This window comes from Bacillus cereus group sp. RP37 (assembly GCF_040459695.1).
GTDB lineage: Bacteria > Bacillota > Bacilli > Bacillales > Bacillaceae_G > Bacillus_A.
Genome location: NZ_JARVHP010000001.1, coordinates 115,343 through 173,013, shown reverse-complemented (window position 1 = coordinate 173,013; position 57,671 = coordinate 115,343). Strand labels below are relative to the sequence as shown.

The window sequence follows — 57,671 nt, the reverse complement described above, 5'->3', positions numbered from 1 at the left end:
TTTAACAGAACGTTCAATGTCTGTTACTTCCTCTGGACGCTCATCAATTAAAAGTACAATTAATTCAGCTTCCGGGTGATTTGTTGTAACACTGTGTGCGATTTCTTTTAATAGACTTGTTTTACCAGCCTTTGGAGGCGCGACAATTAAACCACGTTGTCCAAATCCAACTGGTGCGATTAAATCCATGATGCGTGTCGGTAACTTTTTCGGTTCCGTTTCCAATTTCATTTGGCGATCTGGGTATAATGGTGTTAATGCAGGGAAATGTACACGCTCTTTTGCTGACTCTGGATCATCTCCGTTTACAGCTTCAACTTGTAATAATCCAAAATAGCGTTCATTTTCTTTCGGAGGTCGTACTTTACCAGAAACCTTATCTCCATTACGTAAATCGAAACGACGAATTTGCGAAGCTGAGATATAAATATCTTCTGAGCTTGGAGAATAGTTGATAGGACGTAGGAATCCAAATCCTTCTGATTGAATAATTTCTAATACGCCTTCCATGAAGAAGAAACCTTCTTTTTCTGCTCGAGCTTTTAAGATAGCGAAGATTAACTCTTTTTTCGTTAATTTGCTATAATACGAAATCTTAAATTCTTTCGCAAGCTCGTATAACTCTTTTAATTTCATGTTTTCTAATGCTGCAATTGACAAATTCATTCAGACACCACACTTTAACGTTATTCTCTTTTCACATGGGTAAAGGGAAAAAATACGGAAGGCAAATAATTAATAATGAAAGGCAATAAGTTCAAGTAGGGTAATATTCACTATTGTAACCCTTTTATCTAGTTTTAATCAATACGTTGAAACACAAATACAAGAAGCGAAGACAAGAAAATTTGTCTTCGCTTTTTATATTTCTCTCTTTTTTCTACTTACCCTATTTTAAATGGCAATAAATAAGGTATTTATGCTTCTAAAAGAGCCACTTCCACTTTTTATCTAATCCAGTTCCAGCGGCTAGAATCTCTGGTCATTTCACTCTCTCACTCGAAGCAAAGAGCGCTTCAAGGTCGAGAGTTCCAATGCCCTGCGATTCTAAACGAACCGCTTCCACTTTTTATTCAATCCAGCTTCAGCAGCTAGAATGGTCGGTGGCTTCACTTCTTCCCCCTCCCATTCTGAACGAGCCGCTTCCACTTTTTACTTAATAACCAAGTTCGGTTTTTTATTCAAGCTATGACGTCCGTCTACGAAGCGTACTGTGCCTGATTTCGCGCGCATAACAAGGGATTGTGTTGTTCCAACGCTACCTTTAAATTGAACGCCGCGTAATAGTTCTCCGTCTGTTACGCCTGTTGCTGCAAAGATTGCATCGTCACCTTTTACTAAGTCTTCCATACGCAGAATACGATTTATATCTTCAATACCCATTTTTTTACAACGAGCTAATTCAGCTTCATTTTGAGGCAGAAGCTTTCCGTGGATTTCTCCACCTAAACATTTTAATGCAACTGCCGCTAATACACCCTCAGGTGCTCCACCAGAGCCGAATAAAATATCTACACCTGTGCGATCAAATGCAGTATTGATTGCGCCAGCTACGTCTCCATCATTAATCAATTTAATGCGAGCACCAGCTTTACGAATTTCTTCGATAATCGCTTGATGACGTGGACGGTTTAAAACTGTCGCTACAACATCTTCAATATCTTTATTTTTCGCTTTCGCAACCGCACGTAAGTTATCGATAATAGGCGCATCAATATCGACCGCCCCAACCGCTTCTGGGCCAACCGCGATTTTATCCATGTACATGTCAGGAGCATGTAACAAATTACCATGATCTGCAATTGCAATAACAGCAAGAGCATTCCATCCACCAGCTGCTACAATATTTGTCCCTTCTAAAGGATCAACTGCAACGTCTACACGTGGTCCATATCCTGTACCTAATTTCTCTCCGATATACAGCATTGGTGCTTCGTCCATCTCACCTTCACCAATTACAACTGTACCTTTCATCGGAATTGTATCAAATACATCACGCATAGCTGATGTTGCTGCACCGTCTGCCTCATCCTTTTTCCCGCGCCCCATCCAACGCGCTGATGATAATGCTGCAGCCTCTGTTACACGTACTAACTCCATAGATAAACTTCTTTCCACGATAATCCCTCTCCTTTAAGTCTTTATATTTCTGCCGTATTTTGTGAACCGTGTTTTTCTATAAAGTGTACTTCCGCAAGTAGTGATGCTTCGCTTCCCCCTTGCGGAAGTATCACTTATGCGTTCTTCATCTCTTCAATTTCTTGACTTGTCATTTGTTCTCGCCAAATGTTTGCGCCAAGCCCTTTAAGCTTGTCTACTATATTTTCATAACCTCGATCAATATGCTCAAGTCCGGTTACTTCTGTAATTCCATCCGCCATTAACCCTGCAATAACAAGGGCCGCTCCAGCTCGTAAATCACTCGCTTTCACTTTTGCACCTTGCAATAAAACGGGACCAGTTACAATTGCCGAACGACCTTCTACTTTAATTTGTGCATTCATACGACGTAACTCATCAATGTGTTTAAAGCGCGCGCCGTAAATCGTATCCGTTACAACACCCGTCCCATGCGCCTTTGTTAAAAGCGTCGTAAATGGTTGTTGTAAATCTGTTGGGAATCCTGGATATACAAGCGTTTTTATATCAACTACTTTTAACCTTCTATTACCGTTCACTGTAATTTGGTCATCATTCGTTTCAACTTGGACACCAGCTTCTCTTAACTTCGCCGTAACTGACTCTAAATGCTGAGGAATAACATTATCAACCGTTACTTCTCCTCCTGATGCAGCTCCTAAAATCATATACGTACCCGCTTCAATACGATCCGGAATGATAGTATGGTGACAACCATGCAGTGAATCCACACCATCAATTCGAATTACATCTGTGCCAGCACCTTTAATGCGTGCACCCATGCTTGTTAACAATGTAGCTACATCAATAATCTCTGGCTCTTTCGCTGCGTTTTCAATAACAGTTCTACCTTTCGCTCGCACAGCTGCTAGCATAATATTAATCGTAGCTCCTACACTAACAACATCTAAATAAATACGTGCCCCGCGCAATTCATCTGCTCTTAAATAAATCGCACCCTGTTCATTCGTAACATGTGCACCTAACGCTTCAAACCCTTTAATATGCTGATCAATCGGCCTCGGTCCTAAATGACATCCACCCGGAAGCCCAATAACAGCTTTTTTAAAACGGCCAAGCATCGCACCCATTAAATAATAAGAAGCACGCAATTTTTTCACTTTTCCATTCGGTAAAGGCATCGCAACCATGTTAGAAGGATCGACTACCATCTCTTCCTCCTGTCCATAAGTTACTCTTCCTCCAATTTCTTCTAGCAAGTCTCCTAACATTTTCACGTCCGAAATATTAGGGACACCACCAATAGTTACTGGAGTATCTGCTAAAATTGTCGCTGGAATTAGTGCAACGGCGCTGTTCTTTGCACCACTCACTCGAATTGTTCCATTTAAAGCTCTTCCGCCTTCAATTAGCAATTTTTCCATATTGAGCTCCCTTCTTGTGAATGTATTTACTTTCTATATCTTTATAGAAAGCTCCCCTTAAGAATCTCACTCACTCACTCTTCCACCCTAAAACTCAATAAATAGGAAACCATTATCTTCATTTCTCCCGTAATACGAATAGATAAAGATTAACTATTCATCGAATTTACTTTATAAACTTAGATACATTATCACATTTATTAATAGGACTATGCACATTATTTTCTATTTCAAAAACAAAATGATAAAAATCTTTAGACTTGTTCACGCTTTCATTATACAACGAAAGGAAACCGTCTAAAAGACTAGACGGTTTCCAAAACGGAATTTTATTCTTACGCTTTACCGTTAGAACCGAATTCACGCATTTTACCAGCAACAGTTGCTTTAATAGCGTCGCGGCCAGGTCCAATAAATTTACGTGGATCGTAAACTTCTTGGTCTTTGTTTAATACTTCACGAACAGCTTTTGTAAACTCGATTTGGTTCTCAGTGTTTACGTTAATTTTTGAAGTACCTAAAGAGATAGCTTTTACGATATCAGCAGTTGGGATACCAGTACCACCGTGTAATACTAAAGGTACACCAGTGAAGTCACGAACTTGTTCCATTTCAGCGAATCCTAAGTTAGGCTCACCTTTGTAAGGACCGTGTACAGAACCTAAAGCTGGAGCTAGGCAATCGATACCTGTTGCTTCAACAAGGTGCTTACACTCTGCTGGATCAGCGTAAATTACGCCTTCAGCGATGATGTCGTCTTCTTGTCCGCCAACTGTTCCAAGCTCAGCTTCAACAGATACGTTACGAGCGTGTGCGTATTCTACTACTTTTTTAGTAGTTTCAACGTTTTCTTCGAATGGGTGGTGAGAAGCGTCGATCATTACAGATGTGAAACCTGCATCGATTGCTTCTTTACATTTTTCGAAGCTTGAACCATGGTCAAGGTGAATCGCTACAGGAACAGTGATGTTCATTTCTTCGATTAAAGCTTTAACCATAGCTACAACTGTTTTGAAACCAGTCATATGACGAGCTGCACCCTCAGATACACCTAGGATTACAGGAGATTTTTCTTCTTCCGCAGCAGCTAAGATAGCTTGAGTCCACTCTAAGTTGTTCATGTTGAATTGACCAACTGCGTATTTTCCTTCTAGTGCTGTGTTTAGCATTTCTTTCATAGAAACTAAAGGCATGGTGAATCCTCCTAAAAAACGTTTTTTGTATCCGATAAGTTCTTATCGCTGGTAGTATGACCAGAATAAGGTAAAATATGTATATTTACATACCGGACTTTTTTCTACACTCAATAGGATAACAACTTGTACTCAAAAACTCAACCGTATTCACCTGCTCAATAGTCCATGTAAACGCTTTTTTCCATATTTTTTATAAAAAATTCATTTTTTACGCCTCTACAGCAAGCTGATCTCTCACTGCTTGACGAATCTCATCAATATCAAACGGTTTAGCAAAGTGCATTAAAGCTCCTAAATCTTTTGCTTCTTGGATCATATCAAGCTCTCCATAAGCAGTCATTAAAATTACTTTAATACTCTCATCAATTTCCTTTACATGTTTTAAAATCTCTATACCATCCATACCTGGAATTTTCATATCTAACACTACTAAATCTGGATTATCTTTTTTCACGATATCTAAAGCTTGAAATCCATTCGCTGCTTGGAATGTCTGATAACCTTCTTTTTGGAACACTTCATGTAATAACACACGAATGCCATACTGATCATCAACGATTAAAATTTTCCCTTCCATAACTCCCAACCTTTCTGTATAAATACAAGATTTAAAGCTTCTTATATCTTAACGATTAATTTTCGATATTCTTTGGCAAATTCCTTCCTATTCTTTCTTATTTTACCGTTTCCTATTTTGTTATGCTACCCTTCGATTTCACCTTTCTAAAAAAATAAACTATAATGAAAGCCGGTAAACACGTACGAAAGGGAGTAACATTATGTTAAAAATTTTTTCAACTCAATTAAGTGGTTATTTCTCCAGAGTTTCTCAAAAAGAAGAAATGAATATAGAAGATAGCGCCCGTCTACTTGCTCAAGCATTAGTTGGCGACGGCTTCATTTATTTACATGGTACAAACGAAATGGAGGGCGTTATTGCTGAGGCGCTATTTGGCGCTGAACCAATGAAGCAAGCAAAACGATTATTTGAAGATGGTAAAGAAGTAGAAGTAACTTCTGCAGATCGTGTACTTCTTATTAGCCGTTTTTCAACAGATGAAGAAGTTGTAGCAATTGCAAAAAAACTTCAAGCAAATGGACACTCTATTGTCGGCATCTCTGCTATTCAAGAAGGTACTGAATCACTAGAACAATATACAGATGTACATATTGATACAAAGCTGTTAAAATGTCTTATTCCAGACGATGAAGGCAATCGCTACGGATTCCCAAGTTTAATGATAGCTATATTTGCATATCACGGGATCAAATTTACAATCGATGAAATGTTAAATGAATATTAAAAAAAGCGCCCTATTTCAGGCGCTTTTTTTTTATTACTTGCTCTCTTTATTCGTAATAGAAGCACTTACGAAATCATGGAACAATGGTTGTGGACGGTTTGGACGAGATACAAGTTCTGGATGGAACTGTGCTGCCACGAACCAAGGGTGGTCTTTTAATTCAATGATTTCAACTAGACGGCCGTCTGGGCTTGTACCAGAGAATACAAATCCTGCTTTTTCCATATCCGGACGGAATTGATTGTTGAACTCATAACGATGACGATGACGCTCATATACAACCGGCTCATTATAAGCATTGTAAGCATTTGTTTCTTCAGTAAGCTTACATGGGTATAGGCCAAGACGAAGTGTACCGCCTAAGTCTTCTACATCTTTTTGTTCTGGTAATAAGTCAATGATTGCATAAGGTGTGTCAGGATTAATTTCAGAAGAGTTAGCTCCTTCTAATCCTAATACGTTACGTGCAAATTCGATTGATGCAAGTTGCATACCTAAGCAAATTCCTAAGAATGGTACTTTGTTTTCACGAGCATATTGAATTGCAACGATTTTACCTTCTACACCACGATCGCCGAAGCCACCTGGTACAAGGATACCATCTGTGTCACCAACTAATTCTTGTACGTTCTCTGCTGTTACGTGCTCAGCGTTTACCCATTTCACTTCTACATCTGTGTCGAATGAATAACCCGCATGACGAAGCGCTTCTACAACAGAAATGTATGCATCTTGAAGCTCTACGTATTTACCAACAAGAGCGATTTTTGTTTTCTTAGAAAGGTTACGTACTTTATCAACTAGCGCAGTCCACTCTGTCATATCTGCAGCTGGATTGTCTAATTTTAAGTGATCGCAAACGATTTGGTCCATATTTTGCTCTTGAAGAGATAATGGAACTGCATATAAAGTATCTGCATCGCGTGCTTCGATAACTGCTTTTGTATCAATGTCACAGAATAATGCAAGCTTGTCTTTCATATCTTGAGAAACAGGAAGTTCTGTACGAACAACGATAATATTTGGTTGAATACCTAAGCTACGAAGCTCTTTAACGCTATGTTGCGTTGGTTTTGTTTTCATTTCACCCGCTGCTTTTAAGTACGGGATTAACGTACAGTGAATGTACATTACATTGTCACGACCGATGTCGCTCTTAATTTGACGGATTGCTTCTAAGAATGGTAGAGACTCGATGTCACCAACAGTTCCACCGATTTCTGTAATAACAACGTCCGCGTTTGTTTCGCGACCAGAACGGTATACGCGCTCTTTAATTTCGTTAGTAATGTGAGGAATAACTTGAACTGTTCCTCCTAGGTATTCACCACGACGCTCTTTTTGAAGAACTGAAGAGTAAATTTTACCTGTTGTTACGTTGCTATATTTGTTTAAGTTGATGTCGATGAAACGCTCATAGTGACCAAGGTCTAAGTCAGTTTCTGCACCATCGTCTGTTACGAATACCTCACCGTGTTGGTATGGGCTCATAGTCCCTGGGTCTACGTTAATGTATGGATCAAACTTTTGAATCGTTACGTTTAAACCACGATTTTTTAAAAGTCTTCCAAGAGATGCTGCTGTAATACCTTTTCCTAAAGACGATACTACACCGCCTGTTACAAAAATATACTTAGTCATGAAAAAGCTCCCTCCTATTTTGCTGTTATATAATCACCGTTGCAAAGCGCAACGTATGTAGATAACACTGTATCCATCTTATTGTTAGACTCTTTTTATTTTCTAAACAAAAAACAAAAAAGAAAATTGCTCCCCTCATCACATAAAGTAATAAGTAGGGAGCAATTTTCTTTTATATTTACACTTTAAAAGTATTATCGTCCTTTTTTAAAGAGCCCAAAAATGATTCTACATGGACGATAATGAAAAGTCAAGAACTACAGTTCTTCCTCTTCTTCTTCTTCAGTTTCATCGTACTCAAGTTCTTCTTCGGCGAAGTCATCTTCATCATCTTCATCTAAATCATCAAGATCATCGTCATCTCCGTCTTCTTCTTCAAGAACCTTGTCCAAATCTTCTACCTCTTCTTCATTTCCGTCTGCATCGTCGAAGTCTTCATCTTCTTCGATGTAGTCGTCAAAACCGTCCTCTTCAACTTTACGTTTCTTCTTCGGTTTTGGCTGAGGTAAGATTTCTTCATCAATTTGCTCATATGGGTACCAGCTGCGTAGCCCCCAACGATTTTCTCCTAAATTAATGAAACGTCCATCGATGTTTAAATCTGTATAAAATTGTGCGAGTTTCGCATTAACTTGCTCTTGAGATAGTCCCAGCACTTGAGCGATTTCTCGAACCAACTCGTTGAATGTCGTTGCTTGTCTTTTATCCCCTAAAACGCTATGTACAACTTCAATCATTGAACATTCTTTTAGCTCTTCTGGTGAATATTGCTTAAAATTCACTTATGCGGCACTTCCTTTCTTCAAATATAACCTTATATATAACGGTCTGCTTAAAAAAATCCATACTATTCATTATAAACAAAAGTCGCACAAATATGCTACAAAAAAAACGGGAAACTTTAATATGGTAATAAAATTATAATTTGTCTATTCCTTATTTCGGAAACATATGCGCTCCTTGCAGTACATACCTAATTTGCATTTCTGTATATTCTTCAAGCGTATACAGTTTTTGCAGGGCCCAACGTCTAAATCCCCACATTTGTCCTTGTATGAAAATGTTATGTGCAAGAAGCTGTATTTCCTTTTTATTTAATGTAAATGTACCATTTTCCGTACACTGTTCTAAAATATTCTCAAACATTCCTACCATTTGAAACTCCTTTTCTAATACATACGGGAGTGATTCTTTCGGTAAAAAACGTACCTCTTGATACATAATTAATACTTCTTCTTGCAATTCATCCATCACTTTAAAGTAATTCGTTATCGCTATCTTTAAGCTTTCTATACTTCCCTTCTCTGTACACACTACTTCCTCTAATCTTTCTTTTACATGTTCATAAATACTATCACAAACTAAATACAAAACATCATCTTTCGTACGAATGTACTCATAAAGCGTCCCTATACTAAATCCAGCTGCCTTTGCAATCTCTCTCGTTGTTGTACGTGGAAATCCTTTTTGCTTAAACAATTGCACCGCACCTTTAATCATTTGTTCACGCCTTAACGCGACTAATTTTTCATCTTTCACGGACGCATGTACATTATGTTTAACCATCCCCTTCACCTCTCTCTATTATTTTTTGGAAGGAAAAAGCGTAGGAAAATACCTACGCTTTTGCTCCTACTTCGTTAACATACGAGAAATTACGAGCCTTTGAATCTCTTGTGTTCCTTCATAGATCTGTGTAATCTTTGCATCTCGCATATAACGCTCTACTGGATAATCTTTCGTATAACCGTAACCACCAAATACTTGTACCGCTTCAGTCGTCACCTTCATCGCTGTATCGCCAGCAAATACTTTTGACATCGCTGACTCTTTCCCATACGGAAGCCCTTCCGATTCAAGCCAAGCCGCTTGGTATGTTAGAAGACGCGCCGCCTCCACATCCGTTGCCATATCTGCAAGTTTAAAGCCAATTCCTTGCTGCGCTGCAATTGGTTTCCCAAACTGATGACGCTCTCTTGCATATTCTACAGAAGCATCTAAAGCCCCCTGTGCAATACCAACCGCTTGCGCCGCAATACCATTACGACCACCATCTAATGTTTGCATCGCTACCTTAAACCCTTGTCCTTCTTCACCAAGTAAATTCTCTACAGGAATACGACAATCTTCGAACATAATTTCAGTTGTTGGTGAAGAGCGAATCCCTAACTTGCTTTCCTTCTTCCCAACCGAAAATCCTAGCGTATCACTCTCCACAATAAATGCACTCGTGCCGCGCTGCTTCGAATCAGGATCTGTTAATGCAAAAACAACATAAATATCGGCAATGCCACCATTTGTAATAAAGATTTTCGAACCATTTAAAATGTAATGGTCTCCATCTCGTTTTGCAGTCGTCCTCATTCCACCAGCATCTGATCCAGAGCTTGGTTCTGTTAAGCCATATGCACCAATTTTCTTCCCTTCAGCCATTGGGCGCAAAAACTTTTGTTTTTGCTCTTCCGTTCCAAATTTAAAAATCGGCCAACCAGCAAGCGAAGTATGTGCAGACAGTGTTACACCTGTTGAAGCACAAACGCGAGATAATTCTTCGACAGCGATTACATACGCCAAGTAATCGCTTCCAATTCCGCCGTATTCTTCAGGCCACGGAATACCGGTTAAACCAAGCTCTGCCATTTGATCAAATAGTGCACGATCAAATCTCTCTTCTTCATCACGCTCAGCTGCCGTCGGTGCTACTTCGTTCTTAGCAAAATCCCGAACCATCTTTCTTATCATTTCATGTTCTTCTGATAGTTTAAAATGCATTCCCGTCTCCCCCTTATCCTTTTATAAAGATCGACTAATAACAAGTTTCTGTATCTCACTCGTTCCTTCATATATTTGCGTGATCTTTGCATCACGGAAAAATCGTTCTACTGGATAGTCTTTCGTATAACCGTAACCACCAAATACTTGCACCGCTTCAATCGCAACTTCAACAGCCGTCTTAGAAGCGAATAATTTCGCAATAGAAGCTTCTTTACCGCATGGTAATCCTTGTGCTCTTAGCGATGCCGCTCTATATACGAGTAATCGCGCTGCTTCTACACTAGTTGCCATATCCGCAAGTTTGAATCCGATTCCTTGCTGCGCCGCAATTGGCTTTCCGAATTGCTCACGTTCTTTCGCATAATCAATTGCACATGCAAGCGCCGCTTCAGCGATCCCTAACGCCTGTGCACCGATTCCAATTCGTCCAACATCTAAATTCGCCATCGCTACCTTAAATCCTTGTCCTTCTTCACCAAGTAAATTCTCAGCTGGCACTTTCATATCTTCGAACGTAAGTTGTACTGTACGAGAACCGAGAAGGCCCATTTTATGCTCATCTTTGCCGATAATTAAGCCCGGTGTATCTTTTTCTACTATAAATGCAGAAATCCCACTTTTTCCTGCCTCTGGGTTTGTAGAAGCGAATACAATGTATGTACTTGCTTCACCGCCATTTGTAATGAACACTTTCGATCCATTAATAATGTAATGATCACCCTTCTTCACAGCTCTTGATTTCAAACTCCCTGCATCTGATCCTGCATTGGGTTCTGTTAATGCAAATGCGCCTAAATATTCACCAGTCGCAAGTTTAGAAACATATTTCTCTTTCTGTTCTTCTGTTCCGAAATATAAAATTGGGTTCATTCCAACTGACGTATGTACAGCTAAAATTACACCAACTGTTGCGCTTACCTTTGAAATTTCTTCAATTGCTAAAATGTAAGAAATAAAATCCATTTCTGCGCCGCCGTATTTTGCAGGCGCTGGAATACCCATTAGTCCAAGCTCACCCATCTTCTGCAAAATCTCTTTCGGGAACACCCCTTGTTCCATACTAGGAACAAAGGGAGCTATTTCCTTCTGTGCAAAATCTCGAACCATTTTCCTCATCATTTGCTGCTCTTCATTAAAACGAAAGTTCATATACTCCGCCTCCATTTGCTATATACCCTTTTAATAATTTGGTAAGACCACTGTTTTGTAACAAAGGGGAATTTATTCGTAAACGTAGAAACCACGACCTGTTTTACGTCCTAACCATCCTGCATTTACGTACTTACGTAGTAATGGACACGGGCGATATTTACTATCACCTAAGCCTTCATGTAACACTTCCATAATGTATAAACATGTATCTAAACCGATAAAATCAGCTAGCGTAAGCGGCCCCATCGGATGATTCATACCAAGTTTCATTACTTCATCAATGGCTTCTTTCGTCGCTACACCTTCATATAACGTATAAATTGCTTCGTTAATCATCGGTAATAAAATACGGTTCGATACAAATCCAGGGAAATCATTTACTTCAACTGGGACTTTCCCGATCTTTTTCGTGATGTCTTCAATCGTTTCATATACTGCATCATCTGTAGCCAAACCACGAATGATTTCAACAAGTTTCATAACTGGAACGGGATTCATAAAGTGCATACCGATTACTTTTTCTGGACGTTTCGTTACCGCTGCAATTTCTGTAATTGGCAGAGATGACGTATTCGTCGCTAAAATTGCGTGTTCTGGAGCAATTTCATCTAGATTCGCAAAGATTTTCTTTTTAATATCCATTTTCTCAACAGCCGCTTCAATAATAAGGTCCGCTTCCTTCACACAATCTAAATCAAGCGTTACTGTAAGACGATTTAACGTTGCTTCCTTCTCTTCTTCCTTCATGCGTCCTTTTTCTACTTGGCGCGCTAAGTTTTTCGTAATAATAGCCAATCCTCTGTCTAATTGCTCTTGTTTTAAATCTTGTACCTTCACATCATATCCTGCCATTGCACATACTTGCGCAATTCCCGATCCCATTTGTCCCGCACCAATTACAACTATTTTTTGTACACCCATTCTTTCTTCCCCCTTAATATAAGTCTGTAATAAATGAATCGTTTTCTCGCCGTAAATTAATGAACCTCAATCATCACTGCATCACCTTGACCGCCACCGCTACAAATCGAAGCAATTCCAATTCCGCCTCCGCGCTGCTTCAGGGCGTGGATAAGTGTAACAATAATGCGCGCTCCGCTTGCTCCAATCGGATGTCCCATCGCCACTGCGCCGCCATTTACATTCAATTTTTCTGGGTCAATTCCTGCAATCTCTGTACTTGCAATTGCTACCGCCGCAAAGGCTTCATTAATCTCGAATAAATCGATATCTTCAATTGTCTTGCCTGTTTTTTTCAACAATTCGTTAATTGCATAACCTGGCGTTCTTGGGAAATCTTTTGATTCTACCGCGATTGCCGCGTGCGCCAAAATCGTTGCTAATGGCTTTCTTCCTTCTTGCTTCGCTCTGTCTTCGCTCATTAGTACAAGTGCAGCACCACCATCGTTTAGTCCTGGCGCATTACCAGCTGTCACCGCCGCTGTCTTATCAAATACAGGTTTTAATTTCGCTAATTTTTCAATTGTTGTATCCTCGCGTGGTGCCTCATCCTTTGCAACGACAATAGGATCGCCTTTTCTTTGCGGAATCGTTACTGGCACAATTTCCTCTTCAAAACGTCCTTCTTTATGCGCTGAAACCGCACGCTGATGGCTACGATATGCCCATTCATCTTGCGCTTCGCGAGAGATTCCATCTTCCTTCGCAACTTCTCCGCCATAAACACCCATGTGTATACCTGAAAATGCGCATGTTAAACCGTCAGCTACGTTTAAATCAATAACTTCGTTGTTGCCCATTCTGTATCCCCATCTTGCTCCGCGTAAAATGTAAGGACTGTTACTCATCGACTCCATACCGCCAGCTACAATCAGTGATTGATCACCAGTACGAATAATTTGATCCGCTAACGTAACCGCACGAAGCCCTGATGCACAAACTTTATTCACTGTTTCCGTCTGGACTTCCCAAGGGATTCCAGCAGCCCTCGCAGCTTGGCGCGATGGAATTTGTCCCTGTCCACCTTGAATAACCGTTCCAAATATAACTTCCTCAACATCATTAGCAGAAACATTTGCTCTTTCAAGCGCGGCTTTAATTGCAATTCCTCCAAGTTCTGTTGCTTTTACGTCTTTTAAAGATCCTCCAAATTTCCCAACCGGTGTTCTTGCAGCACTTAAAATAACTGTTTTACTCATGTTTCTTTCCCCCATTTCATTTTTTAGCACTGAGCGCTCGCTCGGTATTCTTACGTTGAGAAGAGGTGCAACCATTGCACCTCTCTCTAAAGTTGTATACATGCTTGCAGATTACATCGCTTCTTTCTTCTGTCCGATAACAGAGCGTTCTAAAATCTCTGTTACATCAAGAGTTTGAACCTTCTCTTCTACTTCTTTCGCTTTCGTCCCATCACTAATCATCGTTAAGCAATATGGACAACCTGTACCGATAATGGATGGCTGCACAGCTAGTGCTTGTTCTGTACGAGCAACGTTAATACGAGAACCTGCTGTTTCCTCCATCCACATTAAGCCACCACCTGCGCCACAGCACATTCCGGTTTCACGGTTACGTGCCATTTCTACAAGATTCACACCAGGAATTGCTTTCAAAATATCGCGTGGTGCTTCGTATACTTCGTTGTATCTTCCTAAGTAACAGGAATCATGGTACGTAACTGTTTCCTCAATTGCGTGAACAGGTTTTAAGCGTCCTTCTTTCACCCACTGAGCTAACAATTCTGTATGATGATAGACTTCTGCTTGCAAGCCAAAGTCTGGATACTCATTTTTAAATGTGTTATAAGCATGAGGATCAATCGTAACGATTTTCTTCACTCCTGCTTTTTCAAATTCTTCGATATTCTTTGTTGCCATTTCTTGGAAGACGAATTCATTTCCAAGGCGGCGCGGTGTATCTCCAGAGTTCTTTTCTTTATTACCGAGAATCGCGAATGAAATGCCTGCCTCGTTCATTAACTTCGCAAACGATATCGCAATCTTCTGACTACGATTGTCGTATGATCCCATCGAACCAACCCAGAATAAATATTCAAACTCCTCGCCAGCTTTCGATTTTTCTTTTACAGTTGGAACTGTTACTTCATCATCACCTTGGCGCCATGTTTCACGCTCTTTACGGTTTAGACCCCACGGATTCCCTTGACGCTCGATGTTCGTCATCGCACGCTGCGCTTCCGCGTCCATCTTTCCTTCTGTTAAAACAAGATAGCGGCGTAAATCAATAATTTTGTCAACATGCTCATTCATAACTGGACACTGGTCTTCACAGTTACGGCACGTTGTACAAGCCCAAATCTCTTCTTCTGTAATAACGTCTCCGATTAAACTCGGATCGTAAGCGAGTGTTGTAGCTGCTGATTCTTGTTGCCCTTTCCCAGCTGCCATCATCGCTAACTGATTTCCTTGTGTATTATTAAAAGCAACTACTGGAACCCACGGTGCTTTTGATGTTACAGCCGCTCCTTTATCAGTTAAATGATCGCGAAGTTTTAAAATTAAATCCATCGGCGATAACATTTTCCCTGTTCCGGTTGCCGGGCACATATTTGTACAGCGACCACACTCTACGCAAGCGTATAAATCGATAAGCTGATTTTGTCTAAAGTCTTCAATTTTACCAACACCAAATGTTTCTTGTGTTTCATCTTCAAAATCGATCTTTTCAAGTTTCCCTGGGTTTGAAAGACGACCGAAGAATACATTAGCTGGTCCTGCAATTAAATGCGCGTGTTTTGATTGTGGTACATACACTAAAAACGTTAACAAAATTAGTAGATGCACCCACCAAGAGAAATAGAACACAGAAATGGCTACGGTTTCATTTATACCCGAGAAAACGTAAGCGATTACAGAAGCGATTGGTTCACTCCATGAAAGCTCCTCGCCGTGCCATATAATCCCCATTCCATTACCGAGTAGCACAGAAATCATTAAGCCACCAATAAAGATAAGGACAAGGCCTGATTTGAAATTACGTTTTAAACGAACTAGCTTCTCGACATAACGTCTATGAAAAGCCCAAAAGACTGCAATTAAAATAACAAGTGTGACAATTTCCTGGAAGAATGTAAATGCAGGGTATAGTGGTCCAAGTGGAAGATGTGATCCTGGTGCGAGTCCTTTCCAAACGAAGTCAATTGCTCCAAATTGGACAAGAATAAATCCGTAAAAGAACATAACGTGAATAATGCCGCTTTTCTTATCTTTCAGCAGCTTTTTCTGACCGAAAACATTTACCTTAAGAAGATCCCAACGCTCTTTAAAACGACGGTCAAATTCAATCTTTTTTCCTAACTGTATGTAGGCCATTCTCGTTCGTATAAGATATACAAACAAATATCCCGCATAAGCAATAACAGCAATGGCAGCCAGCCAATTCATGATCAGTAAGCTATTCATTTTTATGCTACCCCTCTCTTTGTAAGCCCTCTTTCTTTTTTAGAATCTTCAAAAACATATAATTTTCTGAATTTTATCCCCTACCTTCATTATATAATGAGTGAGCATTCAGTCAACAGTTTTTTGTTATACAACAACATATTTTTTCATAAAGCTGTTTATTTCGGTGAAACTATAAAGTGAAACTTTAATTAGCCGGAAAAGTGAAGGTGAAAAGAATGCAAAGGAGGGAATTCACTCATGTTCTTCGTATCTCTCTTGTTAATATGCGTTACTCTTTGGATCACAATTGACCTTTTATATGGGAGGCTTCTTCATTTAAAACGTGTGCGCTCTCGTACTTTCCCTTTACGCCAAAGTGATTTTCACCTTTATACATACGGAAAAGATTTGTATGACGCCCTATTTACTGATATAAAACAAGCGAAACACCATGTGCACGTTTTGTTCTTCATTGTAAAAAACGATAAGATTAGTCGGGAATTTTTAAAGCTACTTATCGTTAAGGCACAGGAAGGAATTGAAGTAAGACTTTTACTCGATCGATTTGGGAGCCATCATTTATCAAACGAGGACATTCGCTCCCTACAAAAACATGGTGTCTCTTTTTCATTTTGTCACAAAGTGAAATTTCCTTTTCCTTTCTTTTCTGCAAATCAAAGAAACCATAGAAAAATTACAGTTATTGACGGGAAAATTGGTTATATTGGCGGATTTAATATTGGAGAAGAATATTTAGGGCATAATCAAAAATTAGGATTATGGCGCGATTATCATTTACGTCTTACAGGCGAAGGAGTACAAGATTTACAAAAGCAATTTTTACATGATTGGCTCGACGATACGGGTCAAAATTTATTAGATTCACCTATTTATTTTCCTAAGCAACAACCAGGAATCATTCTACATCAATTTATTCCAACCGATGGGGCATATTTACAACATACTTTTTTAGACTTAATTGAAAATACGAAAGAAGAACTCTTTATCGGTACACCATATTTCATTCCTGGAAAAAAAATTATGAACGCATTATTACAAGCACGAAAACGTGGGGTTCAAATAACGATTCTCGTTCCAGAAAAAGCTGATCACGCCCTTGTTCGAGAAGCGAAATTCCCGTATTGCCGAAAGTTAATACAAGCCGGGTGTAATATTTACGCATTTCAACAAGGTTTTTTTCACGCTAAAGTTATTATAGCGGACGATTATATTTGTGATATCGGAACTGCAAACTTTGATATGAGAAGTTTATATATTAACCATGAAATCAACTGTCTTTTATATGATAAACCTTTTATACAAACAGTAAAAAACAAATTCCATGAAGATCTAGAAAACGCGTCATTACTTTCCTTTAAAGATGTTAGCCCGCATTCTCTTATTGATAGAGGAAAAGAATGGGTAGGAACGATACTTGCTTTCTTCCTATAGGAAAGATAATGAATAAAGGAGATGCGTTCATTATGATTATGCGGTTCGGATATGTCTCACATGCAATGGCACTCTGGGATTGCTCTCCGGCTAAAACGATGACATTTACAAGCTTTCAAAAGCTCAGTAAACAAGAGCGAGAAGATAAACTATACGATGTTACAAAGCAAAATCTTGAGCATACAATACGTATTCTTCATTACAATATAGCGCATGAAATTCCGTTATATCGCTTGTCATCTTCCATTGTCCCACTTGCAACACATCCCGAAGTTGAATTTGATTATATCGGGGCATTTATACCGCTTTGGCGTAAAATTGGGGCATTAATTAAAGAACACAATTTACGAGTAAGTTTTCATCCAAATCAATTTACGCTATTTACAAGTGATAAACCACATATTACAACTAACGCTATTATAGATATGATCTATCATTATAAAGTATTAGATGCAATAGGAGTTGCAGATACTTCTTATATTAACATCCATGTAGGGGGTGCCTATGGAAATAAAGAAAAAGCCATTGGACGTTTCCATGAAAACATAAAAAAACTTCCTGCACATATAAAAAAACAAATGACACTTGAAAATGATGATAAAACATATACAACTGCTGAAACTCTATCTATTTGTCAAAAAGAAAAGGTCCCATTCGTATTTGATTATCACCATCACATGGCAAACCCTTGCGAGGAACCGCTAGAAGAGTTACTTCCTGCAATTTTTGAAACTTGGTCACATACAAATATCCCTCCTAAAGTTCACATTTCCTCCCCTAAATCAGAAAAAGAATTTAGGGCTCATGCTGAATATATTGATTTAGATTTTATTAAACCTTTCTTACACATTGCAAAAAAAAACAATCACAATTTCGATATTATGATTGAAAGTAAACAGAAAGATTTAGCAATGCTGCAATTAATACGTGAACTATCCTCTATAAGAGGGATAAAAAGAATACATGGCGCAACATTACAATGGTAAATTGTAATCTTGCGCTATTTTTTTCAAAAAAAGTAATTTTTATAGTAAAAAACACCCTATTTTATATGCTATGATTGGAGTTAGCATTTTCCACCTGCGATTCAAATTTATTGAAACGGAGTCATAATATGATTAATCAAAAAAAATATGTACAATTTGTCATAATGTATATAGTTATATTTTCTCTTTGGATATTTCTGATCCCTAAGGACTTGAATATAAAAGAAATTGGAATTCTCTTCTTATTTTGTTTTGCCGCGCTCTTTTCTTGCTATTGCTTATATAAAGCTATTAAGAAAATGAAGCATACTGATAAATTATTTTGGGTTTTATTACTATGCACTTGCATATGCGGACTAACTATGGAGATAACTTTATTTCTTCATTCACTTTCTATATATGATCAAGTCATATTCTCATATAAGGCACTACCTTTTTTCATCATACAATATATTTTGCTCTTTTCTGGGTTTGCTATCAAATTCATAAAACATTACTCTATTAGAGGTCTTGCTCAATTTTCATTCGATAGCATCTTTATTGTTATCATGAATATTTATTTTACCTTAACTTTTATTTTGGACCTTTCAAGCTTTCGTATGTTAACAACCGATCACTGGGTTTTAATTGGATACTTTATTGCACAAGCATTAGTAATTTACGCCGTTATTAGCCTATATAGACGAGAACAATATTCTTCTAGCAGAATCTCATTAATTATCGGCTTTACTATCATACTTGTGTACGGATATATACATCTGTTCCAATTAAACGCAGGGATAGAAACTTCTTCTGAAGTCTCTTACTTAATACATACTGCTTCAATTTTATTAATTGGTTTGTCGTCCATACTATACATTGTGGATAAACCAATGCAGCATGAAACGAAAACGAAGTATTATCGATTTGACTATGTGCGCTTTATATTACCTTACTTTAGTATAATCATTACTTTTTCTTTCATTGTCTTTCAACCTTGGGATGATAAGTTCATGTTAATCGGTCTCGTATTATCACTCATCTTATTATTCCTACGACAACTTTACATGTGGAAAGATAATCAAGCACTAATCGATACATACGAACAGTTGACTACACAACTAGAAGGTAAAGTAGAAGAAGGTGCATCTGCGTTATCAAAGAGTGAACAACGCTATAAATCTTTATTCGAAGATCATCCTGATGCCGTTTTTTCTTTAAATATGAATGGTATTTTCCAACAATCCAATACAGCATGTGAAAGCTTATTTACTGCCTACTATTGTGAAGTAGAAAGCTATTCTCTTCTACACTTTATTGACTCAAAAGACCATGATCTACTAAAGAAAGCTTTACAAATGACAACAGAAGGTAGACCACAAACTTTAGAAGTTCGCACAAAAGAAAAAGAAAGCTATTACTATTACCTTCACATTACACTCATCCCTACTTTCATAAACAAAGAAGTTGTTGGGATGTTCGGCATAGCACGTGATATTACAACTTTATATGAAAAACAAAAACAAGTAGAACATTTAGCCTTTCATGATTCACTTACTGGATTACCAAATCGCCGAAAGTTTGAAAAAGACTTAAAAAATATTTTAAATACAACTCAAACTAGCGCAAATGATGTTGCCGTCATGTTCCTTGATTTAGATCGATTCAAAAAAATTAACGATAGACTTGGTCACGACGTCGGTGATTTATTATTAATTGAAGTAGCAAAAAGATTACGCAGTTGCTTGCGTTCAAAGGATGTCGTTGCTCGCCAAGGCGGAGATGAATTTACAATTCTATTACCAGATATGTACTCAGAAAAGAGTGCAATATTTATAGCTGAACAGATTTTAACCATTTTAAACAAACCGTTCTTCATTAAAGATGAAGAACTGTCTATTACACCGAGTATCGGAATTGCAATGTACCCTGATTATGGAACAGATGTAACAGAATTAATGAAAAATGCTGATATGGCTATGTATCGCGCAAAAGCAAATGGAAAAAACAGATTCGTTTTCTTCTCAAAAGAAATGAGTATTGCTCAAAATGAGAGTAACTTCTTAGAAGGAGAACTTTCAAAAGCACTACAACAAAATGAATTTTTCCTTGAATACCAACCACAAGTAAGCACAAAAACAAAACAAATTATCGGTTTTGAAGCATTAATTCGTTGGAAGCATCCAAAACTCGGAATCGTATCTCCTGCCCAGTTCATTCCGCTAGCGGAGGAAACAGGATTTATTATTGAACTTGGAAATTGGATTTTACGTACCGCTTGCTTAGAGGCAAAAAGATGGCATAATCAAGGTTTTTCTCACTTGAAAGTTGGTGTGAATTTATCTGTTGTTCAATTTAACCATGCAGATTTAATCCCAACCATTTCAAAAGTATTAGAAGAAACAGAGCTAAAACCAGAAGCATTAGATATTGAAATTACAGAAAGTATCGCAATTAATCAAAATCAATCTGTAGTGGCAAAGTTAGAACAGCTTCAAAATCTCGGTATTCAAATTTCAATCGATGACTTTGGAACTGGTTATAGTTCTTTAGCTTATTTAACAAAATATCCAATCAACACATTAAAAATTGCTCGAGAGTTTATTTGCGGCATTACAACTAGCCCTTTAGAGGAAGCGATTATCTCTTCCATCATTACACTATCAAAAGAATTAAATTTAGAAGTTATTGCAGAAGGTGTAGAGACGGAAGAACAATGGAAGTTTTTATATGAACAAAACTGTGACCACATTCAAGGATTCTTTATTAGCAAACCTGTTTCTAGTAAGGATGTTTGGATGTTACTCCACAAAAAAACAACCGTCTAAGTAAGACGGTTGTTTTTTAATACTCAAAAGGTACATCTGAAGCTACTTGTATCTCTTGATCATTATAAGAAATTACTTGATTTTTCTCTAAAACTGTATCTCCTAATGAAATACCCCATGCCATCGCTAACGTTAATAGACTACCAATAAGTAGTTTCTTCATATTCCATCACCCGCATTTTTTCTTTAAATATATCATGAAAATTTATCCACATCTTATGCAATTATGCATATTTGTTTTTTTATTTATTCATTTTTTTTATAATTGATTCCTTTAACGTATGGTTTCCTAATATATCGAAAAAGAAGCACGCTTTTTCGTAAGCATCTTCAATTTCTGCTCTATCACACTCGAGCTTTTCTAGGCATTCACCTTTTCGATAATATAACTGTCCAATCAATGTCATACTATTAATTCGACACGATAGTTCAATGGCTTTATTTGCGTGACAAAGCGCTTCTTCGTATTGATTGTCTAAGTATAATGCTTTTGCATGATTATGTCTCACCTTCACATCAAACTCTTTATTATCATGTAATGCCTCTAATTGTTTTAATATATTTTCAAATAACTCAATACTCTTCTTAAAATAGCCATTTTCAGCGTAAATGTTTGCAATTGCGTTTTCAATATAAAGGTTCTGATATACATCTATTCCTGCCAATTGTTGATTGAGCAATTTCTTTAATTCTAAAATACAATATTCGTAATCGATTTTTTTCAATATGTAAGCAGCTACATAATATTGCCATTGAAGAAATTGCTGCAGCTCAGGATGATATTCTTCCTTTTTCAACTCATTCCATACTTTATTATAAATTTCTTTATATTTCTTTTGCTTACAAAGCATAATAATTCGATCTTTTAACTGCTTATTCCTCTCAATATCAGAATAAATGAGTACCTCATAAAAATGAATAATGGGAACTTGTAACTTCGCTGCAATGCCTTGCAATATATCCATACTTGGGTATACCGTGCCCGATTCAATTCGACTCACTTCTGATTGATGACATATGTTCTCGGATAACTGCTTTTGTGTTAATCCTCTCATCATCCTAATTTTCTTAATTTCACTTCCTAGTTTTTCTGCGTGCATACTTACTCACCATCCCATTATAACAATCTAATTTTTTAAGTTGTCATACCACTACAATAATGTGAATTCGACAATTTTTGATATGAAATAATGCATAATATATATAAAATTCGGCAAATTTTTCATACAATCCATCTCACATAATATAATAGACTAGTAATTTTATAGATAAATTATAGAAAATTTGCCCATGCTTTCGTTACATTCGGTCTTCTTTATCCTTTATCAGCAGAAGCTATTCACACCCAAGAACTAAATAGAAATGAAGTAAAAGTTGAAATCACTCAGCCTAGTTTAATGATTTAAAAATTAACACAACCTCAAAATGATACAAAACTATATGGCGAAAAAGTATTTAAAGGGTGAGATAAACGAGGCTAAAGCTCAACAAGAGTGAGTGACAACTGAAATGAATGTAGATTCCCAACCTACAAATAAAGAAACAAAAGAAAATCAAACCGAAGTTCACCTTGCACAAACTTACAAAAATTACAAAGTATATTGCCCAGATTTTATTGTAAAAGTAGATAAAAATGGAGTAATTACAACTGTTAGTGGTAAAGTTGTCCAAAATTTAGACCAACAACCTAATCTTACTATAACAAATTTTTTGTCGAAAAATGAAGTAAAATCTAAATTACGCGATATACTTCAAATTCTAAGCGATGCGACTGCGACGAAACTCTCTATTGAAATACTTATTTATAAAAAAAAGAAGTTTACCACTCGTAGGTAAACTTCTTTTCATATCCATCCCTTTTCCTCCGCAATTGTAATTGCCTCAATTCTATTTTTCGCATCAAGCTTCGTTAATACTTCAGAAATATAATTACGTACTGTACCAGGTGAAAGATAAAGTGCCTTCGCAATTTCATTTGCCGTCTTTCCTTCTTTCGCAAGTAACAATACTTCTTTTTCGCGATCCGATAATGGATTTTGCTCCTGCCATAAGCCGAACATTAAATCTTGAGAGATCTCTCGTTTTCCTTTCATCACATTACGAATCGCTGCAGCTAAATCTTCACTTGGGCTATCTTTTAATAAATATCCGTGCACGCCAGCTTTCATTGCCCGTTCAAAATATCCAGGGCGTGCAAATGTTGTTAAAATCATTACTTTACATGCTGATTGTTCTTTCTTTAACGTTTCCGCAACATCTAATCCGCTTTGAATCGGCATTTCGATATCCATAATGCTTACATCCGGTTTTAACGATTCAATTAATTTTAGCGCCTCTTCCCCGTTCGCAGCTTGCCCAATTACTTCAATATCATCTTCTAGATCAAGCAGGGCCCCTAATGCACCACGAAGCATCCGCTGATCTTCTGCAATAATAATTCGAATCATGCCCTCACCTCATCTTTTCCTGTTCGAATAACAACTGGAACTTTTACTGTTAATAGTGTCCCTGGATTAATCGTACCCAGTTCAACAAATCCATCAATAAGAGCGATACGCTCTTTCATACCACGAATGCCATTTCCATCATGGTTTTGATCCGTTAAGCCAACTCCATTATCTTCTACCGTCAAAATTAATTCACCTTGTGATTCTAGTACAGAAACTGTACAATGCGTCGCCTTACTATGCTTTACAACATTCGTCACAGCCTCACGTAAACACATTCCTAAAATATTTTGTTCAATCGGTGATAACGAACTTGCACTTGTTTCTTGTTTTATTTCTAATTCAATAGTAGCAGCTTGTAAGATCGCTTTTATTTGCTCAAGCTCTTCTTCTACTGTAATCATGCGCATATCAGAAATTAATTCCCTTAACTGCTTTAAAGCGGTACGAGATGTTTGTGTAATTTCCTTCGCTTCCACACTTGCACGCTCCGGATTTTTTACAATTAACTTCTCCACAAGCTGACTTTTTAAAGTAATGAGTGATAACGTGTGCCCTAACGTATCATGAAGATCCCTTGCAATCCGCTGACGTTCTTCACGTTTTACTAAGTCTTTAATTTGCTCATTCGCTTCGTTTAATTGATTTCTTAACATCTTTTTCTGATTAAAATTACGCATTCCAAATGGCGTAAGGAGCATTAAAATAAACATCGGAACGATATTTACTAAACTTGTAGTCGTTAGTTGATTCATATTTATAAATAAAAATGCCCCAAGCATAATAACCAACAAACATAATAGCACTCGAAACACTTTCTTATTTGGCGTAAATCCCATCGCACTTGCCGTGAAAAAGCCAAAGAATATCATGAAAGGATTGTAAAATAAAGCAAATAAAAAGATGAGTACCATTTGAACACATGCCCAAAAAACAAACGTCCTCTGTACAAAATAAAGCTGACGGTATGTGATGATAAAAACTATCAACATACCGCTTCCAATTACAAGCTTCCACCCTGACGACTGCACTAAATGGTAAATTGGAAATAACAGATAAACGAACCACATATACGGGAAGAAACCCATATGTTTCGGAAAAATCTCAATCCTCTTCTTCTCTATCATTTATACCGCTTCCTGTCTTTTTCTTATATATATTGATATTACAACAAATATAAGGAAATAACCTCCTAATACCGCGATATTTTCCCAACCAACTGATTTTCCAGCTACAATGTCCCATGCACCGCTTCCGAAGTGGTATGTTGGCGTCCATTCACCGATAGATCTTAATATTTTCGGGAATACTTCGATCGGCATCCATAGACCACCAAGAATTGCTAAACACATATTTAAAATATTTGCTAAACCCGCTGCTGCATCAACCTTTTTAATAGAACCGACTATCGATCCAAGCGCTAAAAATGGTGTTACACCTAGTAATAGCCATAAACCAGCGCCTATCCATTGACCAAACGTTAACTGAACATCATTAATTAAAATACCTGCTATAAAAATAACTACGATTGAAAACACATTTACTACTGTTTGTGAAACAATTTTCGCAGAAATATATGCCCCTTCTGGCAAAGGTGTAATTCTCAACAGTTGTGCCCAACCTTTTTGTCTTTCCTCAGAAAGACGAACACCAAAGCTAAAAAGTGCTGTTCCAATAATACTGAATGAAGTCATAGAAATTAAATAGTGAGCTTTCCATTCATTCCCGTTCTGTGGCACTTGAACAACATTTGTGAAAATGTAGTAAAACATAACTGGCATTAGTAATGAGAAAAAGATAAATAATTTATTGCGAAACGTACGTAATATCTCCATCTTACATTGCATCAAAAACGCTATCATGCGATTTCCCCCTTCTGATTTGCGACAAACTGTTCAAATGCTTCATCAAGGCTTCCACGTTCGACCGAAACATCTGTTACAGGTAAGTTCTTTTGATAAATTGCTTTTAAAGTTGCATCTGTATCTTCAGTTGTTAAAGTGAAGTGCCCTTCGTTTGACTGTACTTCTGTTACGTTTGGTAATTCTTTTAGTAATTTTGCAGGAATACTTTCCTTCGAATAAAACGTAATAGTTTTTCGCGAAATCGTCGCCTTCATCGCATCTGGTGTACCATCTGCGATAATCTTTCCGTTTGCAAACAATAAAATACGATCCGCCAACGCATCCGCTTCTTCTAAATAGTGTGTCGTTAAAATAATTGTTTTCCCTTCACTTGCTAACTTTCGAATTGTTTCCCAAAACGTTCTTCGAGACGTAATATCCATTCCAACTGTCGGCTCATCTAAAAATAACAAATCTGGATTACCTGCAAGTGCGAGTGCAAAGTTTAACCTTCTTTTTTGCCCACCTGATAATTTCTCACACCTTTGCTTTCGCTCCGATTCTAAATTTGATAACTGTAGCAACGTTTCTTTCGCTACCGGATTTGTATAATAACTACGGAATAACTCAATTGCCTCTTCCACTGTAATGCTATCAATGACACTTACTTCTTGTAACATCGCACCGAGGCTATTACGAACATCTCTATGTTTGGGACTCTTTCCAAATATAGAAACAGTTCCTTCCGTCGGATCCTTTAATCCAAGCATCATCGACATCGTCGTCGTTTTCCCTGCACCATTCGGTCCAAGTAGTGCTACGATTTCCCCCTTATTTACATGAAATGAAACATTATTTACTGCACTTTTATGTTTAAATGTTTTAGAAACACCATTTACTTCAATAATCTTTTCCATCTCTCCACCCCCGCTGTTTCTTATATTTACATTGTATGTGTTGGAAAAGTTAGGAAACAGTATGATGCGTCATAACATCGATATGACAATTGTCATGTATTCTTTGTGAGAGGAATCAATCCGCATACCGCAAGCGAGTAGCAGGACGAAAATAAACATGATACAATCGGATAAGATATATATTCGAGGAAGGACAGTGGTTTTCATGATTATTCGTAATGAACAAGACTTAGAAGGCTTACGAAAAATCGGCCGCATCGTTGCGCTTGCACGTGAAGAAATGAAAAAACAAGCAAAGCCAGGCATGACAACGAAAGAGCTAGATTTGATCGGTAAAAAAGTATTAGATGAGCATGGTGCTATTTCTGCACCTGAAAAAGAATATGATTTCCCTGGCGTAACTTGCATCAGTGTAAACGAAGAAGTTGCTCACGGTATTCCAGGAGAGCGTGTATTAAAAGACGGCGACTTAGTAAACGTCGACGTATCTGCTGCACTTGATGGCTATTATGCAGATACAGGTATTTCATTTGTACTTGGAGAAGATGAAGCAAAAGAAAAGCTTTGCCAAGCAGCTGTTGATGCATTTTGGGCAGCAATGAAAAAGGTTAAAGCTGGTTCAAAGCAAAATCAAATTGGTCGTGCTGTTTCAAACTTCGCACATAAAAATGGATACAATGTGATTCAAAACTTAACTGGTCACGGTATTGGCCTTAGCTTACATGAAGCACCAAACCACATTTTAAGCTACTTTGACCCAATGGATAATGCACTTCTAAAAGACGGTCTTGTTATCGCTGTAGAGCCATTCATTTCTATGAAAGCTGATCACATTATTGAGCGCGGCGATGATGGTTGGACATTCGTTACACCTGATAAAAGCCTTGTTGCACAATGTGAACATACAGTTGTCGTAACACGCGGCGAACCGATTATTTTAACAGAAATATAAAAAATAGCCGTTTGGTAGCAGAAACCTACCAAACGGCTATTTTTTATTACTTTTAGGTATGCAAAAATTTATATAAATAAAAGGTGGTGCATCAAGGCACCACCTTTTTAACGGGGTGAGGCTGCCCAAAAGTACGGAAAACCATTGAACAGCCTCTTATTTTCATATGGATGCCTTACATATATCACTGATGATAATTATGAAATGCGGAAACATATTTATCATCACATGATTCAAACACGAGAAAAGAAACCCTACAGTGGATTCTTTTCTCTACATAATCTAAAGTTTGGGTACACTAGATTCATGCAATGTAGGAGCTTTCCAAGCAGAAAGCGAACCTTCATTTAAAATGATAGCATACATATCTCCACCAAAAATATGCAAATATGCATATAGTATTTTTTATTTCTCAATGTCAGAATATTGAAAAATAAAAAATGTAAAGGTAAAATAAAGTCGTTATCCGTCTTCTTTTGTCAGTCAGAGAGAATAGAAGAATAGGAGAGGAAAAAATGAAAAAATCTTTAAAACAAAAAATAGTAAGCTCTTTGCTTGCTGTATCACTCGCTGTTAGCTTGGCTCCAATTGGACAAGCCAAAGCTGATTCCACGTCAGAAATCACACAGACTTCACCTATCACAAAACAAGTTGATGCAAGCCGCGCCATCGAACACATCCGTTTCTTATCCGAAACAATTGGTCCTCGCCCTGGTGGGACAAAATCAGAAGAATGGGCTTCTCGCTACGTTGGTATGCAACTTAAATCAATGGGCTATGAAGTAGACTATCAACCATTTCAAGTGCCAGATCAGTACGTTGGCTTTATTGAATCCCCATTATCCACAAAGCGTAATTGGCAAGCTGGCGCTGCTCCTAACGCACTAATTTCTACAGAAGCTGTTACAGCTCCTCTTATCTTTGTTCAAGGTGGGACAAAATTAGAGGATATTCCAAATGAAGTAAATGGAAAGATTGTTCTATTTGAAAGGGGAACAACAGTAGCAGACTACAATAAACAAGTTGAAAATGCTGTTAGCAAAGGAGCAAAAGGTGTTCTTTTATACAGTTTAATTGGTGGACGCGGAAATTATGGACAAACCTTCAATCCCCGCCTAACGAAAAAGCAATCTATTCCTGTCTTTGGTCTTGCTTATGCGCAAGGAAATGCATTTAAAGAAGAAATCGCTAAAAAAGGGACAACAATTCTTTCCCTAAAAGCGAGACATGAATCTAATTTAAAATCCTTAAACGTCATCGCTAAAAAGAAACCAAAAAACAGTACAGGTAATGAAAAAGCTGTCGTTGTAAGTTCGCACTATGATAGTGTAGTTGGAGCACCTGGAGCAAACGATAATGCTTCTGGTACAGGATTAGTATTAGAGTTAGCTCGTGCTTTTCAAAATGTAGAAACTGATAAAGAAATTCGTTTTATTGCTTTTGGTTCTGAAGAGACTGGCTTACTTGGCTCCGATTATTACGTTAATAGTCTATCCCAAAAAGAACGCGATCGAATTTTAGGTGTCTTTAACGCAGACATGGTTGCAACAAATTACGATAAGGCAAAGAATTTATATGTTATGACGCCTAACGGTTCTCCAAACCTTGTAACAGACGCAGCCTTGCAAGCAGGTAAACAGTTAAATAATGACCTCGTACTGCAAGGAAAATTCGGCTCTAGTGATCACGTACCATTTGCTGAAGTTGGTATTCCTGCCGCTCTATTTATTTGGATGGGTGTCGATAGCTGGAATCCATTAATCTATCATATCGAGAAGGTATATCACACACCTCAAGATAACGTATTTGAGAACATTTCACCTGAACGTATGAAAATGGCATTAGAGGTTATTGGTACAGGCATCTATAATAGCCTTCATTCCACCGTAAAAACAGGAGAGAAAGCCGCTTAATACTATTTCAAGCCACCGATTAATCGGTGGCTGTTTATTAAGAAAAAATAAATATGCATAAAAGCATATTCATTACATGGTATTATGGTGTATAATTAAAATCGTAATATATAAATAAAAGATATCAATCACATAGCATTATGTAGAATAAAAAATTTAAATACTATTGATTACATCTAATGAGAAGGTTTTTCAATTATAAAAAGGTGCTCTTGCAGTTGTGTTAACTTGAACTTTAGGAACTAATGCCTTCATTCCTAAAATAAACGTTGCATCAGCTACTCAAGAACAAAGCTTTACAATATGCTATTTCTAAATTAGCCATAAAAATGGCTATGCATTCATCAAAAACTTAATGAAACATAGCATTGACCTTAAATTACATGAGATACCACGCTCTAAGCTTATGGTCCAATGATAATGGGCTTCTTAAAAACGGTTTTGTTATCGTTTTAGAGCCACTGATTGAGTCCACCTTGAAATTGTTCCCTTTTTTCTATAAAAAAAACCCTTCAGGCTGCATTCTTCCCTTCACCTTATTGTGAAGTGTTTTTGAATACTTACCTAAAGGGAGCAATATCAATAGTAATTTTTTAATTTGTCAGCTACTCAGTTTACAGTGTAATCAATAATCTAAAGCTTTTTTATTATTTAATTCGCTGACGAGCGAGTAGGATTCCACCTAAAAGGAACAATACCATACCTCCAAGAATTGAACTCATTCCTGCTGATGTTCCTCCTGTGTTAGGAAGTAATGTTGGCTTATCATTTTCTGTAGTAGGTGGAACTTTTGAATCGCTATTGTTGCCTGTATTTGTGTTTGGATTTTTCGGATCTGTACTTGGATCTTTTGGATCTGTGCTTGGATCTTTCGGATCTGTGCTTGGATCTTTCGGATTTGTACTTGGATCTTTTGGATCTACATTTGGCTCGTCCTTGATTTTTGTATTTGTGATGTCATAACCTTTTACTTTGGATTCATACCCAGCTACTGGTTGTTCCTTCACTTCATACTTGTACGCTACTCCATTTTCATCGTATGCTTGGAGCTTTTCAAACGTGTACTTCCAGTTTGTTTTTGCTGTTACTTCTTTTGTGTCTACTACTTTACCGTTTTGTAGTAAGTCTACTTTAATCGAACGTGGACGATCTGTTGCATTGTTATCGTTCCACGTTTTTGTTCCTTCTACTTTTGTTTCGCCTACTTTTATATTCGTGATGTCATAACCTTTCACTTCGGATTTGTATCCGTCTACCGGTTGTTCCTTCACTTCATACTTGTACGCTACTCCGTTTGCATCATATGCTTGGAGCTTTTCAAACGTGTACTTCCAGTTTGTTTCTGCTGTTACTTCTTTTGTGTCTACTACTTTACCGTTTTGTAGTAAATCTACTTTAATTGAACTTGGACGATCTGTTACATTGTTATCGTTCCACGTTTTTGTTCCTTCTACCTTTGTTTCGCCTACTTTTGTATTTGTGATGTCAGTACCATTTACTTCGGATTCATATCCTGATACTGCTTGTTCTTTTACTGTATACTCGTAAGCTTTTCCTTCCGCATCATATGCTGCTAAATCTGTGAATGTATATTTCCAACCCATTACTGCGAATACGTCTTGTGTTTGAATCACGTTCCCGTTTTGTAGTAAGTCTACTTTGATCATTGTCGGACGGTCTGTTGCATTTCCGTCTTTCCACGTCTTTATTCCTTCTACTTTTGTTTCGCCTACTTTTGTATTCGTGATGTCATAACCTTTTACTTTGGATTTATATCCTGCTACTGGCTGTTCTTTCACTTCATACTTGTATGCCACTCCGTTTGCATCGTATGCTTGGAGCTTTTCAAATGTGTACTTCCATTCTGTTGCCGCTGTTACTTCTTTTGTGTCTACTACTTTACCGTTTTGTAAAAGATCTACTTTAATCATTTCCGGACGATCTTTTGCGTTATCGTCTTTCCATGTTTTCGTTCCTTCTACTTTTGTTTTGCCTACTTTTGTATTTGTGATGTCAGTACCATTTACTTTGGATTCATATCCTGGTACTGCCTGTTCTTTCACTTCATACTTGTACGCTGCTCCGTTTGCATCGTATGCTTGGAGTTTTTCAAACGTATACTTCCAGTTTGTTGCCGCCGTTGCTTCTTTTGTATCTACTACTTTACCGTTTTGTAGTAAGTCTACTTTAATCGAACGTGGACGATCTGTTGCATTGTTATCGTTCCACGTTTTTGTTCCTTCTACTTTCGTTTCGCCTACTTTTGTATTCGTGATGTCATAACCTTTTACTTTGGATTCATATCCAGCTACTGGCTGTTCTTTCACTCCATACTTATATGCCTTACCTTTTGCATCGTAAGCTTGGAGCTTTTCAAACGTGTACTTCCAGTTTGTTTCTGCTGTTACTTCTTTTGTATCTACTACTTTACCATTTTGTAAAAGGTCTACTTTGATCATTGTCGGACGATCTGTTGCGTTATTATCGTTCCATGTCTTCGTTCCTTCTACTTTTGTTTCGCCTACTTTCGTATTTGTGATGTCATAACCGTGTACGTCAGATCCGTATCCCGTTACCGGCTGTTCCTTCACTTCATACTTGTACGCTACTCCATTTTCATCATATGCTTCTAAATCCGCGAATGCATATTTCCAGTTTGTTGCCGCTGTTACTTCTTTTGTATCTACTACTTTACCATTTTGTAAAAGGTCTACTTTAATCGAGCTTGGACGATCTGTTGCTTGGTTATCGTTCCACGTTTTTGTTCCTTCTACTGTCAATTTCGCTACTTTTGTATTCGTGATATCAGTACCACTTACTTTGGATTCATATCCTGCTACCGGTTGTTCCTTCACTTCATACTTGTACGCTACTCCATTTTCATCATATGCTTGGAGCTTTTCAAACGTATACTTCCAGTTTGTTTCTGCTGTTACTTCTTTTGTATCTACTACTTTACCATTTTGTAAAAGGTCTACTTTGATCATTGTTGGACGATCTGTTGCGTTATCGTCTTTCCATGTTTTCGTTCCTTCTACTTTTGTTTCGCCTACTTTTGTATTTGTGATGTCAGTACCATTTACTTTGGATTCATATCCAACCACCGCTTGTTCCTTCACTTCATACTTATACGCTACTCCATTTTCATCATACGCTGCTAAATCTTTGAATTCGTATTTCCAGTCTGTTGCTTTGTTTACCTCTTGCGTCGCAATCACTGTACCATTTTGTAAAAGGTCTACTTTAATCATTTCCGGACGATCTTTCGCGTTATCGTCTTTCCATGTCTTTGTTCCTTCTACTTTTGTTTGACCTACTTTTGTATTTGTGATATCAGTACCACTTACTTTAGATTCATATCCTGCTACTGGCTGTTCTTTCACTTCATACTTGTATGCCACTCCGTTTGCATCGTATGCTTGGAGCTTTTCAAATGTGTACTTCCATTCTGTTGCCGCTGTTACTTCTTTTGTATCTACTACTTTACCGTTTTGTAAAAGGTCTACTTTAATCATTTCCGGACGATCTTTCGCGCTATCATCTTTCCATGTTTTCGTTCCTTCTACTTTTGTTTCGCCTACTTTTGTATTTGTGATATCAGTACCACTTACTTTGGATTCATATCCTGCTACCGGTTGTTCCTTCACTTCATACTTGTACGCTACTCCATTTTCATCATATGCTGCTAAATCTTTAAATTCATATTTCCAACCTGTTGCTTTGCTTACCTCTTGCGTCGCAATCACTGTACCATTTTGTAAAAGGTCTACTTTAATCATTTCCGGACGATCTGTTGCGTTATCATCTTTCCATGTCTTCGTTCCTTCTACTTTTGTTTGACCTACTTTTGTATTTGTGATATCAGTACCACTTACTTTGGATTCATATCCTGGTACTGCTTGTTCTTTCACTTCATACTTGTATGCCTTACCTTCTGCATCATATGCTGCTAAATCTTTGAATTCGTACTTCCAGCCTATTGCTTTGCTTACTTCTTGCGTCGCAATCACTGTACCATTTTGTAGAAGGTCTACTTTAATCATTTCCGGACGATCTTTCGCGTTATCGTCTTTCCATGTTTTCGTTCCTTCTACTTTTGTTTTGCCTACTTTTGTATTTGTGATGTTAGTACCATTTACTTTGGATTCATATCCGGCTACTGGCTGTTCTTTCACTTCATACTTGTACGCTACTCCGTTTGCATCGTATGCTTGGAGTTTTTCAAACGTGTACTTCCAATTTGTTGCCGCTGTTACTTCTTTTGTATCTACTACTTTACCGTTTTGTAAAAGATCTACTTTAATCATTTCCGGACGATCTGTTGCGTTATCGTCTTTCCATGTTTTCGTTCCTTCTACTTTTGTTTCGCCTACTTTTGTATTTGTGATGTCAGTACCATTTACTTTGGATTCATATCCAGCTATCGGTTGTTCCTTCACTTTATACTTGTACGCTACTCCATTTGCATCGTATGCTGCTAAATCTTTGAATTCGTACTTCCAGCCTGTTGCTTTGCTTACTTCTTGCGTCGCAATCACTGTACCATTTTGTAGAAGGTCTACTTTAATCATTTCCGGACGATCTTTCGCGTTATCGTCTTTCCATGTTTTCGTTCCTTCTACTTTTGTTTTGCCTACTTTTGTATTTGTGATGTTAGTACCATTTACTTTGGATTCATATCCGGCTACTGGCTGTTCTTTCACTTCATACTTGTACGCTACTCCGTTTGCATCGTATGCTTGGAGTTTTTCAAACGTGTACTTCCAATCTGTTGCCGCTGTTACTTCTTTTGTATCTACTACTTTACCGTTTTGTAAAAGATCTACTTTGATCATTTCCGGACGATCTTTCGCATTATCGTCTTTCCATGTTTTCGTTCCTTCTACTTTTGTTTCGCCTACTTTTGTATTTGTGATGTCATAACCGTTGACTTTGGATTCATATCCAGCTATCGGTTGTTCCTTCACTTTATACTTGTACGCTACTCCATTTGCATCATACGCTACTAAATCTTTGAATTCATATTTCCAATCTGTTACTTTGCTTACTTCTTGCGTCGCAATCACTGTACCATTTTGTAAAAGGTCTACTTGAATCATTTCTGGACGATCTGTTGCGTTATCGTCGTTCCATGTCTTCGTTCCTTCTACTTTTGTTTGACCTACTTTTGTATTTGTGATATCAGTACCACTTACTTTGGATTCATATCCTGGTACTGGCTGTTCTTTCACTGTATACTCGTAAGCCTTTCCTTCCGCATCATATGCTTCTAGATCTGAGAATATATATTTCCAACCCATTACTGCTAGTACGTCGTGTGTTTGAATCACATTCCCGTTTTGTAGTAAGTCTACTTTGATCATTGTCGGACGGTCTGTTGCATTTCCGTCGTTCCATGTCTTCGTTCCTTCTACTTTTGTTTTGCCTACTTTTGTATTTGTGATATCAGTACCACTTACTTTGGATTCATATCCTGGTATTGCTTGTTCTTTCACTTCATACTTGTACGCTGCTCCCTTTGCATCGTATGCCTGAAGTTTTTCAAACGTGTACTTCCAATTTGTTGCCGCTGTTACTTCTTTTGTATCTACTACTTTACCGTTTTGTAAAAGATCTACTTTGATCATTTCCGGACGATCTTTCGCGTTATCGTCTTTCCATGTTTTCGTTCCTTCTACTTTTGTTTCGCCTACTTTTGTATTTGTGATATCAGTACCACTTACTTTGGATTCATATCCTGGTACTGCTTGTTCTTTCACTTCATACTTGTACGCTGCTCCGTTTGCATCGTATGCCTGAAGTTTTTCAAACGTGTACTTCCAATTTATTGCCGCTGTTACTTCTTTTGTATCTACTACTTTACCGTTTTGTAAAAGATCTACTTTGATCATTTCCGGACGATCTTTCGCGTTATCGTCTTTCCATGTTTTCGTTCCTTCTACTTTTGTTTCGCCTACTTTTGTATTTGTGATATCATAACCATTGACTTTGGATTCGTATCCATCTACCGGTTGTTCTTTCACTTCATACTTGTATGCTTTTCCATTTGCATCGAACGCTACTAAATCTTTAAATTCATACTTCCAACCTGTTTCTTTGCTGACTTCTTGTGTCGCAATCACTGTACCGTTTTGTAGTAAGTCTACTTTGATGGCTTTATGCTCTTCCTCTGTGCCACCTTTCCACGTCTTCGTTCCTGCAACTGATGTCTTGCCTACTTTTGTATTCGTGATGTCATAACCATTTACTTTGGATTCATATCCATCTACCGGTTGTTCTTTCACTTCATACTTATATGCTGTTCCGGCTACATCGTTTATTACCAAATCTTTAAATTCATATTTCCATCCTGTTGCTTCGCTCACTTCTTGCGTCGCAATCACTGTACCATTTTGTAGTAAGTCTACTTTAATCATCGTTGGACGACTTTGCGCATTTCCGTCCTTCCATGTTTTTGTTCCTTCTACCTTAGTTGTTTGTACCACTTTTGTATTTGTAATGTCATAACCATTTACTTCTGTTGTGTATCCATCTATCGGTTGTTCTTTTACTTCATACTTGTATGCTACTCCATTTGCATCATATGCTGGTAGGTTGTCAAATTTGTACTTCCAACCATCTGCCGCTGTTACTTCTTTCGTGTCTACTACTTTCTCATTTTGTAGTAACTCTACTTTGATTGAACTTGGACGGTCTTTCTCGTTATCGCCTTTCCACGTCTTCGTCCCTGCAATAGATGTAGTTTTCACCTTATTCGGAATTGGCAACTTAACTCCATTTACAGCATCTGATTTAACTTCAAAAATTACTTTTGCTTGAGGATCGAAATCAACATAGTCTGGAGCTGAAACTTCTTTCACATAATATTTACCTGGTTGTAAATTAGGGATTTCAATTATCCCTTTTTCATCTGTTTTATATACATCTCCAACTTGTTCATCAGGCTCTTTATACAACTTAAACGAAACATTTGGGATTACTTTTTCTTCATCCCCTTCAATATGCTTCACAATTTTTAGTGTTCCTTTTGGAGTCACGTTACCTTCAGCACCACCGCCAGCTGTCATATTTTCGACTGGATGAGTACCCGATTCATTAACTGGTTCCTTGTTTAGAACTTGGTAATCAATCGTATAATCATTCTTAAAAAACTCTTGCTTCTTCCCAGCTTCCGTTATAGTAGATGTATAACCAATCGAAAAGGAGGCAAGACGCGCTTTATCCTTATTAAGCACAACTTTAAATGATTTGTCTCCAGTAAAGGTAATCGTTCCGTAACCTTGCTTTTCAAGCTCTTGTAGCGTTAAAGATCGACGACCTATATAATCATCTACAATTATATAGAAACTATCCTTATTAAGTGTTTGACCTTCCTGTAAATTATCAGTCACAACAATATCACCACTTAACTCTTCTTTAGCCAAGTTTATATTCAAGAACCAACGTACTTCATCGCTCTTACCTGAGTTCATATCACCAGTTTTATAAAAAAATGGTGGCTTTCCAGGATCTGTACCCCCACCACTGCTTGGGCCGGTAATTGTTACAGATTGCTTATCTACATTTGTACCGAAATCGGTTTCAATCTCTTTCTTTTCATCCGTTCCTACATTAGCAGCTTCCACAAAAAAGTTTAAATACCCTTTAATATTTTGATGTGTACCCACTTTATCATTAAATGTACATACCACAGTACCTGCAGTGACTTTACAAGTACCATAATCATCTAATAGAAACTCTGTATTTAATCCTTTTAATTCTGGAGGCAGTGTTAATGTTAGTGTGTCTCCAGACTTCAGCTTAAGACTATCTTTTTCACTGAAGTTTATAGTTACTTTAGTCCGTTGTCCGATAGAAAGATCTGTTTTATCAATCTTAAAACTATCCACAAGTCCTAATGTATTTAATTCTTGTGCGTTTGCTACTATAGGTAAAAGACTCTGACCTATAGTAAACATGAAAATCATTATAATCGAAAAAATAGAAGTTATTCTCTTTAAATACATACTTTATGTTAGCCTCCTCATAATTTAAAATATAAATAGTTTCTGGTACAAACATGTTATGATGAAAATTCTATTATCCAACTATTTCACCTACGTATTTTTAATAGCTATTATGATTTCTCTTCCCCCCTTCACTACTACTTAACAACTTGAAACTTGATTTTTTATAAGTGTATCTAACATTTTCGACACGCCTACAATTATGTACTTTTGACCTATATTTTTTAATAGGAACATAGATAAACTTTGACAAAAAAGTTTAAATAATAAATACATATAGGCGACAGATACTGGAATACATTTAAAATCAGGAAAAAATGATTTAAAATGCATTCCAGACGAAACTCATGACAACCATTCTTCTTTTTGTGCCTTAGGGATTATAAAATGATTATTCTATGTGTAAAAGATTTTAGTGCGGGCAAATATAGACTAACTACTTCACAGCAAATATGCATCCTATCAACTTCCATACTTATCGTTCTGAAAAATAACGAAAATTACGGATTATAGTCGCATTCAGCATACCAGCAAAAAAGCTTATAAATGTGGAACGAGTTAAAATACTCATATTTTACAGGATATCATTAGAAGATAAGCTTTCTGTCATCATAAGTACGGCTGACAATGTCCATGTATTAAAACATTTGATATTTAGTTAAATACCGAAATAAATTGATGCAAAAAACATTTTAACATCAGCGCTATATGATTAAAATATTACGGACGAAGTATTATTTGTCTATGAAGATAAAAGAAATATTCTCCAAATCTGAATAAAGTGAAACAAGTTTTGGGGTAACTAAAAACGATTGTGATTTTCAACTGATTTCATGTGAATTTTGCAGAAATACGGGAATCAGTCTTTTCATTTTTGGAGTATATAAATGGGTGTCGAGAAAAAGGGTTTCTCCTGATGGATCTGATTCTAGAGCTATGTCAAAAAATTAAAATAAACCTACATATCATCTATCCGCTAAAAATTTTTAATTTCTTTACGAATAATAAAATATTTATATATACTTATATACATTTATGTATTAATATATATATAAATGATGTTAAATCAAAAATAAGAGCTGTATATCTCCTCATTATTTTTATCGAATCTAAAAAATCAAGTTGATTAGCACCAAATCCTTGACTCCTTAAATAAGAAGTTTTGAGGATTACCTACTCAGTTGTTAGATAGATTATAATTTTAAGTACACTTACCTTGATTGTAATAACATGATTTAAAGCAATTACAACATTCCCTATTAGCATTTCATCAATAAATAATACAGACATGCCTTTTTTCGTAATTCCCCCAAAAAACAACAAATTTTTTCCATAGTCTATTATTCTAGAATTGTTACCAAAAATCAATAGTTAATTGTTGCTCCCCATTTTTACTTCATTATTATAAGGCATCTTTAGGTTAACCAATTATCCTATTTTACATATCATATTCTGGCTAAGGTTGACCACCCTCATATAATTCTCCTTAATTTACACAACATTATATGTTTAGGTTTTTCAGAAAAAGCCACCTTTCTTTTAAAAGTGATAACATCTATATCCTCATTAAAAATATACAAATAATTCAGGTTGCACTTTTCTATTTCTCAATACAAATTAATTTTAAAAAAAAACAGATATAAAGCCTTTATCCGTCTTCTTTTGTCAGTCCAAAAGAAAAAAACAATTAGTTATAACAAAAATCACCTACTTTAAAGTGGTGATTTTTTATTGAGAAAATACATATATGCATAAAAGCATATTTCCTCCCACTCATTATCATATACAATATTAACTGTAACAAAAATGATTACAACTAATAAGGAGGCTTCTTTACTATGAAAAAAATGATTTTAGCCGGTGCGTTAACTTTAGCAGGAATTACTGGTGCTACCGCGTTTATTCCTGAAACAAAGGCGGCTGCCGCTACTCAAGAACAAAGCTTTACAAAATTTTATTCTTTGCAAACTGGAAGTAGTTCTGAACAAGAACCTGTTTTCCTTCAAAAAGGACAGGAACTAACAATTCAACCTAACAGCAAAACTCCTAGTTACAGTGTTTATGACTCAAATCATAAACTTATTGGACGTTATTCTGATGGTTACGGCCGAATTTTCACTGCAAAAACAGATGGAAATATGTACGTTCAGTTTCATGCACCTTACGTTTACTATAGTCCTGTTAGCTTTTCGGTTACGTATACAATCCGATAAAATAAAGGGCCTTTCTCAAGGCCCTTTACTTTGTTTCCCAATTCACTTTTACAAAACCATCTTTCACCATTACACCACTTATATTAAATACATACTTTTCATTCGCTTTTAATGCAGCTTTAAAAGTACCTTTTTTCGATTCACAGATCTCTTTTAACTCTCTTATTCCTTCTCCTTGCCTTTCATACAAGCTAAAGCATAAATTCCCACGTTTTGCATCCGTCTCATAAGAAAATGTTACTTCTGTATCTTTTGCATACTCAAGTTCAATATCTTTCCCAGCAATATCCCATGATGAGAATTTTGCCTCGTAACTTGTCTCCCCTTGCTTCTCATTTTCTAAATATATATCACCAGCTCTCCACATATCATCTAACGTTTGAACGAAAGCAAAGCCGCTAAGTAATACAAGCATTGCACTTGCAAATATCACAACCAGCGTTATTTTTTGCTTTTTCATACCCTTCATCGCATGTTCTCCTTCTACTTTCCTTTTACTTCTTCGTACCATATATAACAAAACTCCAATAAAAAATGGCAATACAATCGCTATAACACTCCACCACTTACTTATTCCACGCATTTTTGCATCTGTATACACCCATGATACTACACATACTAAAAGTGTTATAAAAGCCAAAAACATTGCAATCCCAGCTATCTCAATTACTACAAATGGATTAGCGAACTCTATCATGTAATTTATACTCCTTCTTTAAAAATGACTGTATGACAACATATATAGGAATGTATAGGTGCATCACAATAACTATCGTTATAATGACAGATATTTTATGATCCAAATGACTAACGAACTGCTCTAGAGTGACAGTTAATACAATCATCCAAATAGCATGAATACATATAACCCATCTCTTCTCTATTTTTTGAGCATTTCGCACAATCTGCTTCGTATTATTTATTAGCTCTTCGCTTGGAATCATCTCTCCCGCTAAGCTACTTTTTATCTTCTGATCAAACTTATCTTCCGTCATAAACGAACCCCTCCAAATGTTCCCGCATTTGCTTCTTCGCATAATTAAGGCGGTAGTTCACCGTGCCAATCGGTATATTTAATATTTCGCTCATTTCTTTATAAGAGTATTGTTCATAATAGTAGAGTACGAGCACAGTTTTATATTTTTCATTCAATAACTGTATAACTTCCCGTATCATTTCCGCTTCTACTTTTTGAATAAATTTTTCTGATATATTCACTTCATCTGCCAAATCTATTTCTCCACCATCCTCTTTATGAAATAAATCCAATACGCGATCTTTCCACCTTTTCTTCTTACGATAAAAGTCATAAAATGTACGAGCACAAATTGTAGTAATCCATTTTTTATAATTTTCCACACAAGAAAGTTGGTGCCTAGAGGAAAAAACTTTTATCCAAGTCTCTTGAAAAATATCTTCTGCATCTTCTTTCGTTTTCGCTAATTTATAGCATAAGGAATATATTTGCTGCTTATATATCAATTAATTCTTCTACCTTTTCTTCCATCGGAAACCTCCTGTCATTTATATAAGACGACGCAAATTCTCCTTTTGTTTGATAAAATTTTATTTTTTATTATCCCCATACAAAAAGGCAATCACAACATCGTGTGATTGCCTTTTACTTAAAAACGAAAGTCCGCTTCCGCTTTTCTTTATGTCCAGCTCCAGCGGCTAGAATACTCGGTGGCTTCGCGCCTTCCTCCGAGGCAAAGTACGCCTCTCTGTCAGGAGCTCCATCCCCCTCCTATTCTAAGCAAGCCGCTTCCGCTTTTCTTAATTACATTTTTTCTGGTGCAGATACTCCTACGATTGCTAATGCGCTTTGAAGTGTAGTACGTACTGCTTTCATTAACTCGTAACGAGCTTTACTTAATTCTAAGTTATCTTGGTTTAATACTTTTTCTGCATTGTAGAAGCTGTGTAATGTTGCTGCTAATTCAAATGCATAGTTTGTAATGCGGTGTGGCAGACGTTTTTGTGCTGCATCCGCAACTACTGCTGGGAATTCACCAAGTTTTTTCAGTAACTCTACTTCTTTCTCAGAAGTAACAAGTTTGTAGTTCACGTCTCCGCCTGTAGCTAATCCTAACTCTTCACCTTGACGAAGGATACTGCATACGCGAGCATGAGCATATTGTGCATAGTATACTGGGTTTTCATTAGATTTTGATACAGCTAAGTCCATATCGAAATCTAAATGAGAATCGCCGCTACGCATTGCGAAGAAGTAACGCATTGCGTCCACGCCTACTTCTTCCATAAGCTCACGAAGTGTAACTGCTTTACCTGTACGCTTACTCATCTTCATTTTTTCACCGTTTTGATACAGTTGTACCATTTGGATGATTTCTACTTCAAGTGTTTCTTTATCGTAACCTAGCGCTTGAATAGCAGCTTTCATACGCGGAATGTAACCATGGTGGTCAGCACCCCAAATATTGATTAGCTTATCGAAACCACGCTCTAATTTATCACGGTGATACGCGATATCTGGCGTTAAGTACGTGTAAGAACCATCATTTTTAATTAATACACGGTTTTTGTCGTCACCGTAAGTCATTGAACGGAACCAAGTTGCACCGCCTTCTTCAAAGATCTCGTCACGCTCTTTTAATACTGCAAGTGCAGCATCGATTTTTCCGTTTTTGTATAATGATGTTTCTGAGAACCATACATCAAATTTAACACGGAAGCTTTCTAAGTCTTTTTGAAGTTTTGCTAACTCATATTTTAAACCGTATTCACGGTAGAATTCATAGCTTTCTTCAGCATCAGCTTTTGCATAACGATCGCCAAACTCTTCAGCTAAACGTTTACCGATTCCAATGATATCCGCACCATGGTATCCGTCTTCTGGCATTTCTTTCTCTAGACCTAAAGCTTGCATGTAACGAGCTTCAACAGAAAGAGCTAAGTTATGAATTTGGTTACCAGCGTCATTAATGTAGTACTCACGAGATACATCGTATCCTGCTTTCGCTAATACGTTACATAAAGTGTCACCTACTGCCGCACCACGTGCATGTCCTAAGTGAAGGTCACCTGTTGGATTCGCAGATACGAACTCGACTTGTACTTTTTCACCTTTACCAGTATTCGTTTCACCGTAAGCTTCACCAGCATTAACGATTGTTGGGATTAAGTCTGTTAAGTAGCTATTATCCATGTAGAAGTTAATGAAACCAGGACCAGCGATTTCAATTTTTTCAATAGAAGCTTTTGCTTTATCGAAGTTTGCAACTAATTCTTCTGCAATCATACGAGGTGCTTTTTTCGCAACGCGTGCAAGTTGCATTGCCATATTTGTAGAGAAGTCACCATTTGTTTTATCTTTTGGAGATTCTAATACAACGTTTGGAATCTGTTCTTCCGTCGCTAATTCTGCCTTTAATACAGCAGCTTGAATTTCTTCTTTAATTAATCCTTTTACTTGTTCTAAAGAATTCATTATTTTGCCTCCTTCAAATTAAGTGTAATTGTATATCTGCCAGCTTCTTGTTCACTTAGAAGCAATGCGTACGTTAAGAAGAGTTGTCCTTTTTTCTTTTCATCCGACCATTTAAAAAGAACGTTATCAGTTTTCGTTTGCAATGCAAACGTACCAAGTTCACTCGTATACGTACCAGTTGTCCATTCACCTTTCACATGCGTTTGACGCATTGAAACAGCACCTGAACGCATAATGAGAACTTGTTCATCTTGAATTTTAATAATTGTTTTCACTTCGCCCTGTTCGTTCGGCTCTTGGAATGTTACGTATGTACCTTGACCTTTTACATAGTATTGACCATTTGCTTCAAAAGCAACGGTTTCCTTCCTCGCCCCTTCACGGATTTCTGTTACGAAATGAACGTGTACCGGCAAGCCTGCAAGTTGTTTCTCCACGTCTTGCACACCTTTCAAATGTTATAGATATTAAATACTACTTATAATAAATCACTTTTCCTATCATATCAAAAAAAACCTCTGTCTGTCTGCTGAAAAATCAGGAAAACTCTATTTCAAAAAATAATTCACTTTCACTTTATTTCATATGATAAAATATTTGTTAAATCTAAATATTTAATTAATTATAGAGGTGAATCTAAGTGCTACCAACAAAATTAAAAAAGGGTGATGAAATTAGAGTTATTTCACCATCTTGTAGTTTAAGTATTGTCTCAAATACGAATCAAGAGCTTGCTATAAAAAGATTAAACGACATGGGCTTTCAAGTTACATTCTCAACATATGCTGATGAGATAGATCGATTTGCTTCCTCTTCTATCTCTTCACGCGTTCACGATCTTCACGAAGCATTTAGAGACCCGAATGTAAAAGCCATTTTGACGACACTTGGCGGATACAACTCTAATGGCTTATTAAAACATCTCGATTACGATTTGATTCGAGAAAACCCGAAATTTTTCTGTGGCTATTCTGATATCACTGCGTTAAATAATGCAATTTACACAAAAACAGGACTTGTTACATATTCAGGACCCCATTTCTCTTCATTTGGAATGGAAAAAGGACTCGAGTATACGACCGATTACTTTTTAAAATGCTTAACTTCTAATGAACCTATTGAAATATTGCCATCTGAAACATGGAGCGATGATTCTTGGTATGTAGATCAGGAAAATCGAGAATTTATTAAAAATAAAGGATATGTTTCAATTCACGAGGGAGAAGCTACAGGAGATATTATCGGTGGCAATATGAGCACATTTAACTTACTGCAAGGTACGCCATATATGCCTAACTTAAAGGAGAAAATTTTATTTATTGAAGAGGATAGTTTAACAGGAACATCTACCCTTAAAACTTTTGATCGCTATTTACATTCTCTTATGCAACAACAAGATTTTGAACATGTAAAAGGCATCGTTATAGGAAAGATGCAAAAAGGCGCAGAATGTACGATAGAAGACATTCAAGAAATGATTGCTTCAAAACCTGAACTCGCACATATCCCTGTCATTGTAAACGCAAGTTTCGGGCATACAACCCCGATTTTCACTTTCCCGATTGGTGGACGTGCAAAAATCATTTCTAACAAAGAAAAAACATCTATCACTATTTTAACGCACTAAAAAAGGAGCGAATAAGTCGCTCCTTTTATGGTTTTTCTATTTTTTCCAACGCTTTTTGTGGGATTGACTCTTTCGATATTTCAGCCCATCCTTTTCCTTGCATACCTTTTGCATAAATTTTTATAAACGCCCCAGTATGCAATTCACGGTTCATCATTCTTTTCACAACTTGTAACTTTCCGTCTTCTGTATACCCTTTAAATGTATACAAGTATTCACCGTCTTTTTTCTCACCTTTATCTATAACCGCATAATAATCTTGTATTTCTTTATTTGAAAAGAAGTTGTCTACAAAAGCATGTACACCTTCTGTTTTTGTGTTCAAATAATACGCTGTTCCACCTAGAATAATGGCGAATACAACTAAAACTTTAATTACCAATTTCATACATGCGCCTCCTGTTTGCACTTCTTTCTCACTAGTCTTATGTCTATACCTGTATTATACGGAAAAAGGCATACTATACTCTATTGAAAAGTCTTACACTTTCCTTACATTATTGTAAGGGTTTTTCACCTTATAGCAATTTCCCAATAAAAATTTTTTCCGTTTCATGAACTTTTATATTATTATTGAATGATACAAATTTTTATTACAAAAATCAAAGGAGACAGTTTTCCAATGGCTATCTTGCAAGGTTTAGCACTATTACTTGTTGTACTTTGTCTATTTACACTTTTTAGTTACCGCGCTCCTTACGGAATGAAAGCAATGGGTGCTTTAGCTAATGCAGCAATCGCAAGTTTTCTTATTGAAGCATTTCACCGTTATATCGGTGGAGAAATGTTTCATAATGACTTTCTACAATCAGTAGGAGAAGCTTCTGGTAGTATGAGTGGTGTCGCAGCCGCAATTTTAGTCGCACTAGCAATCGGTGTTTCACCCGTATATGCTGTTTTAATCGGTATCGCTACTAGTGGATTCGGCATTTTACCAGGATTTTTTGCCGGATACGTTTGCGCTTTCGTCGTGAAATTCCTCGAAAAGAAATTACCTGCTGGTGTAGAGTTTTTAGCAATTTTATTTATTGCCGCACCAATCTCACGCGGAATGGCCATGCTTATGGATCCGCTCGTGAACGCAACGCTCGGTAAAATCGGTTCTATGATTTCAGTTGCAACTACAGAAAGTCCTATCATTATGGGCATTATGCTTGGTGGATTAATAACAGTTATTTCTACCTCTCCATTAAGTTCTATGGCACTAACTGCAATGCTTGGATTAACAGGTTTACCAATGGCAATTGGTAGTCTTGCTGTAGCAGCCTCAGCCCCAATGAACTTTATTTTCTTTAAACGACTAAAAATTTGTTCAAAGAAAGACACAATCGCTGTAGCAATCGAGCCTTTAACACAAGCCGATGTTGTTTCAGCAAATCCAATTCCAATTTATGCGACAAACTTCGTTGGCGGTGCACTTGCTGGTATTATTACATCTCTGTTCCAGCTCGTTAATAATGCACCAGGAACCGCATCACCAATCCCAGGACTTCTTGTCTTATTCGGATTTAATGACGTCGTAAAAGTAACAATTGCTGCTGTATTATGTGGAATCGTTACCACGATTGTTGGGTACATCGGATCAATTATATTCCGCAAATATCCAATCCGTTCTGCTGATGAAATTCGCGGCATTGCTTCGGAAGAGAATGTTGCATAAGAAAAAGAGCGATTCTCATCGTTTGAGAATCGCTCTTTTTTATGTCTCGTGACAGTCAGTGAAATTATATCAGCGTTTTTTTTAATATGTAGATTTACCGACACATATCGATAAAACAAGAGCCCCTATTCATATAGGAGGCTCTTGTTTTATCCAGCTACAGCGGCTAAAATCTCCGCTTTTATTTCTATCCAGTTACGCCTCCTAGACCCTTGCGTCTAAGAACCTTCCCTGCCAAAAGGTAAAAAGCACCTTTTGCAGGAAAGAACCTTAGTCACCGGGTCTAAACAGTCGGCTTCACTTTTACTTTACCCAACCGAGCAGCATTTCCCGCACGAATTTGCTTGCTGCGACTGGTGTTTGATCACTATGGTCGTAGACAGGAGCTACTTCTACTAGATCTGCTCCAACTACATTTATATTTGAATTTGCAATTGCCACGATGGAATCTAATAATTCTTTAGATGTGATACCTCCAGCTTCTAACGTTCCTGTTCCTGGAGCGTGAGCTGGGTCTAATACGTCAATGTCGATTGTGACATAAACTGGGCGTCCTGCAAGTTTCGGTAATACTTCTTTCAACGGCTCTAGTACGTCAAATTTGTATAAGTTCATACCTACTTCTTTCGCCCATTCAAATTCTTCCTTCATTCCAGAACGAATTCCGAAAGAATATACGTTTTCCGGACCAATTAAATCGCACACTTTACGAATTGGTGTAGAGTGGGATAAAGGCTCCCCTTCATATGATTCACGTAAATCAGTATGAGCATCCATGTGGATGATTGCTAAATCCGGATATTTTTTTGCCATTGCCTTAAAAATTGGCCAAGACACTAAGTGCTCACCGCCGAGCCCTAGTGGAAACTTATCGGCATCTAAAAGTTTTGATACATACTCTTCAATCATGTCTAAGCTGCGTTGTGCGTTTCCGAATGGTAACGGGATATCACCCGCATCAAAATATTTTACCTCTTCTAGTTCACGATCTAAATATGGACTATATTCCTCAAGACCGATTGATACTTCACGAATACGTGCAGGGCCAAAGCGAGATCCCGGACGGTAACTTACTGTCCAATCCATAGGCATCCCGTAAATAACTACCTTTGACTCTTCAAAACTTGGATGACTTTTAATAAATACTTTACCTGAATAAGCTTCATCAAAACGCATATTCTTTTCCTCCTTATGTGGAACTTAAGGTATCCCAACCTTTCATTATTTCTCAAATTTGGAGCGAATTGCTCCTCTTTCTCGATTTACCGGGGGTCTTCTTTTTTACAATAAGAAGACAATTTTCTTTACAGTAGTGTAAGTAGCTAGCATGTTCAAGTCTTCTGGACAAACACCTTAAATGAGCTACTTACACTTTATTGGTTCGATACGATTCTCTTACTTAATTAGATCGCCAACAAATTTCGGTAATGCGAATGCTGCATTGTGTAATTCTTTTGTGTAGTATTTCGTTTCGATTTCGTGGAAACGCTCTTCACTTACTTCTAATGGATCATGTTTTTTAGATCCAATTGTGAACGTCCAAAGACCACTTGGATAAGTTGGAATGTTCGCTGTGTATAAACGAGTAATTGGGAAGATCTCTTTTACGTCTTTAAACACAGTTGTAATTAGTTCTGGTGTGAACCAAGGGTTGTCCGTTTGTGCAACGAAAATACCATCTTCTTTTAACGCTTTTGAAATTCCAGCGTAGAAACCTTTCGTAAATAAGTTTACTGCTGGTCCTACTGGCTCAGTAGAATCTACCATAATTACGTCATATTCATTTTCGCTCTCTGCGATGTGTAGGAAACCGTCTCCTACTTTTACTTCTACACGCTCATTATCTAATGCGCCTGCAATTGATGGTAAGTATTGTTTAGAGTACTCAATTACTTTTCCATCGATTTCAACAAGAGTTGCTTTCTTTACGCTTGGGTGTTTTAACACTTCACGAATAACACCACCATCGCCACCACCTACAACTAATACGTTTTCAGGGTTTGGATGTGTAAATAAAGGTACGTGCGCTACCATTTCATGATAAACGAACTCATCTTTTTCTGTTGTCATAACCATGCCATCTAAAATAAGCATGTTTCCGAACTCTTCCGTTTCAACCATATCAAGTTTTTGGAATTCTGTTTGCTCCGTATGTAATGTGCGGTTAATACGTGCCGTAATCCCAAAATGTTTTGTTTGTTTTTCAGTGAACCATAGTTCCATCGTACAATCACGCCTTTCAATGCAAATTTATAATAGGGACATCATTAATGTCCCCTAACAAAAATAAAACAAAACATCCGAAAAGTATAGTTAAAAGTACAAAAATACCGAAAATATATTTTAGTCAGAGGGTTCTAACATATATGTGAAAAGGGATTGCCCTGTAATAGGAAAGAAAACCCTTTCTTAAGAAAGGGCTTTTGTCTCTACTTCTACCGGTTTACGAATTGGAATTAAAATTATTACGCAACCGACTAACACCACAATTCCACCGACTAAAAATGGACTTTGCGGTGAAACAGTGTGGCCGATGATTCCTGATAAGATTGGAGCAATTGCGCCACCTAACCAACGAACGAAGTTATAAACACCAGATGTAACAGATCTTTCATAAGGTGAAATATCCATTACATAACTTGTAAATAATGCATTATTTAACCCTGACGCTAATCCTGATAGAACAATTAATACAATTTGTAACCACATAACTTTCACAAAGAATAGTGCAATTAAAAATAGGGCAAATACGAGTAAACTACCTTTTAACAATGCCTTCGGCTCATATTTCCCTTCTAGCTTATGGGCTAAAATTGCAGAACCGTAAGCTAACGCTAATCCCCATCCACAAAATACAAATCCTAATTGAATAGCAGATAAATGCATAATAAGTGGTGAATATGCTAACACCACGAAAAATCCGTAGTAGTATAACATTCCTGAAATCGCACCTTGCATAAACGGCTTATATTTCACCAGGTTAAGTAATTCTCCTACACCTGCCGCTTTACGCTTCACTTTTCGCTCCGGTTCTTTTACAAAAAAGAAAACTAAAATAAATGCTAAGAAAATTAAAATACTCGTCGCAAAAAATGGGTAACGCCAAGAATGTCCACCTAATATCCCGCCTAATAACGGTCCGCCTGCCATTCCTAAACCGATAGCTGCTTCATACAATCCTACTGCTTCATGAACTTCTTTACTTAATGCAATTAATAATGTCATCGCCGTTGCGAAGAACATTGCATTTCCTAATCCCCACCCCGCGCGGAAAATAGATAATTGGGCAATCGTTTGCGATATACCGCATATAAACGCAAATACAGTTACAATCGCAAGACCGATCGTCATCATTCGTTTATCACCAAATCTTGATGCGAATATTCCAGCTGGTAACATCATAATTGCCATCGTTAAAATATATGCTGTAAATAGCATCTCTACTTGCCAATGCGATGCACCAATTTGTTCAGCAATGCTTGGTAAGATTGGATCGACTACCCCTATACCCGAAAAGGCAAGGAAGGTAGCCACCACTGTAATTAATCTCCCTAATTTTTGTTTGCTCTCCATTTTGATCATTCTCCTTTTGTACTCTCCAAAAATGTCACTGCACGATGTAAGCTATCTTCTAGTTCCACCTTTACACGCTGCATTTGCTCCATTTTCTCGTCTAGCGTTTGCACTTGTTTTTCAAGCATCTCTTTAATTTCTTGAATCATTTCGCGGTCACGAGGGTTTGCACTATTTCTTCTTTGTTCCATTCTTTCTTTTAACGATAAGAAATGTTGCATTTCTTGAAGCGTAATTCCTAATACTTCTTTCGCTTCCACAATCCGTTTAATTCTGGCGATATCCTCATCTGTATACAGGCGAATGTTCCCCTCACTACGTTCTGGGGGATGAATTAAACCAATTTCCTCATAATAACGAAGTGTACGTTTTGTTAAACCAACTTGCTTTGTGACTTCATCAATCTTATACATGTTTATTCCTCCCTTCACTCAACTATTACATTTTACGTTAACGTTAACTTTTGTGCAACTGTTAGACTTTTGTAAATGTTTATCCTATTCAATTGTATTTTTTCAAAAGCAGTTTCATAATGAAAGAAAAGAAACGATAAGGAGATTTCCGTATGAATAAACCACTTATTTTCGCCCACCGCGGGGTAAAAGGAACACATCCAGAAAATACGATGATTGCCTTCCAAGAAGCTGAACGCATTGGTGCCCATGGAATTGAACTTGATGTCCACCTGTCAAAAGATGGTGAACTTGTCGTGATTCACGATGAAACGGTAGATCGCACAACAAATGGCATAGGTCTTGTTTCTGAAAAAACGGTAGCGGAATTACAAGCTTTAGATGCTGGTAGCCATAAAGACCCCTCTTTCGATGAAGCAAAAATTCCAACGTTACGTGAAGTGTTCATTTGGCTATCTACAACAAATTTACAGCTCAATATTGAGTTAAAAACAGATGTCATTCACTACCCTAATATTGAAGAAAAAGTTGTGGCTCTTGTTCGAGAATATCATCTATCTAATCAAATTGTATTCTCCTCATTTAACCACGAATCTGTTTCATTATTAGCAGAGATTGCTCCTGAAATCCCAAGAGCGATTTTATACGATACACCACTTGCTGATCCTATCGCTGAAGCAAAAACTAGAGAAGCAACTGGTTTACATCCAAACTTTCAACTACTAACAAAGGAATTTGTTCAACTAGCGCAAAAACAAGGGTATGTTTTCCGCCCTTATACAATTAACGAATACAAAGATTTACAAACTATGGTTGATTATGGCGTAGATGTCATTATTACCGATTGGCCAGCACGTGCCTTTGAGCTCCTTTCTTAATTGAAGGAGCTTTTGTTTTCAAAATTTCATTGTTTAAAATAACCGAAAACCCTCAATACTAATACAATAATGTTTGTATGAATGAGGGGCTGAAAAAGATGAATCAAACTATGAATCCGAAACTTAAAAAATATAAACGTCTTTTCTTCACCGTAATGTTTTCTTCTGTTCTTTTTTTCGTTTTTTCCTTTTTTGTTATTATTATAATTGCAAAAATTATGGGACCTCCTCCTGTTGCTGTCCCGCAAACAAGTGTCTTTTACGCTAATGATGACACTGTTATAGGGCAAAGTAATGAAATGCAAAAACGCTACAATGTATCTCTCAATGAAATCTCTCCTTATGTAAAAGAGGCAACACTATCTATCGAAGATCAACGATTCTACAAACATCATGGCTTTGATATGAAGCGTATTGCTGGGGCTATTGTTGCCGATTTAAAAGCGATGGCAAAAGTCCAAGGTGCTAGTACGATTACACAACAGTATGCTCGTAACCTATACTTAGATCATGATAAAACGTGGAAACGGAAACTATTAGAAGCGATGTACACCGTCCGCCTTGAAGTGAACTATAATAAAAATCATATTTTAGAAGGTTATTTAAATACAATTTATTACGGACATGGCGCTTACGGAATCGAAGCTGCGTCTCGTCTATATTTCGATAAAACAGCAAAAGAATTAACATTAGCAGAAGCTAGCATGCTCGCTGGTATCCCGAAAGGACCTAGTGTCTACTCTCCTTTTTTGAAAGAGGATCGTGCTAAAGGACGACAATCTCTCATATTAGATGAAATGGTAGAACAAGGTTATATTACGAAGAAACAAGCAACTTCAGCAAAAAAAGAACCACTAAGCTTTGCTTCATTAGATGCGAAAAAAGTGGCAGAGGTCGCGCCTTATTTCCAAGATGCTGTACAGGCTTCTCTTCTTCTTGATATCGGATTAGATGAGCAAGCCTTACAAAAGGGCGGCCTGCGTATTTATACAACGCTAGACCCTAAATTACAATCGGTTGCAGAGCAAGCTGTAAAAGATCACATACCTGACACAACAAACATACAAACTGCTCTCGTCTCTATGAATCCAAAAACAGGTGAAGTAGCTGCCCTTGTTGGTGGAACTGATTATAATACGAGTCAATTTAACAGGGCTACACAAGCCGTTCGTCAGCCTGGTTCTACATTTAAGCCATTTCTATACTATGCGGCACTAGAACGAGGTTTCACCCCGGCTACGCGCTTAAAAAGCGAATACACGGTATTTACTTTAGGTGACGGTGTTTCAAAGTATAAACCAAAAAACTATAAAGATTATTATGCAGATGATTTCGTAACGATGGCACAAGCCCTCGCAGTCTCTGATAACATATATGCTGTGAAAACAAATTTATTTTTAGGTGAAGATATCCTTACAAAAACAGCGAAACAATTCGGAATTACGAGTGCATTAAAAGATGTTCCGTCTCTTGCTCTTGGTACATCTCCTGTAAAGCCAATTGAAATGGTAAATGCTTATAGCATGTTCGCAAACGGCGGAAAGGAAGTAAAACCTATTTTCATTCGCCGCATTATGGATCATGAAGGGAATATGTTATACGATGCTCATTTGGAGAGCAAACAAGTTCTCGATAAGAGCAAAGCGTTTGTGATGGAAGAAATGATGACGGGTATGTTTAATAAAAAACTAAGCAGTTACGCTGCTGTAACTGGTCAGTCGATGTTATCTAAACTCTCGAGAACATATGCCGGAAAATCTGGTTCTACTGAAACAGATAGTTGGATGATTGGATTTACCCCGCAAATCGTAACTGGTGTATGGGTTGGATATGATCAACCTAAATCGATTTCAAACGTAGCAGAACAAGGATATGCGAAAAGAATATGGACCGATACGATGGAGAAAGGCTTAGATGGCCAACCTAAAAAAGAGTTTAAGCAGCCAAGTGACGTCGTTGCAGTCGATATTAATCCTGAAAACGGAAAAATCGCTACAAAAAACTGTCCAATTTCAGTTAAAATGTATTTCGCAAAAGGTACAGAACCAACTGAATATTGTATGGATCATGTTGATGATAAGGAAGAATTTGAAAAGACAACTGAAGAAAAGAAAAAAACAGGTTGGTGGAAAAAATATCTTCCTTGGTAAAAAAAATAGCTGACGGGCATCCGTCAGCTATTTTTTATTCACTTAATAATGCACGGTGCAATTCTTCACTAGATTCGTTCCAAATCGCTTCATTATGTTCTTTCAAGAATGTACCAAGTACTTTTTTAGATGATTCATCCATATGGTCAACCATAATGTGACGCTTCATTGATTTATCCATTTTGTTTACGTGCTCTGGAAGTGATTTATATCCGCGACGAATTTCACGGTCAACTGTCATTTCACAAGCTGTTACACCTGCATAATAAGCTCCTGTCGCAGTTCTTTCAATCGTTACCCACACAAGCCAAAATGGTTTTCCGTTTGGAACTTCATCTTTATTTGTTAAAAACTTAATACCTTTTTCGACCGTACTACGCGCATGCATCGCACCGATATCAACAAAGGCTGTTTTCTCTAGTACATCGACAAATACAGGTGAAATATTTTCTAGGCTTAATGCCCCAACGCCAAATCCACCATGTCCATCTGTTGAATCATTTTTCACGATATTAAAACCGATTTTTTTCTTTTTCTCTGTCATATATAAAGTCCTCCTCGCTTACTGATTAGAAAAGCCTGAAAATAGGCGCAATGATACTGTCTAAAAATACAAATACATACGGAATGACAACATTGAAAATAGGTTGAATTGTGTAATTGCTAAGCGGTGTAATAACGAGAATTAATAACGCGATTGCTCCATACTTTTCATACTGTGTCATTTTCGCACGAATATTTGCTGGTGCTAAATCCTCCACAACACGATATCCATCAAGTGGCGGGATTGGTAATAAGTTAAATACAAGTAAAACGATATTAAGCATAATAAAAATTTGGAAGAATCGACCTAACGTATCTGCTACTGCAGCTGGAATTGCATCAAATACTCCGAATACCGCTAAACTATATAAAATAATTAAACCAATCGCACTTAAAATTAAGTTACTGATCGGCCCAGCAATCGAAACTAATATCCCAGCAAGACGCGGTCTTTTAAAATTGTACGGGTTAACTGGTACTGGCCTTGCCCAACCGAAACCAAGAATTAATACTGCAATCATCCCGATAGGATCTAAGTGCGCCATCGGTGATAAAGTTAAGCGACCTTGTCTCTTTGCTGTATCGTCTCCAAATTTATATGCAACATATGCATGCGCAAATTCATGCACTGATAATGCAATAATAATCGCCATTGCTACTAACGGGATTTCTTGCAATGGATATCTAAATAACTGATCCATGATTCATCTCCTCTTCAATATGTCAAAAAAAGAAATTATTTGTTTTTTCGATTGTTCTTCCCCATAATCCGCTATAATAAGAGTGTAACTTACATAAAAGGAGCGATTATATATGCCATACGTAACAGTGAAAATGCTAGAAGGACGCACAGAGGAACAAAAGAAAGCTCTTGCTGAGAAAGTAACAGCAGCAGTAAGCGAAACAACTGGTGCTCCTGAAGAAAACATCGTTGTTTTCATCGAAGAAATGTCTAAAAACCATTATGCAGTTGGCGGAAAACGCTTAAGCGACAAATAATTCCAAGTTCTTTCATAAGAAGCAGCTCTTAGCTGCTTCTTATTTTTTTCCTTCTAGTAACTCGATGATTCTCTCTTTATATTTTCCTTTTCTTCCATCTTCATAGATTAAATCATGCGGATAGAATAATTTTTGATCCCTTCTCTTCTTACCAGTAATCGCCTCAACAATATCCGATTCACGTGAAAGCTCTCTAAGCTCTCCATTTGGCATAAGAAGTAAGATTGGCAGACGTTCTTCTTCTTCACCAGCACGGTAAAAGTCATACGGTAAGTCTGATGTTGAATCAACTACTAAATAGTATTCTGGATCAAGTCCAATCTTTTTAAATAAGCTACTTAATTCCATCCAATTATCTAAACCGTGCTTATCTGTAAACTCTACATATTTAAATAGGTTTCGATTCATAAAACGGCGGCATAAATCACTTAAAATTGGATCTTCTTCGTCTTGCCATACTTGGAAGTAATAATACATAACGTTCTCGTCTAACTTTAAATAATCCTCTACTGTTACTTCTTCTTCAAATAAAGAATAGAAATGAACCGGATGATTTTTAAATGTATAATACTTCTCGTGCAATGATTTTGCACGGTGTAAAATCTTCGTTAAAATAACTTCAGCACTGCGCGTCACCGGATGGAAATATACTTGCCAATACATTTGATAACGACTCATAATATAATGCTCAACAGCATGCATACCACTATTTTTAATAACTACTTGATTGCCGTACGGACGCATGACACGCAATATACGTTCCATATCAAAGTTTCCATACTTTACGCCAGTGAAATACGCATCTCTTAATAAATAGTCCATACGATCTGCATCAATTTGACTGGAAATCATGCTAATCGCTAATTTATTAGAAGATGTTTTTGCGATTACATCGGCTACCTTTTGTGGAAAATCTTTATCCACACGACTTAATACGCGATTAATTTCCGTATCTCCAACGATAATCTTTTGTGTAAATTTCTCATGATCTAATGAAAATACTTTTTCAAAGGAGTGAGAAAACGGGCCGTGACCGACATCATGAAGTAATGCCGCACATAAACATAACAATCTATCTTCAGCATTCCAGTTCGGTCTGCCATCAAACACATCATCAATCATACGACGAATAATCTCATATACACCTAATGAATGAGTAAAGCGACTATGCTCTGCACCGTGAAATGTAAAAAATGTCGTTCCAAGCTGCTTAATACGGCGTAAGCGTTGAAATTCTTTCGTTCCGATTAAATCCCAAATAACACGATCGCGCACGTGCACATATTTATGTACCGGGTCTTTAAACACTTTTGTTTCGCTGAGTTTGTCGTTTAAATATACCACCTTCCGACATCCCCCTTTCTTTACTGCATTCTTACTATATATTATAAACGAAATAGGAAACAGAAAGAAATGAAAGACTATATTAATTGCCCTTATATAAAGAAAAAATCACTTTTACCGGAGTAAAAGTGATTTCTTTTTATACATTATTTCCCTAAAACGAACTCAGCAACTTCATCTAAGATCATTTCTTTACCTAGAGGGAAGTAACCTTTGTTTAAGTCTTCGTTTTTAATTGTAAATACGTGGTTGTTTTTAACAGCGTTCATGTTTTTCCAAATTGATTCTTCCTGGAATTCTTTTAGACGCTGAGAACCGTCACCAGTCGTAAATACGAATAAGTAATCTGGGTTGTAATCGATTAAAGCTTCTTTTTGTACTTGTACTAATGGTTTATCCGTTGGTGTACCTTTAACTGCTGGTAATTTTAAATCGTTAAAGATTACGCTACCGTAACCGTAGTCACCGTATACGCGGAAAGCATTTGGATATGCAGCCATTTTCATAAATTTAGCATCGCCAGTTTTCGCAACGATTTTATCATGTAATTTGCTTGCTTTTTCATCATACTGTTTAAACCATTCTTTTGTTTCTTTCTCTTTACCGAAGATTTGACCTACTTCTTCGAATTTTGGACGCCATTGGTCTAATGGAGTTTTTAACATAACTGTTGGTGCAATTTTAGATAATTGATCATAGATCTTTTCTTGACGATTGTTTACAAGAATTAAGTCTGGTTTTGCAGCAGCTACTGCTTCGATGTTAATTTTATCGCCCCAAGCAGAACCAACTGGTTTTACGTCTTTTAATTTCTTTTCAATATGTGCATCAATTTTTTCTTGAGATGTATTAGCAGTAATAATTGGTTTCATACCAAAGATTAATAATTCTTCTGTTGAACCACTAAGGTCAGCAATTTTCTTTGGATTTGCAGGGATTTTAATTTCCCCTTTTGCATGTTGTACAGTGCGCTCTTCAGTCTTCGCATCCTTCGCATCTGCTTTCTTCTCTTCTTTGTTAGAACAAGCTGCAAATAGTACAGAAGTAACGACTAGTACCATTGCTAATAACGCCATTTTAAAATTCTTCATGTTCCCACTCCTTCTAGCTGTATTTCTCTTATAAGTTACAGTGAACTATAAGAAACAAGATTAACAATTAATCAATATATATTTATTAATTGTTGTTTATGCCCCGTTCTAACGGGTGTTCAACTTCCTATTTACTAATAAGAAGCTCAACGTCCATTAGAATTCCCCCCTCTCTAAGAGGGGGTTCTAATTATGCTTTTTTACGCAATTGATTACTAATCATCGCTAAATCATATGTTAAACAAATTGGCTTACAGTTTACTGGACATGGAACGATTTGAGCTTCAATCTCAAATACGTTACGAAGTGTTTCACTTGTCATTACTTCATCTGGCGTTCCTTGTTTCATTAACTTACCTGCTTTTAATGCAATCATATGATCTGAGAAACGAGAAGCATGGTTTAAGTCATGGATAACCATAACAATCGTTCTACCTTCTTCTTCATTT

General features: G+C 37.1%; 46 protein-coding genes and 2 pseudogenes (2 of these 48 running past the window's edge). 13 read left to right on the top strand and 35 right to left on the bottom strand.

What is annotated here, in order from left to right:
• The 5 genes from rho to spo0F all read right to left on the bottom strand — a co-directional run.
• On the bottom strand, nt 1-666 hold the 5' portion of the coding sequence (rho, locus tag QCI44_RS00800) for a transcription termination factor Rho (RefSeq protein ID WP_001053898.1). Its footprint begins 606 nt before the window's first position; only the first 666 of its 1,272 coding nucleotides appear in the window; its start codon is at nt 664-666; the stop codon falls past the left edge of the window.
• 486 nt (nt 667-1,152) lie between these two features.
• Nucleotides 1,153-2,118 carry a class II fructose-bisphosphatase gene (gene glpX / locus QCI44_RS00795; RefSeq protein ID WP_000442336.1) on the bottom strand — a complete coding sequence of 322 codons (966 nt, stop codon included), beginning with the start codon at nt 2,116-2,118 and terminating at the stop codon, nt 1,153-1,155.
• Nucleotides 2,119-2,234: 116 nt separating this feature from the next.
• Entirely contained in the window at nt 2,235-3,524 is a 1,290-nt protein-coding gene (gene murA / locus QCI44_RS00790) for a UDP-N-acetylglucosamine 1-carboxyvinyltransferase (RefSeq protein ID WP_000413265.1), read from the bottom strand.
• Between the two features lie 335 nt (nt 3,525-3,859).
• The gene (locus tag QCI44_RS00785) at nt 3,860-4,717 is read right to left on the bottom strand and encodes a class II fructose-bisphosphate aldolase (protein ID WP_001131859.1); all 858 of its coding nucleotides are present in this window, start codon (nt 4,715-4,717) and stop codon (nt 3,860-3,862) included.
• A gap of 211 nt (nt 4,718-4,928) precedes the next feature.
• Complete coding sequence (gene spo0F / locus QCI44_RS00780) at nt 4,929-5,297, bottom strand: sporulation initiation phosphotransferase Spo0F (protein WP_000398592.1); 369 nt, start codon at nt 5,295-5,297, stop codon at nt 4,929-4,931.
• Nucleotides 5,298-5,499: 202 nt separating this feature from the next.
• Here spo0F and QCI44_RS00775 point away from each other — a divergent pair, with 202 nt between their 5' ends.
• Complete coding sequence (locus QCI44_RS00775; RefSeq protein ID WP_353810967.1) at nt 5,500-6,024, top strand: DUF2529 domain-containing protein; 525 nt, start codon at nt 5,500-5,502, stop codon at nt 6,022-6,024.
• A 33-nt stretch (nt 6,025-6,057) separates the two neighbouring features.
• On the opposite strand, the gene pyrG is transcribed toward QCI44_RS00775, so the two are convergent.
• The 8 genes from pyrG to QCI44_RS00735 form a co-directional block, all read right to left on the bottom strand.
• Nucleotides 6,058-7,665 (bottom strand): CTP synthase, encoded by a 1,608-nt coding sequence (gene pyrG, locus QCI44_RS00770; protein ID WP_016085459.1) that lies wholly within the window; start codon nt 7,663-7,665, stop codon nt 6,058-6,060.
• 257 nt (nt 7,666-7,922) lie between these two features.
• Entirely contained in the window at nt 7,923-8,447 is a 525-nt protein-coding gene (rpoE, locus tag QCI44_RS00765) for a DNA-directed RNA polymerase subunit delta (protein WP_016136942.1), read from the bottom strand.
• 154 nt (nt 8,448-8,601) lie between these two features.
• Nucleotides 8,602-9,231, bottom strand: coding sequence for a TetR/AcrR family transcriptional regulator (locus tag QCI44_RS00760; protein ID WP_000238598.1), 630 nt, complete (start codon nt 9,229-9,231; stop codon nt 8,602-8,604).
• Between the two features lie 66 nt (nt 9,232-9,297).
• Nucleotides 9,298-10,437: an acyl-CoA dehydrogenase AcdA gene (gene acdA / locus QCI44_RS00755; protein ID WP_016136097.1), complete on the bottom strand. Its 1,140-nt coding sequence runs from the start codon at nt 10,435-10,437 to the stop codon at nt 9,298-9,300.
• Between the two features lie 21 nt (nt 10,438-10,458).
• Entirely contained in the window at nt 10,459-11,589 is a 1,131-nt protein-coding gene (locus QCI44_RS00750; RefSeq protein WP_016085456.1) for an acyl-CoA dehydrogenase, read from the bottom strand.
• Between the two features lie 72 nt (nt 11,590-11,661).
• Nucleotides 11,662-12,513, bottom strand: coding sequence for a 3-hydroxybutyryl-CoA dehydrogenase (locus tag QCI44_RS00745; protein ID WP_000538860.1), 852 nt, complete (start codon nt 12,511-12,513; stop codon nt 11,662-11,664).
• Between the two features lie 56 nt (nt 12,514-12,569).
• Entirely contained in the window at nt 12,570-13,853 is a 1,284-nt protein-coding gene (locus tag QCI44_RS00740) for an acetyl-CoA C-acetyltransferase (RefSeq protein ID WP_098413044.1), read from the bottom strand.
• 9 nt (nt 13,854-13,862) lie between these two features.
• The gene (locus tag QCI44_RS00735) at nt 13,863-15,974 is read right to left on the bottom strand and encodes a (Fe-S)-binding protein (RefSeq protein WP_088084622.1); all 2,112 of its coding nucleotides are present in this window, start codon (nt 15,972-15,974) and stop codon (nt 13,863-13,865) included.
• Between the two features lie 240 nt (nt 15,975-16,214).
• Between QCI44_RS00735 and cls the strand changes: the two genes are divergently transcribed.
• The 3 genes from cls to QCI44_RS00720 all read left to right on the top strand — a co-directional run bounded on the left by cls (nt 16,215) and on the right by QCI44_RS00720 (nt 21,201).
• The gene (gene cls / locus QCI44_RS00730; RefSeq protein ID WP_088084623.1) at nt 16,215-17,408 is read left to right on the top strand and encodes a cardiolipin synthase; all 1,194 of its coding nucleotides are present in this window, start codon (nt 16,215-16,217) and stop codon (nt 17,406-17,408) included.
• A gap of 32 nt (nt 17,409-17,440) precedes the next feature.
• Nucleotides 17,441-18,394, top strand: coding sequence for a UV DNA damage repair endonuclease UvsE (gene uvsE / locus QCI44_RS00725; protein WP_116363634.1), 954 nt, complete (start codon nt 17,441-17,443; stop codon nt 18,392-18,394).
• Nucleotides 18,395-18,522: 128 nt separating this feature from the next.
• A complete protein-coding gene (locus tag QCI44_RS00720; protein ID WP_088084625.1) occupies nt 18,523-21,201 on the top strand; it encodes a DUF4084 domain-containing protein in 2,679 nt (892 codons plus the stop codon).
• A gap of 16 nt (nt 21,202-21,217) precedes the next feature.
• Here QCI44_RS00720 and QCI44_RS00715 read toward each other — a convergent pair whose 3' ends face one another.
• Nucleotides 21,218-21,364 carry a quorum-sensing peptide PapR gene (locus QCI44_RS00715; protein ID WP_000734736.1) on the bottom strand — a complete coding sequence of 49 codons (147 nt, stop codon included), beginning with the start codon at nt 21,362-21,364 and terminating at the stop codon, nt 21,218-21,220.
• Nucleotides 21,365-21,443: 79 nt separating this feature from the next.
• Nucleotides 21,444-22,301 carry a transcriptional regulator PlcR gene (plcR, locus tag QCI44_RS00710; protein WP_353810966.1) on the bottom strand — a complete coding sequence of 286 codons (858 nt, stop codon included), beginning with the start codon at nt 22,299-22,301 and terminating at the stop codon, nt 21,444-21,446.
• Between the two features lie 168 nt (nt 22,302-22,469).
• Between plcR and QCI44_RS30605 the strand changes: the two are divergent.
• Nucleotides 22,470-23,016 (top strand): annotated as a pseudogene (locus QCI44_RS30605) (M4 family metallopeptidase); the annotation flags it as partial.
• 29 nt (nt 23,017-23,045) lie between these two features.
• Here the strand turns inward: QCI44_RS30605 and QCI44_RS00700 are convergent.
• Genes QCI44_RS00700 through QCI44_RS00685 form a run of 4 tightly spaced genes read right to left on the bottom strand, consistent with a single transcriptional unit; the run spans nt 23,046 to nt 26,409 of the window.
• Nucleotides 23,046-23,648, bottom strand: a complete 603-nt coding sequence (locus QCI44_RS00700; RefSeq protein ID WP_016085448.1) for a response regulator transcription factor — start codon at nt 23,646-23,648, stop codon at nt 23,046-23,048.
• Entirely contained in the window at nt 23,645-24,775 is a 1,131-nt protein-coding gene (locus tag QCI44_RS00695; protein ID WP_071743638.1) for a sensor histidine kinase, read from the bottom strand. Before QCI44_RS00695 ends, QCI44_RS00700 begins: the two co-directional genes overlap by 4 nt.
• Nucleotides 24,776-25,510, bottom strand: a complete 735-nt coding sequence (locus QCI44_RS00690) for an ABC transporter permease (protein WP_088084628.1) — start codon at nt 25,508-25,510, stop codon at nt 24,776-24,778.
• On the bottom strand, nt 25,507-26,409 hold the full coding sequence (locus QCI44_RS00685) for an ABC transporter ATP-binding protein (protein WP_071743637.1): 903 nt from the start codon (nt 26,407-26,409) through the stop codon (nt 25,507-25,509). The genes QCI44_RS00690 and QCI44_RS00685 overlap by 4 nt, the downstream gene beginning before the upstream one ends.
• Before the next feature lie 157 nt (nt 26,410-26,566).
• On the opposite strand from QCI44_RS00685, the gene map reads away from it, so the two are divergent.
• Nucleotides 26,567-27,361 carry a type I methionyl aminopeptidase gene (gene map / locus QCI44_RS00680; protein ID WP_016085444.1) on the top strand — a complete coding sequence of 265 codons (795 nt, stop codon included), beginning with the start codon at nt 26,567-26,569 and terminating at the stop codon, nt 27,359-27,361.
• 515 nt (nt 27,362-27,876) lie between these two features.
• A complete protein-coding gene (locus QCI44_RS00675) occupies nt 27,877-29,274 on the top strand; it encodes a M28 family metallopeptidase (RefSeq protein WP_016085443.1) in 1,398 nt (465 codons plus the stop codon).
• Nucleotides 29,275-29,921: 647 nt separating this feature from the next.
• On the opposite strand, the gene QCI44_RS00670 is transcribed toward QCI44_RS00675, so the two are convergent.
• Nucleotides 29,922-37,280 carry a Cna B-type domain-containing protein gene (locus tag QCI44_RS00670; RefSeq protein WP_353810965.1) on the bottom strand — a complete coding sequence of 2,453 codons (7,359 nt, stop codon included), beginning with the start codon at nt 37,278-37,280 and terminating at the stop codon, nt 29,922-29,924.
• A gap of 1,838 nt (nt 37,281-39,118) precedes the next feature.
• On the opposite strand from QCI44_RS00670, the gene QCI44_RS00665 reads away from it, so the two are divergent.
• A complete protein-coding gene (locus tag QCI44_RS00665) occupies nt 39,119-39,493 on the top strand; it encodes a hypothetical protein (RefSeq protein WP_016085439.1) in 375 nt (124 codons plus the stop codon).
• A 25-nt stretch (nt 39,494-39,518) separates the two neighbouring features.
• Here QCI44_RS00665 and QCI44_RS00660 read toward each other — a convergent pair whose 3' ends face one another.
• The 5 genes and pseudogenes from QCI44_RS00660 to QCI44_RS00640 all read right to left on the bottom strand — a co-directional run bounded on the left by QCI44_RS00660 (nt 39,519) and on the right by QCI44_RS00640 (nt 43,381).
• Nucleotides 39,519-40,190, bottom strand: coding sequence for an ABA4-like family protein (locus tag QCI44_RS00660; RefSeq protein ID WP_353810964.1), 672 nt, complete (start codon nt 40,188-40,190; stop codon nt 39,519-39,521).
• Nucleotides 40,174-40,488 carry a hypothetical protein gene (locus QCI44_RS00655; RefSeq protein ID WP_016085437.1) on the bottom strand — a complete coding sequence of 105 codons (315 nt, stop codon included), beginning with the start codon at nt 40,486-40,488 and terminating at the stop codon, nt 40,174-40,176. Before QCI44_RS00655 ends, QCI44_RS00660 begins: the two co-directional genes overlap by 17 nt.
• Nucleotides 40,475-41,000 (bottom strand): annotated as a pseudogene (locus QCI44_RS00650) (RNA polymerase sigma factor). Before QCI44_RS00650 ends, QCI44_RS00655 begins: the two are co-directional and overlap by 14 nt.
• A gap of 273 nt (nt 41,001-41,273) precedes the next feature.
• The gene (argS, locus tag QCI44_RS00645; protein ID WP_016085435.1) at nt 41,274-42,944 is read right to left on the bottom strand and encodes an arginine--tRNA ligase; all 1,671 of its coding nucleotides are present in this window, start codon (nt 42,942-42,944) and stop codon (nt 41,274-41,276) included.
• Complete coding sequence (locus QCI44_RS00640; RefSeq protein WP_000414868.1) at nt 42,944-43,381, bottom strand: YwiB family protein; 438 nt, start codon at nt 43,379-43,381, stop codon at nt 42,944-42,946. The genes argS and QCI44_RS00640 overlap by 1 nt, the downstream gene beginning before the upstream one ends.
• A 203-nt stretch (nt 43,382-43,584) precedes the next feature.
• Here QCI44_RS00640 and QCI44_RS00635 point away from each other — a divergent pair, with 203 nt between their 5' ends.
• Complete coding sequence (locus tag QCI44_RS00635) at nt 43,585-44,571, top strand: S66 family peptidase (protein ID WP_016085434.1); 987 nt, start codon at nt 43,585-43,587, stop codon at nt 44,569-44,571.
• Between the two features lie 25 nt (nt 44,572-44,596).
• On the opposite strand, the gene QCI44_RS00630 is transcribed toward QCI44_RS00635, so the two are convergent.
• Nucleotides 44,597-44,959 (bottom strand): YxeA family protein, encoded by a 363-nt coding sequence (locus QCI44_RS00630; protein WP_000779940.1) that lies wholly within the window; start codon nt 44,957-44,959, stop codon nt 44,597-44,599.
• Nucleotides 44,960-45,193: 234 nt separating this feature from the next.
• Here QCI44_RS00630 and QCI44_RS00625 point away from each other — a divergent pair, with 234 nt between their 5' ends.
• Nucleotides 45,194-46,231 carry a PTS sugar transporter subunit IIC gene (locus QCI44_RS00625; protein WP_016085433.1) on the top strand — a complete coding sequence of 346 codons (1,038 nt, stop codon included), beginning with the start codon at nt 45,194-45,196 and terminating at the stop codon, nt 46,229-46,231.
• Between the two features lie 303 nt (nt 46,232-46,534).
• On the opposite strand, the gene speB is transcribed toward QCI44_RS00625, so the two are convergent.
• The 4 genes from speB to QCI44_RS00605 form a co-directional block, all read right to left on the bottom strand.
• Entirely contained in the window at nt 46,535-47,407 is an 873-nt protein-coding gene (gene speB / locus QCI44_RS00620) for an agmatinase (RefSeq protein ID WP_001209831.1), read from the bottom strand.
• A gap of 219 nt (nt 47,408-47,626) precedes the next feature.
• Nucleotides 47,627-48,454 (bottom strand): polyamine aminopropyltransferase, encoded by an 828-nt coding sequence (gene speE, locus QCI44_RS00615; protein ID WP_000424696.1) that lies wholly within the window; start codon nt 48,452-48,454, stop codon nt 47,627-47,629.
• 186 nt (nt 48,455-48,640) lie between these two features.
• Nucleotides 48,641-49,804: an MFS transporter gene (locus tag QCI44_RS00610; RefSeq protein WP_016085431.1), complete on the bottom strand. Its 1,164-nt coding sequence runs from the start codon at nt 49,802-49,804 to the stop codon at nt 48,641-48,643.
• A 5-nt stretch (nt 49,805-49,809) separates the two neighbouring features.
• On the bottom strand, nt 49,810-50,217 hold the full coding sequence (locus tag QCI44_RS00605; protein ID WP_016085430.1) for a MerR family transcriptional regulator: 408 nt from the start codon (nt 50,215-50,217) through the stop codon (nt 49,810-49,812).
• Nucleotides 50,218-50,369: 152 nt separating this feature from the next.
• Between QCI44_RS00605 and QCI44_RS00600 the strand changes: the two genes are divergently transcribed.
• Both QCI44_RS00600 and QCI44_RS00595 read left to right on the top strand, forming a co-directional pair.
• The gene (locus QCI44_RS00600) at nt 50,370-51,095 is read left to right on the top strand and encodes a glycerophosphodiester phosphodiesterase (protein WP_016085429.1); all 726 of its coding nucleotides are present in this window, start codon (nt 50,370-50,372) and stop codon (nt 51,093-51,095) included.
• A gap of 98 nt (nt 51,096-51,193) precedes the next feature.
• A complete protein-coding gene (locus QCI44_RS00595; protein WP_016136115.1) occupies nt 51,194-53,245 on the top strand; it encodes a transglycosylase domain-containing protein in 2,052 nt (683 codons plus the stop codon).
• Between the two features lie 34 nt (nt 53,246-53,279).
• On the opposite strand, the gene QCI44_RS00590 is transcribed toward QCI44_RS00595, so the two are convergent.
• Nucleotides 53,280-53,789 (bottom strand): YwhD family protein, encoded by a 510-nt coding sequence (locus tag QCI44_RS00590; protein ID WP_016085427.1) that lies wholly within the window; start codon nt 53,787-53,789, stop codon nt 53,280-53,282.
• 25 nt (nt 53,790-53,814) lie between these two features.
• Nucleotides 53,815-54,489: a site-2 protease family protein gene (locus QCI44_RS00585; RefSeq protein ID WP_016085426.1), complete on the bottom strand. Its 675-nt coding sequence runs from the start codon at nt 54,487-54,489 to the stop codon at nt 53,815-53,817.
• Between the two features lie 112 nt (nt 54,490-54,601).
• On the opposite strand from QCI44_RS00585, the gene QCI44_RS00580 reads away from it, so the two are divergent.
• Entirely contained in the window at nt 54,602-54,787 is a 186-nt protein-coding gene (locus QCI44_RS00580; RefSeq protein ID WP_001147171.1) for a 2-hydroxymuconate tautomerase, read from the top strand.
• 39 nt (nt 54,788-54,826) lie between these two features.
• Here the strand turns inward: QCI44_RS00580 and QCI44_RS00575 are convergent, their stop codons facing one another.
• From QCI44_RS00575 to QCI44_RS00565, 3 genes are all read right to left on the bottom strand, one after another.
• Complete coding sequence (locus tag QCI44_RS00575) at nt 54,827-56,131, bottom strand: HD domain-containing protein (protein WP_016085425.1); 1,305 nt, start codon at nt 56,129-56,131, stop codon at nt 54,827-54,829.
• Between the two features lie 146 nt (nt 56,132-56,277).
• Nucleotides 56,278-57,222: an ABC transporter substrate-binding protein gene (locus tag QCI44_RS00570; RefSeq protein WP_000787739.1), complete on the bottom strand. Its 945-nt coding sequence runs from the start codon at nt 57,220-57,222 to the stop codon at nt 56,278-56,280.
• Nucleotides 57,223-57,412: 190 nt separating this feature from the next.
• Nucleotides 57,413-57,671 carry the 3' portion of an ABC transporter ATP-binding protein gene (locus QCI44_RS00565; RefSeq protein WP_016136117.1) on the bottom strand. 554 nt of this gene lie beyond the right edge of the window, so 259 of the gene's 813 nt are visible here — the last part of the coding sequence; its start codon lies beyond the right edge, outside the window; the stop codon is at nt 57,413-57,415.

What these genes read in the sequence shown, in the direction of transcription:
- murA (WP_000413265.1), bottom strand. Translation starts at nt 3,524, where the DNA reads ATGGAAAAATTGCTAATTGAAGGCGGAAGAGCTTTAAATGGAACAATT.
- QCI44_RS00785 (WP_001131859.1), bottom strand. Translation starts at nt 4,717, where the DNA reads ATGCCTTTAGTTTCTATGAAAGAAATGCTAAACACAGCACTAGAAGGA.
- spo0F (WP_000398592.1), bottom strand. Translation starts at nt 5,297, where the DNA reads ATGGAAGGGAAAATTTTAATCGTTGATGATCAGTATGGCATTCGTGTG.
- QCI44_RS00775 (WP_353810967.1), top strand. Translation starts at nt 5,500, where the DNA reads ATGTTAAAAATTTTTTCAACTCAATTAAGTGGTTATTTCTCCAGAGTT.
- pyrG (WP_016085459.1), bottom strand. Translation starts at nt 7,665, where the DNA reads ATGACTAAGTATATTTTTGTAACAGGCGGTGTAGTATCGTCTTTAGGA.
- QCI44_RS00760 (WP_000238598.1), bottom strand. Translation starts at nt 9,231, where the DNA reads ATGGTTAAACATAATGTACATGCGTCCGTGAAAGATGAAAAATTAGTC.
- acdA (WP_016136097.1), bottom strand. Translation starts at nt 10,437, where the DNA reads ATGCATTTTAAACTATCAGAAGAACATGAAATGATAAGAAAGATGGTT.
- QCI44_RS00750 (WP_016085456.1), bottom strand. Translation starts at nt 11,589, where the DNA reads ATGAACTTTCGTTTTAATGAAGAGCAGCAAATGATGAGGAAAATGGTT.
- QCI44_RS00745 (WP_000538860.1), bottom strand. Translation starts at nt 12,513, where the DNA reads ATGGGTGTACAAAAAATAGTTGTAATTGGTGCGGGACAAATGGGATCG.
- QCI44_RS00740 (WP_098413044.1), bottom strand. Translation starts at nt 13,853, where the DNA reads ATGTATACAACTTTAGAGAGAGGTGCAATGGTTGCACCTCTTCTCAAC.
- QCI44_RS00735 (WP_088084622.1), bottom strand. Translation starts at nt 15,974, where the DNA reads ATGAATAGCTTACTGATCATGAATTGGCTGGCTGCCATTGCTGTTATT.
- cls (WP_088084623.1), top strand. Translation starts at nt 16,215, where the DNA reads ATGTTCTTCGTATCTCTCTTGTTAATATGCGTTACTCTTTGGATCACA.
- uvsE (WP_116363634.1), top strand. Translation starts at nt 17,441, where the DNA reads ATGATTATGCGGTTCGGATATGTCTCACATGCAATGGCACTCTGGGAT.
- QCI44_RS00720 (WP_088084625.1), top strand. Translation starts at nt 18,523, where the DNA reads ATGATTAATCAAAAAAAATATGTACAATTTGTCATAATGTATATAGTT.
- QCI44_RS00715 (WP_000734736.1), bottom strand. Translation starts at nt 21,364, where the DNA reads ATGAAGAAACTACTTATTGGTAGTCTATTAACGTTAGCGATGGCATGG.
- plcR (WP_353810966.1), bottom strand. Translation starts at nt 22,301, where the DNA reads ATGCACGCAGAAAAACTAGGAAGTGAAATTAAGAAAATTAGGATGATG.
- QCI44_RS00700 (WP_016085448.1), bottom strand. Translation starts at nt 23,648, where the DNA reads ATGATTCGAATTATTATTGCAGAAGATCAGCGGATGCTTCGTGGTGCA.
- QCI44_RS00695 (WP_071743638.1), bottom strand. Translation starts at nt 24,775, where the DNA reads ATGATAGAGAAGAAGAGGATTGAGATTTTTCCGAAACATATGGGTTTC.
- QCI44_RS00690 (WP_088084628.1), bottom strand. Translation starts at nt 25,510, where the DNA reads ATGATAGCGTTTTTGATGCAATGTAAGATGGAGATATTACGTACGTTT.
- QCI44_RS00685 (WP_071743637.1), bottom strand. Translation starts at nt 26,409, where the DNA reads ATGGAAAAGATTATTGAAGTAAATGGTGTTTCTAAAACATTTAAACAT.
- map (WP_016085444.1), top strand. Translation starts at nt 26,567, where the DNA reads ATGATACAATCGGATAAGATATATATTCGAGGAAGGACAGTGGTTTTC.
- QCI44_RS00675 (WP_016085443.1), top strand. Translation starts at nt 27,877, where the DNA reads ATGAAAAAATCTTTAAAACAAAAAATAGTAAGCTCTTTGCTTGCTGTA.
- QCI44_RS00670 (WP_353810965.1), bottom strand. Translation starts at nt 37,280, where the DNA reads ATGTATTTAAAGAGAATAACTTCTATTTTTTCGATTATAATGATTTTC.
- QCI44_RS00665 (WP_016085439.1), top strand. Translation starts at nt 39,119, where the DNA reads ATGAAAAAAATGATTTTAGCCGGTGCGTTAACTTTAGCAGGAATTACT.
- QCI44_RS00660 (WP_353810964.1), bottom strand. Translation starts at nt 40,190, where the DNA reads ATGATAGAGTTCGCTAATCCATTTGTAGTAATTGAGATAGCTGGGATT.
- QCI44_RS00655 (WP_016085437.1), bottom strand. Translation starts at nt 40,488, where the DNA reads ATGACGGAAGATAAGTTTGATCAGAAGATAAAAAGTAGCTTAGCGGGA.
- argS (WP_016085435.1), bottom strand. Translation starts at nt 42,944, where the DNA reads ATGAATTCTTTAGAACAAGTAAAAGGATTAATTAAAGAAGAAATTCAA.
- QCI44_RS00630 (WP_000779940.1), bottom strand. Translation starts at nt 44,959, where the DNA reads ATGAAATTGGTAATTAAAGTTTTAGTTGTATTCGCCATTATTCTAGGT.
- QCI44_RS00625 (WP_016085433.1), top strand. Translation starts at nt 45,194, where the DNA reads ATGGCTATCTTGCAAGGTTTAGCACTATTACTTGTTGTACTTTGTCTA.
- speB (WP_001209831.1), bottom strand. Translation starts at nt 47,407, where the DNA reads ATGCGTTTTGATGAAGCTTATTCAGGTAAAGTATTTATTAAAAGTCAT.
- speE (WP_000424696.1), bottom strand. Translation starts at nt 48,454, where the DNA reads ATGGAACTATGGTTCACTGAAAAACAAACAAAACATTTTGGGATTACG.
- QCI44_RS00610 (WP_016085431.1), bottom strand. Translation starts at nt 49,804, where the DNA reads ATGGAGAGCAAACAAAAATTAGGGAGATTAATTACAGTGGTGGCTACC.
- QCI44_RS00605 (WP_016085430.1), bottom strand. Translation starts at nt 50,217, where the DNA reads ATGTATAAGATTGATGAAGTCACAAAGCAAGTTGGTTTAACAAAACGT.
- QCI44_RS00600 (WP_016085429.1), top strand. Translation starts at nt 50,370, where the DNA reads ATGAATAAACCACTTATTTTCGCCCACCGCGGGGTAAAAGGAACACAT.
- QCI44_RS00595 (WP_016136115.1), top strand. Translation starts at nt 51,194, where the DNA reads ATGAATCAAACTATGAATCCGAAACTTAAAAAATATAAACGTCTTTTC.
- QCI44_RS00590 (WP_016085427.1), bottom strand. Translation starts at nt 53,789, where the DNA reads ATGACAGAGAAAAAGAAAAAAATCGGTTTTAATATCGTGAAAAATGAT.
- QCI44_RS00585 (WP_016085426.1), bottom strand. Translation starts at nt 54,489, where the DNA reads ATGGATCAGTTATTTAGATATCCATTGCAAGAAATCCCGTTAGTAGCA.
- QCI44_RS00580 (WP_001147171.1), top strand. Translation starts at nt 54,602, where the DNA reads ATGCCATACGTAACAGTGAAAATGCTAGAAGGACGCACAGAGGAACAA.
- QCI44_RS00570 (WP_000787739.1), bottom strand. Translation starts at nt 57,222, where the DNA reads ATGAAGAATTTTAAAATGGCGTTATTAGCAATGGTACTAGTCGTTACT.